The sequence below is a fragment of the Kutzneria sp. NPDC052558 genome (assembly GCF_044547355.1).
In the GTDB taxonomy this organism is placed as follows: domain Bacteria; phylum Actinomycetota; class Actinomycetes; order Mycobacteriales; family Pseudonocardiaceae; genus Kutzneria.
Genome location: NZ_JBIUAG010000017.1, coordinates 1 through 56,077, shown reverse-complemented (window position 1 = coordinate 56,077; position 56,077 = coordinate 1). Strand labels below are relative to the sequence as shown.

57 protein-coding genes (1 of these 57 cut by a window edge) are annotated in these 56,077 nt (G+C 70.9%); 30 read left to right on the top strand and 27 right to left on the bottom strand.

All coding sequences use genetic code 11. The features are described 5' to 3' along the window. The 7 genes from ACIG5F_RS28230 to ACIG5F_RS28200 all read left to right on the top strand — a co-directional run. Nucleotides 1–249: the 3' portion of a toxin-antitoxin system YwqK family antitoxin gene (locus ACIG5F_RS28230; RefSeq protein WP_396522543.1), read on the top strand. 108 nt of this gene lie to the left of the window's left edge; only the last 249 of its 357 coding nucleotides appear in the window; its start codon lies off the left edge, out of view; the stop codon is at nucleotides 247–249. Between the two features lie 84 nt (nucleotides 250–333). Further along, nucleotides 334–1,704: a pentapeptide repeat-containing protein gene (locus tag ACIG5F_RS28225; RefSeq protein WP_396522541.1), complete on the top strand. Its 1,371-nt coding sequence runs from the start codon at nucleotides 334–336 to the stop codon at nucleotides 1,702–1,704. After that, complete coding sequence (locus ACIG5F_RS28220) at nucleotides 1,701–2,369, top strand: endonuclease V (RefSeq protein WP_396522539.1); 669 nt, start codon at nucleotides 1,701–1,703, stop codon at nucleotides 2,367–2,369. Before ACIG5F_RS28225 ends, ACIG5F_RS28220 begins: the two co-directional genes overlap by 4 nt. 161 nt (nucleotides 2,370–2,530) lie before the next feature. Further along, the gene (sdhC, locus tag ACIG5F_RS28215) at nucleotides 2,531–2,974 is read left to right on the top strand and encodes a succinate dehydrogenase, cytochrome b556 subunit (RefSeq protein WP_396522537.1); all 444 of its coding nucleotides are present in this window, start codon (nucleotides 2,531–2,533) and stop codon (nucleotides 2,972–2,974) included. Between the two features lies 1 nt (nucleotide 2,975). Beyond that, complete coding sequence (locus ACIG5F_RS28210; RefSeq protein WP_396522535.1) at nucleotides 2,976–3,386, top strand: succinate dehydrogenase hydrophobic membrane anchor subunit; 411 nt, start codon at nucleotides 2,976–2,978, stop codon at nucleotides 3,384–3,386. Between the two features lie 18 nt (nucleotides 3,387–3,404). After that, nucleotides 3,405–5,159, top strand: coding sequence for a succinate dehydrogenase flavoprotein subunit (sdhA, locus tag ACIG5F_RS28205; RefSeq protein WP_396522533.1), 1,755 nt, complete (start codon nucleotides 3,405–3,407; stop codon nucleotides 5,157–5,159). After that, entirely contained in the window at nucleotides 5,159–5,944 is a 786-nt protein-coding gene (locus tag ACIG5F_RS28200) for a succinate dehydrogenase iron-sulfur subunit (RefSeq protein ID WP_396522531.1), read from the top strand. The genes sdhA and ACIG5F_RS28200 overlap by 1 nt, the downstream gene beginning before the upstream one ends. A gap of 54 nt (nucleotides 5,945–5,998) precedes the next feature. Here ACIG5F_RS28200 and ACIG5F_RS28195 read toward each other — a convergent pair whose 3' ends face one another. Further along, nucleotides 5,999–7,234 carry a glycosyltransferase gene (locus ACIG5F_RS28195; protein ID WP_396522529.1) on the bottom strand — a complete coding sequence of 412 codons (1,236 nt, stop codon included), beginning with the start codon at nucleotides 7,232–7,234 and terminating at the stop codon, nucleotides 5,999–6,001. Between the two features lie 102 nt (nucleotides 7,235–7,336). On the opposite strand from ACIG5F_RS28195, the gene ACIG5F_RS28190 reads away from it, so the two are divergent. The 4 genes from ACIG5F_RS28190 (at nucleotide 7,337) to ACIG5F_RS28175 (ending at nucleotide 10,374) form a co-directional block, all read left to right on the top strand. Next, on the top strand, nucleotides 7,337–7,798 hold the full coding sequence (locus ACIG5F_RS28190; RefSeq protein WP_396522527.1) for a MarR family winged helix-turn-helix transcriptional regulator: 462 nt from the start codon (nucleotides 7,337–7,339) through the stop codon (nucleotides 7,796–7,798). Between the two features lie 35 nt (nucleotides 7,799–7,833). After that, nucleotides 7,834–9,099 (top strand): MFS transporter, encoded by a 1,266-nt coding sequence (locus tag ACIG5F_RS28185; RefSeq protein ID WP_396522525.1) that lies wholly within the window; start codon nucleotides 7,834–7,836, stop codon nucleotides 9,097–9,099. A 208-nt stretch (nucleotides 9,100–9,307) separates the two neighbouring features. Continuing rightward, a complete protein-coding gene (locus tag ACIG5F_RS28180) occupies nucleotides 9,308–10,174 on the top strand; it encodes a helix-turn-helix domain-containing protein (protein WP_396522523.1) in 867 nt (288 codons plus the stop codon). 14 nt (nucleotides 10,175–10,188) lie between these two features. Further along, nucleotides 10,189–10,374, top strand: a complete 186-nt coding sequence (locus ACIG5F_RS28175) for a DUF397 domain-containing protein (RefSeq protein ID WP_396522521.1) — start codon at nucleotides 10,189–10,191, stop codon at nucleotides 10,372–10,374. 49 nt (nucleotides 10,375–10,423) lie between these two features. Here ACIG5F_RS28175 and ACIG5F_RS28170 read toward each other — a convergent pair whose 3' ends face one another. Next, a complete protein-coding gene (locus ACIG5F_RS28170; RefSeq protein ID WP_396522519.1) occupies nucleotides 10,424–11,797 on the bottom strand; it encodes a S8 family peptidase in 1,374 nt (457 codons plus the stop codon). An 86-nt stretch (nucleotides 11,798–11,883) separates the two neighbouring features. Then, nucleotides 11,884–12,135 (bottom strand): SCO4848 family membrane protein, encoded by a 252-nt coding sequence (locus ACIG5F_RS28165; protein WP_396522517.1) that lies wholly within the window; start codon nucleotides 12,133–12,135, stop codon nucleotides 11,884–11,886. 81 nt (nucleotides 12,136–12,216) lie between these two features. Between ACIG5F_RS28165 and ACIG5F_RS28160 the strand changes: the two genes are divergently transcribed. Further along, the gene (locus ACIG5F_RS28160) at nucleotides 12,217–13,548 is read left to right on the top strand and encodes a D-alanyl-D-alanine carboxypeptidase family protein (protein ID WP_396522515.1); all 1,332 of its coding nucleotides are present in this window, start codon (nucleotides 12,217–12,219) and stop codon (nucleotides 13,546–13,548) included. Here ACIG5F_RS28160 and yhjD read toward each other — a convergent pair. The 3 genes from yhjD to ACIG5F_RS28145 form a co-directional block, all read right to left on the bottom strand. Continuing rightward, a complete protein-coding gene (yhjD, locus tag ACIG5F_RS28155; RefSeq protein ID WP_396522513.1) occupies nucleotides 13,545–14,594 on the bottom strand; it encodes an inner membrane protein YhjD in 1,050 nt (349 codons plus the stop codon). The genes ACIG5F_RS28160 and yhjD overlap by 4 nt on opposite strands. Nucleotides 14,595–14,684: 90 nt before the next feature. After that, nucleotides 14,685–15,014, bottom strand: a complete 330-nt coding sequence (locus tag ACIG5F_RS28150) for a hypothetical protein (RefSeq protein ID WP_396522511.1) — start codon at nucleotides 15,012–15,014, stop codon at nucleotides 14,685–14,687. Between the two features lie 294 nt (nucleotides 15,015–15,308). Beyond that, nucleotides 15,309–15,452 (bottom strand): LPXTG cell wall anchor domain-containing protein, encoded by a 144-nt coding sequence (locus tag ACIG5F_RS28145; protein ID WP_396522509.1) that lies wholly within the window; start codon nucleotides 15,450–15,452, stop codon nucleotides 15,309–15,311. A gap of 16 nt (nucleotides 15,453–15,468) precedes the next feature. Here ACIG5F_RS28145 and ACIG5F_RS28140 point away from each other — a divergent pair, with 16 nt between their 5' ends. Beyond that, entirely contained in the window at nucleotides 15,469–16,098 is a 630-nt protein-coding gene (locus ACIG5F_RS28140) for a hypothetical protein (protein ID WP_396522507.1), read from the top strand. Nucleotides 16,099–16,131: 33 nt separating this feature from the next. Here ACIG5F_RS28140 and ACIG5F_RS28135 read toward each other — a convergent pair whose 3' ends face one another. Together ACIG5F_RS28135 and ACIG5F_RS28130 are read right to left on the bottom strand one after the other, a co-directional pair. Next, nucleotides 16,132–18,678: a bifunctional FO biosynthesis protein CofGH gene (locus ACIG5F_RS28135; RefSeq protein ID WP_396522505.1), complete on the bottom strand. Its 2,547-nt coding sequence runs from the start codon at nucleotides 18,676–18,678 to the stop codon at nucleotides 16,132–16,134. A gap of 80 nt (nucleotides 18,679–18,758) precedes the next feature. Continuing rightward, complete coding sequence (locus ACIG5F_RS28130; protein ID WP_396522503.1) at nucleotides 18,759–19,553, bottom strand: exodeoxyribonuclease III; 795 nt, start codon at nucleotides 19,551–19,553, stop codon at nucleotides 18,759–18,761. A 129-nt stretch (nucleotides 19,554–19,682) separates the two neighbouring features. Between ACIG5F_RS28130 and ACIG5F_RS28125 the strand changes: the two genes are divergently transcribed. After that, nucleotides 19,683–21,602, top strand: a complete 1,920-nt coding sequence (locus ACIG5F_RS28125; protein WP_396522501.1) for an APC family permease — start codon at nucleotides 19,683–19,685, stop codon at nucleotides 21,600–21,602. On the opposite strand, the gene ACIG5F_RS28120 is transcribed toward ACIG5F_RS28125, so the two are convergent. The 3 genes from ACIG5F_RS28120 to ACIG5F_RS28110 form a co-directional block, all read right to left on the bottom strand. Further along, nucleotides 21,569–21,871, bottom strand: coding sequence for an SH3 domain-containing protein (locus ACIG5F_RS28120; RefSeq protein ID WP_396522499.1), 303 nt, complete (start codon nucleotides 21,869–21,871; stop codon nucleotides 21,569–21,571). The genes ACIG5F_RS28125 and ACIG5F_RS28120 overlap by 34 nt on opposite strands. A 134-nt stretch (nucleotides 21,872–22,005) precedes the next feature. Continuing rightward, nucleotides 22,006–22,776, bottom strand: coding sequence for an SGNH/GDSL hydrolase family protein (locus ACIG5F_RS28115; protein ID WP_396522497.1), 771 nt, complete (start codon nucleotides 22,774–22,776; stop codon nucleotides 22,006–22,008). 78 nt (nucleotides 22,777–22,854) lie between these two features. Then, complete coding sequence (locus ACIG5F_RS28110; protein ID WP_396522495.1) at nucleotides 22,855–24,078, bottom strand: NADP-dependent isocitrate dehydrogenase; 1,224 nt, start codon at nucleotides 24,076–24,078, stop codon at nucleotides 22,855–22,857. A 179-nt stretch (nucleotides 24,079–24,257) separates the two neighbouring features. On the opposite strand from ACIG5F_RS28110, the gene ACIG5F_RS28105 reads away from it, so the two are divergent. The 3 genes from ACIG5F_RS28105 (at nucleotide 24,258) to ACIG5F_RS28095 (ending at nucleotide 25,764) form a co-directional block, all read left to right on the top strand. Further along, nucleotides 24,258–25,091, top strand: a complete 834-nt coding sequence (locus ACIG5F_RS28105) for a metal-dependent hydrolase (RefSeq protein ID WP_396522493.1) — start codon at nucleotides 24,258–24,260, stop codon at nucleotides 25,089–25,091. Nucleotides 25,092–25,120: 29 nt separating this feature from the next. Next, a complete protein-coding gene (locus tag ACIG5F_RS28100; RefSeq protein ID WP_396522491.1) occupies nucleotides 25,121–25,429 on the top strand; it encodes an ArsR/SmtB family transcription factor in 309 nt (102 codons plus the stop codon). 134 nt (nucleotides 25,430–25,563) lie between these two features. Continuing rightward, nucleotides 25,564–25,764 carry a hypothetical protein gene (locus tag ACIG5F_RS28095; protein WP_396522489.1) on the top strand — a complete coding sequence of 67 codons (201 nt, stop codon included), beginning with the start codon at nucleotides 25,564–25,566 and terminating at the stop codon, nucleotides 25,762–25,764. Here ACIG5F_RS28095 and ACIG5F_RS28090 read toward each other — a convergent pair. Next, nucleotides 25,754–26,365 carry a DUF1707 domain-containing protein gene (locus ACIG5F_RS28090; protein WP_396522487.1) on the bottom strand — a complete coding sequence of 204 codons (612 nt, stop codon included), beginning with the start codon at nucleotides 26,363–26,365 and terminating at the stop codon, nucleotides 25,754–25,756. The genes ACIG5F_RS28095 and ACIG5F_RS28090 overlap by 11 nt on opposite strands. An 88-nt stretch (nucleotides 26,366–26,453) precedes the next feature. Here ACIG5F_RS28090 and ACIG5F_RS28085 point away from each other — a divergent pair, with 88 nt between their 5' ends. The 4 genes from ACIG5F_RS28085 to ACIG5F_RS28070 are packed head-to-tail and all read left to right on the top strand — an operon-like array spanning nucleotide 26,454 to nucleotide 29,375. Continuing rightward, entirely contained in the window at nucleotides 26,454–27,254 is an 801-nt protein-coding gene (locus tag ACIG5F_RS28085; protein WP_396522485.1) for an ABC transporter permease, read from the top strand. After that, on the top strand, nucleotides 27,247–28,047 hold the full coding sequence (locus ACIG5F_RS28080) for an ABC transporter permease (RefSeq protein ID WP_396522483.1): 801 nt from the start codon (nucleotides 27,247–27,249) through the stop codon (nucleotides 28,045–28,047). Before ACIG5F_RS28085 ends, ACIG5F_RS28080 begins: the two co-directional genes overlap by 8 nt. Beyond that, entirely contained in the window at nucleotides 28,047–29,000 is a 954-nt protein-coding gene (locus ACIG5F_RS28075) for an ATP-binding cassette domain-containing protein (protein ID WP_396522481.1), read from the top strand. Before ACIG5F_RS28080 ends, ACIG5F_RS28075 begins: the two co-directional genes overlap by 1 nt. Before the next feature lie 9 nt (nucleotides 29,001–29,009). After that, nucleotides 29,010–29,375 (top strand): hypothetical protein, encoded by a 366-nt coding sequence (locus ACIG5F_RS28070; protein ID WP_396522479.1) that lies wholly within the window; start codon nucleotides 29,010–29,012, stop codon nucleotides 29,373–29,375. A 138-nt stretch (nucleotides 29,376–29,513) separates the two neighbouring features. Here ACIG5F_RS28070 and ACIG5F_RS28065 read toward each other — a convergent pair whose 3' ends face one another. Beyond that, nucleotides 29,514–30,029 carry a DUF3455 domain-containing protein gene (locus ACIG5F_RS28065; protein WP_396522477.1) on the bottom strand — a complete coding sequence of 172 codons (516 nt, stop codon included), beginning with the start codon at nucleotides 30,027–30,029 and terminating at the stop codon, nucleotides 29,514–29,516. Between the two features lie 140 nt (nucleotides 30,030–30,169). Between ACIG5F_RS28065 and ACIG5F_RS28060 the strand changes: the two genes are divergently transcribed. The 3 genes from ACIG5F_RS28060 to ACIG5F_RS28050 are packed head-to-tail and all read left to right on the top strand — an operon-like array spanning nucleotide 30,170 to nucleotide 33,532. Next, a complete protein-coding gene (locus ACIG5F_RS28060; RefSeq protein WP_396522475.1) occupies nucleotides 30,170–30,865 on the top strand; it encodes a response regulator transcription factor in 696 nt (231 codons plus the stop codon). 13 nt (nucleotides 30,866–30,878) lie between these two features. After that, complete coding sequence (locus ACIG5F_RS28055) at nucleotides 30,879–32,345, top strand: sensor histidine kinase (RefSeq protein ID WP_396522473.1); 1,467 nt, start codon at nucleotides 30,879–30,881, stop codon at nucleotides 32,343–32,345. Continuing rightward, nucleotides 32,342–33,532 carry a cytochrome P450 gene (locus ACIG5F_RS28050; protein WP_396522471.1) on the top strand — a complete coding sequence of 397 codons (1,191 nt, stop codon included), beginning with the start codon at nucleotides 32,342–32,344 and terminating at the stop codon, nucleotides 33,530–33,532. Before ACIG5F_RS28055 ends, ACIG5F_RS28050 begins: the two co-directional genes overlap by 4 nt. A 54-nt stretch (nucleotides 33,533–33,586) precedes the next feature. On the opposite strand, the gene ACIG5F_RS28045 is transcribed toward ACIG5F_RS28050, so the two are convergent. The 3 genes from ACIG5F_RS28045 to ACIG5F_RS28035 form a co-directional block, all read right to left on the bottom strand. Continuing rightward, nucleotides 33,587–34,573, bottom strand: a complete 987-nt coding sequence (locus tag ACIG5F_RS28045) for a malate dehydrogenase (RefSeq protein ID WP_396522469.1) — start codon at nucleotides 34,571–34,573, stop codon at nucleotides 33,587–33,589. 194 nt (nucleotides 34,574–34,767) lie between these two features. Next, the gene (locus ACIG5F_RS28040; protein WP_396522467.1) at nucleotides 34,768–35,073 is read right to left on the bottom strand and encodes a DUF3017 domain-containing protein; all 306 of its coding nucleotides are present in this window, start codon (nucleotides 35,071–35,073) and stop codon (nucleotides 34,768–34,770) included. Beyond that, complete coding sequence (locus ACIG5F_RS28035) at nucleotides 35,070–35,930, bottom strand: bifunctional methylenetetrahydrofolate dehydrogenase/methenyltetrahydrofolate cyclohydrolase (protein WP_396522465.1); 861 nt, start codon at nucleotides 35,928–35,930, stop codon at nucleotides 35,070–35,072. The genes ACIG5F_RS28040 and ACIG5F_RS28035 overlap by 4 nt, the downstream gene beginning before the upstream one ends. Nucleotides 35,931–36,143: 213 nt before the next feature. On the opposite strand from ACIG5F_RS28035, the gene ACIG5F_RS28030 reads away from it, so the two are divergent. Then, the gene (locus ACIG5F_RS28030; protein WP_396522463.1) at nucleotides 36,144–38,690 is read left to right on the top strand and encodes a glycohydrolase toxin TNT-related protein; all 2,547 of its coding nucleotides are present in this window, start codon (nucleotides 36,144–36,146) and stop codon (nucleotides 38,688–38,690) included. A gap of 105 nt (nucleotides 38,691–38,795) precedes the next feature. Here the strand turns inward: ACIG5F_RS28030 and ACIG5F_RS28025 are convergent, their stop codons facing one another. Genes ACIG5F_RS28025 through ACIG5F_RS28010 form a run of 4 tightly spaced genes read right to left on the bottom strand, consistent with a single transcriptional unit; the run spans nucleotide 38,796 to nucleotide 40,847 of the window. Next, entirely contained in the window at nucleotides 38,796–39,389 is a 594-nt protein-coding gene (locus ACIG5F_RS28025; RefSeq protein ID WP_396522461.1) for a pentapeptide repeat-containing protein, read from the bottom strand. Continuing rightward, nucleotides 39,386–39,844 (bottom strand): universal stress protein, encoded by a 459-nt coding sequence (locus ACIG5F_RS28020; RefSeq protein WP_396522460.1) that lies wholly within the window; start codon nucleotides 39,842–39,844, stop codon nucleotides 39,386–39,388. The genes ACIG5F_RS28025 and ACIG5F_RS28020 overlap by 4 nt, the downstream gene beginning before the upstream one ends. A 14-nt stretch (nucleotides 39,845–39,858) precedes the next feature. Continuing rightward, nucleotides 39,859–40,218, bottom strand: a complete 360-nt coding sequence (locus ACIG5F_RS28015) for a hypothetical protein (protein ID WP_396522458.1) — start codon at nucleotides 40,216–40,218, stop codon at nucleotides 39,859–39,861. Beyond that, complete coding sequence (locus ACIG5F_RS28010) at nucleotides 40,215–40,847, bottom strand: TetR/AcrR family transcriptional regulator (RefSeq protein ID WP_396522456.1); 633 nt, start codon at nucleotides 40,845–40,847, stop codon at nucleotides 40,215–40,217. The genes ACIG5F_RS28015 and ACIG5F_RS28010 overlap by 4 nt, the downstream gene beginning before the upstream one ends. Before the next feature lie 108 nt (nucleotides 40,848–40,955). Between ACIG5F_RS28010 and ACIG5F_RS28005 the strand changes: the two genes are divergently transcribed. Continuing rightward, nucleotides 40,956–41,789, top strand: a complete 834-nt coding sequence (locus tag ACIG5F_RS28005; RefSeq protein ID WP_396522454.1) for an esterase/lipase family protein — start codon at nucleotides 40,956–40,958, stop codon at nucleotides 41,787–41,789. A gap of 116 nt (nucleotides 41,790–41,905) precedes the next feature. Then, entirely contained in the window at nucleotides 41,906–44,197 is a 2,292-nt protein-coding gene (locus ACIG5F_RS28000) for a chitobiase/beta-hexosaminidase C-terminal domain-containing protein (RefSeq protein ID WP_396522452.1), read from the top strand. Here the strand turns inward: ACIG5F_RS28000 and ACIG5F_RS27995 are convergent, their stop codons facing one another. Next, entirely contained in the window at nucleotides 44,198–47,527 is a 3,330-nt protein-coding gene (locus tag ACIG5F_RS27995; RefSeq protein WP_396522450.1) for an error-prone DNA polymerase, read from the bottom strand. Nucleotides 47,528–47,683: 156 nt separating this feature from the next. Between ACIG5F_RS27995 and ACIG5F_RS27990 the strand changes: the two genes are divergently transcribed. Together ACIG5F_RS27990 and ACIG5F_RS27985 are read left to right on the top strand one after the other, a co-directional pair. Next, a complete protein-coding gene (locus tag ACIG5F_RS27990; RefSeq protein WP_396522448.1) occupies nucleotides 47,684–48,016 on the top strand; it encodes a hypothetical protein in 333 nt (110 codons plus the stop codon). Between the two features lie 166 nt (nucleotides 48,017–48,182). Continuing rightward, the gene (locus tag ACIG5F_RS27985) at nucleotides 48,183–48,728 is read left to right on the top strand and encodes an HD domain-containing protein (RefSeq protein ID WP_396522446.1); all 546 of its coding nucleotides are present in this window, start codon (nucleotides 48,183–48,185) and stop codon (nucleotides 48,726–48,728) included. A gap of 210 nt (nucleotides 48,729–48,938) precedes the next feature. On the opposite strand, the gene ACIG5F_RS27980 is transcribed toward ACIG5F_RS27985, so the two are convergent. The 3 genes from ACIG5F_RS27980 to ACIG5F_RS27970 all read right to left on the bottom strand — a co-directional run bounded on the left by ACIG5F_RS27980 (nucleotide 48,939) and on the right by ACIG5F_RS27970 (nucleotide 51,423). Further along, nucleotides 48,939–49,100, bottom strand: coding sequence for a hypothetical protein (locus tag ACIG5F_RS27980; RefSeq protein WP_396522444.1), 162 nt, complete (start codon nucleotides 49,098–49,100; stop codon nucleotides 48,939–48,941). A gap of 77 nt (nucleotides 49,101–49,177) precedes the next feature. After that, complete coding sequence (locus ACIG5F_RS27975) at nucleotides 49,178–50,734, bottom strand: DNA polymerase Y family protein (RefSeq protein WP_396522804.1); 1,557 nt, start codon at nucleotides 50,732–50,734, stop codon at nucleotides 49,178–49,180. Nucleotides 50,735–50,748: 14 nt separating this feature from the next. Further along, on the bottom strand, nucleotides 50,749–51,423 hold the full coding sequence (locus ACIG5F_RS27970; protein WP_396522442.1) for a hypothetical protein: 675 nt from the start codon (nucleotides 51,421–51,423) through the stop codon (nucleotides 50,749–50,751). Between the two features lie 265 nt (nucleotides 51,424–51,688). Between ACIG5F_RS27970 and ACIG5F_RS27965 the strand changes: the two genes are divergently transcribed. Further along, nucleotides 51,689–51,892, top strand: coding sequence for a hypothetical protein (locus ACIG5F_RS27965; protein ID WP_396522440.1), 204 nt, complete (start codon nucleotides 51,689–51,691; stop codon nucleotides 51,890–51,892). 53 nt (nucleotides 51,893–51,945) lie between these two features. Here ACIG5F_RS27965 and purH read toward each other — a convergent pair whose 3' ends face one another. The 3 genes from purH to ACIG5F_RS27950 form a co-directional block, all read right to left on the bottom strand. After that, a complete protein-coding gene (gene purH, locus ACIG5F_RS27960; RefSeq protein ID WP_396522438.1) occupies nucleotides 51,946–53,520 on the bottom strand; it encodes a bifunctional phosphoribosylaminoimidazolecarboxamide formyltransferase/IMP cyclohydrolase in 1,575 nt (524 codons plus the stop codon). Further along, nucleotides 53,517–54,140, bottom strand: a complete 624-nt coding sequence (gene purN / locus ACIG5F_RS27955; RefSeq protein ID WP_396522436.1) for a phosphoribosylglycinamide formyltransferase — start codon at nucleotides 54,138–54,140, stop codon at nucleotides 53,517–53,519. The genes purH and purN overlap by 4 nt, the downstream gene beginning before the upstream one ends. A 71-nt stretch (nucleotides 54,141–54,211) precedes the next feature. Continuing rightward, a complete protein-coding gene (locus ACIG5F_RS27950; RefSeq protein WP_396522434.1) occupies nucleotides 54,212–55,873 on the bottom strand; it encodes a DUF6350 family protein in 1,662 nt (553 codons plus the stop codon). Between the last annotated feature and the right edge of the window lie 204 nt (nucleotides 55,874–56,077).

Sequence of the window (56,077 nt, the reverse complement as noted above, 5' to 3'; positions counted from 1 at the left end):
GACGAGGTGACGTCGTTGATCACCTACGTCGACGGCATCCGCGAAGGCGTGCAGCGGGAGTGGTACGACGGCGAGGAACTCAAGGCCGAGCGGACCATCCACAACGGACGGGTTGTCGGGCCGTCGCGGGAGTGGCACCCCAACGGCCAGCTGGCCAAGGAGAAGCGGTTCGACGAGCGCGGACTGCTGGTGTCGGAGAACCTCTGGGACGAGGACGGCCAGCCGGTCGGCGGCCACGGCAGGCTGTGAAACGCTTCGACGCGAAGCACAATGCCGTCCCCTTGCGGAGAACGGGGATGTCCGAGCGGGTCCGGTGACAGTACGGTCGTAAGGGTGAGTGAGTGGCTGCCGGTCCGCTGGCCGGACGATGACGACGCGGCGGTCGCGCTGGAGGACTGGCTCGACGAAGGCGTCGGCGACTTCACGGGACTGGACCTGCGCGGGGCGGACCTGACGGGGGCGCCGCTGAGCGGGGCGGTGCTGGCCGGGGCGGACCTGCGGGACGTGGTGCTGCGCAAGGCGGAGCTGGACGAGGCCCAGCTGACCAGCGCGGATCTGCGCGGGGCCGACCTGGCGGATGCGCAGTTGCAGGACGCGAACCTGGACGACGCGAACCTGGCCGGGGCGAGGCTGAGCGGGGCCAACCTGACCCGGGTGTCGGCGATCGGCGCGGTGTTCAAGGACGCGGATCTGCGCGGGGCGAACCTGACGGCGGCGATGCTGGACGACGTGGACCTGTCGGCGGCGAACCTGGCGGAAGCGGTGCTGGACGGCGCTTTCCTGCCGCCGAGGGCCAAGCGCATCGAGCTGTACGGGGACGCGCCGACCCACGACGAGCGGGGCCGGCTGATCCACGGCGGCGAGCCGTTCACCGGGGAGCTGGTCCGGGAGAACGGGGATCGCCTGCTGTCACTGGAGATCTACCAGGACGGCGAGCGCCGGACGACCAGAACCTGGTACGACAGCGGCATTCTGCGCAGCGACGGGGACCGGCGCTGGCATCCCAACGGCATGCCGGCACAGGACGGCGCGAGCGTCTGGGACGAGCGCGGCGAGCCGACGACCCGGGTCGACCGGGCCCGAACGATCGAGCGGGACGGCGTCAGAACCCTCGACGGGGCCCCGTTCACCGGCCAGCTGGCCGAGGGCGACAAGATCACGTCCTACCGGGACGGCGTGCCCGACGGCCCCTGGTGGTCCCCGGACGCGGAGGGCCGGCACGAGCAGGGCGTCCGGGTCGGGGAATGGCGGCGCTGGCACCGCAACGGCCGGCTCCGGGACCTGACCGTGCACGACCAGAAAGGCGCCGTCACCAAGATCCAGCGCTGGGATGACGGCGGTTTCCTCACCGACGAGCGCGAGGCGCCGTCCGACGAGCCGCCGCTGCCCCGCATCGACCTCCAGGTCAGCACCGTGGAGTGGGACGACGGCGCGCGCCTGCGGCACGACGGCCACGCCTTCACCGGCGAGGCGGTGACCCACGGCTACAGCGGCGAGGTGACGTCGCTGGTGACCTACCGCTACGGCGTGGAGGACGGCCCGCGCCGCGAGTGGTACGAGGATGGCACGCCCAAGTCGGAGCAGACGGTGCGCAAAGGCGTGGTCGTCGGCGTGGCCCGGGACTGGCGCCCGGACGGCCGGCTGGCCCGCGAGCGGATCTTCGACGAGCGCGGCGAGATGGCCTCGGACAGGCGCTTCCCGTGAACCTGATCGACGACTGGCCCTCGACTCCCGAGCAGGCGATCGAGCTCCAGATCCGGATGGCCCCGCTGGTGGACCCGCGCCCGCCGGCCGACTTCCGGCCCCGCACGGCCGCCGGCCTGGACGTGGCCTACGACGAGGGATCGGACCGGCTGGCCGCGGCGGTGGTGGTGCTCGATATCGGGTCACTCGAAACGGTGGATCGGGCGGTTGTGCCTGGCGTCACAGATTTCCCTTACGTGCCAGGCTTGTTCGCATTCCGTGAACTGCCGGCGCTGCTGGCCGCGCTCGATCGGCTGACGGTGTCGCCCGATCTGTTGATCTGCGACGGCCAGGGCGTGGCCCATCCCCGCCGGTTCGGCCTGGCCAGCCACCTGGGCGTGGTCACCGGGCTGCCGTCGGTCGGCGTGGCCAAGACCCCGATGGGCCACTACGACCCGCCCGGCCCCGAGCGCGGCGACTGGACGCCGCTCAGGGACGGCGACGACGTGGTGGGGCGGGCTTTGCGCACCCAGCGGGAGGTCAAGCCGCTGTTCGTCTCGATCGGACACCGGATCGACCTGGACACCGCGTGCGCGCAGGTGTTGCGGCTGGCCCCGAAGTACCGGCAGCCCGAGACCACCCGCCGCGCCGACCGGCTGTGCCGGGACGCCCTGCTTGATCGTTAAAGCGGCCTGGACCACACCGTCTCATGTCTCATCGATCACAGACGGCCGCTCGCCGTTGGGCCGGGAACAGACCCCCGGTCTAGCATCCGGAGGGTCAAGGCCCCGTGCTGCCGCACGCCTTGGGGCCGTGCCCACCACTGACGCTGGAGGCCACCCGCACCATGGCCAGTACCACCGCCCCGCCGACGGGCGCAGCAGAGGGAACAGGGGGCAGCAGCCGGCGCGGTAGCACCGTCTACCGCGGCGATCTGGGCATGTGGTCCTGGGTGGCCCACCGGATCACCGGGGTGCTGACCTTCTTCTTCCTGTTCGCGCATGTGCTGGACACCGCGGTCGTTCGGGTCTCGCCGAACGCCTACGACAAGGTGATCGAGCTCTACAAGAACCCGCTCGTCAACCTGTTGGAGCTCGGCCTGGTCGCGGCGGTGCTCTACCACGCGCTCAACGGCATCCGGATCATGCTGGTCGACTTCTGGGCCAAGGGCCCGCGCTTCCAGCGCCCGATGCTGTGGGCGATCATCGTGATCTGGGTGGTCGTGATGGTGCCCGGCGCGTACTTCATGCTCCAGCGCAGCTTCATCACGGTCTTCGGCGGTGGCAACTGACATGAGCACCCTCGACATCTCGGCGCCGCGCAGCCCTCGCCGCCCGGCGGCCCGCCGGAGCAACTTCGAGCTCTACAGCTGGCTGTTCATGCGGCTGTCCGGCCTGCTGCTGATCGTGCTGGTGCTCGGGCACCTGTTCATCATGAACATCCTCGACGGCGGCGTGCACCGGATCAACTTCGCCTTCGTCGCCGGCCGCTGGTCCTCGCCGTTCTGGCAGTTCTGGGATCTGTCCATGCTGTGGCTGGCCGAGCTGCACGGCGGCAACGGCCTGCGCACCGTGATCAACGACTACGCGCGCAAGGACACCACCCGGTTCTGGCTGAAGATCCTGCTGTACGTGTCCATGGCGCTGATCCTGGCCCTGGGCAGCTTCGTGATCTTCACCTTCGACCCGAACATCAGCGGCTGACCGCGGGAGACGCCGGACATGCAGGTACACAAGTACGACGTGGTCATCGTCGGCGCCGGCGGGGCCGGGATGCGCGCGGCCATCGAGGCCGGGCAGCGCGTCCGCACCGCGGTGCTGACCAAGCTCTACCCCACCCGCTCCCACACCGGCGCGGCCCAGGGCGGCATGTGCGCCGCCCTGGCCAACGTCGAGGAGGACAACTGGGAGTGGCACACCTTCGACACGATCAAGGGCGGTGACTACCTCACCGACCAGGACGCCGCCGAGATCATGTGCAAGGAAGCCATCGACGCGGTCCTCGACCTGGAGAAGATGGGCCTGCCGTTCAACCGGACCCCCGAGGGCCGGATCGACCAGCGGCGCTTCGGCGGGCACACCCGCGACCACGGCAAGGCCGCCGTGCGGCGCGCGTGCTACGCCGCCGACCGCACCGGGCACATGATTCTCCAGACGCTGTACCAGAACTGCGTCAAGCACGGCATCGAGTTCTTCAACGAGTTCTACGTGCTCGACGTGTGCATGACCGACACGCCGGGCGGCCAGGTCTGCACCGGCGCGGTCGCGCTGGAGCTGGCCACCGGCGAGATCCACGTGTTCCAGGCCAAGGCGGTCGTGTTCGCCACCGGCGGCTTCGGCAAGGTCTTCAAGACGACGTCCAACGCGCACACCCTCACCGGCGACGGCATGGGCATCATCTTCCGCAAGGGCCTGCCGCTGGAGGACATGGAGTTCTACCAGTTCCACCCGACGGGCCTGGCCGGCCTGGGCATCCTGCTCACCGAGGGGGCCCGCGGCGAGGGCGCGATCCTGCGCAACGCCGACGGCGAGCGGTTCATGGAGCGCTACGCCCCCACCATCAAGGACCTCGCGCCCCGCGACATCGTCGCCCGGTCGATGGTGCTGGAGGTGCTGGAGGGCCGCGGCGCCGGTCCGCACAAGGACTACGTGCTGCTGGACTGCACGCACCTCGGGGCCGAGGTGCTGGAGACCAAGCTGCCCGACATCACCGAGTTCGCCCGCACCTACCTGGGTGTGGACCCGGTGACCGAGCCGGTGCCGGTGTACCCGACCGCGCACTACGCGATGGGCGGCATTCCGACCAACGTGCACGCCGAGGTGTTGCGGGACAACGAGAACGTCGTCCCCGGCCTGTACGCCGCCGGCGAGTGCGCCTGCGTGTCGGTGCACGGCGCGAACCGCCTGGGCACCAACTCGCTGCTGGACATCAACGTGTTCGGCCGCCGCGCCGGCATCGCCGCCGCCGAGTACGCCGCCACCGTGCACGACCACGTGGACCTGCCGGAGACCCCGGCCGCCCTGGTCGAGGGCATGGTCGAGGGGCTGCGCACCTCCACCGGCTCCGAGCGCGTGGCCGACCTGCGGATCGCGTTGCAGAACACCATGGACGCCAACGCCGCCGTGTACCGCACCGAGGACACGCTCAAGCAGGCGCTGCACGACGTGCAGCAGCTCAAGGAGCGGTACGGCAACGTCGCCGTGCAGGACAAGGGCAAGCGGTTCAACACCGACCTGCTGGAGGCCGTGGAGCTGGGCTTCCTGCTGGAGCTGGCCGAGATCCTGGTGGTCGGCGCGATCGCCCGCAAGGAGTCCCGCGGCGGGCACGCCCGGGAGGACTACCCGACGCGTGACGACACGAACTTCATGCGCCACACCATGGCGTACAAGCAGGGCGAGCAGCTGTCCGCCGACATCCGCCTGGACTACAAGCCGGTGACCTTCACCCGGTACAAGCCGATGGAGCGCAAGTACTGATGACCGCGACCACCGACACCGCGCCCTCGGGTTCCCGCGGCTCGCAGCCGCCGGCGCCGCCCGGCTCGGTCACCATCACCGTGCAGATCCGGCGCTTCAACCCGGAGTTCGACGACGAGCCGTACTGGCAGTCGTTCGAGGTCCCGGCGCTGCCCAGCGACCGCGTGCTCAACGTGCTGCACACCATCAAGTGGTACATCGACGGCTCGGTGACCTTCCGCCGCTCCTGCGCCCACGGCGTGTGCGGCTCGGACGCCATGCGCATCAACGGCGTCAACCGGCTGGCGTGCAAGGTGCTGGTGAAGGACCTGTTGGCCGCCAACGGGAAGCACACCACCATCACCATGGAGCCGATCAAGGGCCTGCCGGTGCAGAAGGACCTGATCGTCGACATGGAGCCGTTCTTCGAGGCTTTCCGCGCCGTGAAGCCGTACCTGATGACCACGGGCCACGAGCCGACCCGTGAGCGCATCCAGTCGGCCGCCGACCGGGCCCGCTTCGACGACACCACCAAGTGCATCCTGTGCGCCTGCTGCACCACGTCGTGCCCGGTGTACTGGACCGAGGGCTCGTACTTCGGCCCGGCGGCGATCGTCAACGCGCACCGCTTCATCTTCGACAGCCGCGACGAGGGTTCCGAGGAGCGCCTGGACATCCTCAACGACGTCGACGGCGTGTGGCGCTGCCGCACCACCTTCAACTGCACCGACGCCTGCCCACGGGGCATCCAGGTCACCAAGGCCATCCAGGAGGTCAAGCGCGCCCTTCTGTTCAAGCGCGTCTGACCGTTCTGGGAGAACGTCGAGGCCCCGCCGAATTTCGGCGGGGCCTCGTCACGTTCAGGCAGCGACGAGCCGGTCGACAGCGGCCAGGACCGGCGCGGCCCCGTCCTCCTCGGCGATGCGCGCGGCGATCCCCGCCGCCGCCTGTCGGAACCGGGATTCGTTGGCCGCACTGGTGATCGCGGCGGCCAGCCGTTCGCCGGACAGGCGCGCGGCCGGGATGGCGCAGGGCGCGGCGCCGAGGTCGACCAGCCGGCGGGCCCAGAATCCCTGGTCGTACACGAAAGGCACTGGCACGGAAGGAATCCCGGCCCGCAGGGTGGCGGCCGTGGTGCCCGCGCCGGCATGGTGGACCGCGGCCGCGACCCGGGGGAGCAGCCAGTCGTGCGGAACCTCGCCCACGGTGAAAATGTTGTCGCCCTTGACATCCAGGCCTTCCCAGCCCCGCTGAACGACCGCCCGCAGGCCGGTGCGGCCGACGGCGTCGAGCACGGTCGCGCTGAGGGCCTCGGTCTTGCCGACGTCGACACTGCCGAAGCCGAGGTACACCGGCGGCGGCCCGGCGGCGAGGAACCGCTCCAGGTCCGCCGCTGGCTGCCAGTCGCTCGGCCGGGGCGACCACCAGTAGCCGGCCAGCTGAACGTTGTCGGGCCAGTCCGCCGGCCGGGGCACCACCGCGGGCGAGACCCCGTACAGCGTGGGCACCGCGCCCGGACGGTAGGCCGGGGGGACCTCGGTCGGCAGCCCGAGATCGGCGCGAATCTCGCGGATGAGCCCGGCGAAGGCCCGCATCCCCAGCCGTCCGACCAGTTCCGGCACCAGCCGGTTGAGCCAGGGGCCAAGGTTGCGGCCGCCGAGGAAGGTCGGCCCGAACTCCCGGGTGGGTTGGGCGATCTGGAACGGCACCAGCAGGCACGGCACGCCCAGCGCCTCGGCGATGGGGATCGCCGCCGGGGCCGTGCCGTACGTGACCAGCACGATGTCCGCGCCCTCGGCGGCGGCGACCATCGCCGGGACGAACCGCCCCATCGCCCCGGCGGCGAGCCGGATCACCGACGCGGTGCCGCGAGCGCCCGGCCGGTGGGCGGCCCGGGCCTGCTTCGTCTCCGGCGGGACGGCCGCGCCGACGTCGAGCGGGTGGCAGTCGAGGCCGGCGTCGGTCACCAGCCGGGTGAGCCGCTCGGGGACGGTCATGCCGACCCGGTGGCCGGCCTCCTGTAGCCGGATGCCCAGCCCCACCAGGGGCGCCACGTCGCCGTGGGTGCCCATGTTCAAGATCGCGATTCGTGCCATCTCTCCCCCTGTTCGCTTGTGTCACCCACGGTGTCATAGTGACATCAGAAGTGTCAATATGACACTTTTAGTGTCATATGCGGGCGTGACACCATGGACGTCATGTCCGGGGCCGACCACCTCCACGCCGTGCTGTTCGCGCTGCGCCCGTTGCAGAACTCCACCGCCAAGGTGCTGGGCGAGGTGACGACGGACATCGGCCTGTCGCTGCCGGAGCGCGCGATCATGGAGGTGCTCAACGCCACCGGCGAGAGCACGGTGCCGACGATCGGCCGGGCCCTGCTGCTGCCCCGCCAGGTCGTGCAGCGGCTGGCCGACGCCGTGCACGAACGCGGGCTGATCGAGTACGTGACCAACCCGGCGCACCGCCGGTCCCGCCTGCTGCGGCTCAGCGCCGCCGGCCGGCAGCTGTTCGACGAGCTGCTGGACCGGGAGCTGCGGCTGCTGGAGCCGGTCGCCGACACGCTCGACCCCGAGGACATGGCAGCCTGCGCCCGGGTGATGGCGGCGCTCAACGCGGCCATGCACACGATGGCCCAACAGATCGGCGACCCGGCCGAGTAGACCTCCACAGCGCTGGAGGTTCCACAATGGCCGGCGTGGGGAGCGAGAGCTGGTCGTACGGGCGGGTGCTGCGGGACTTCCGGGTCGGCGCGCTGCTCACCGGCGACGTCGTGTCCAACGTCGGCGACGGGATGATCATCACGGCGCTGCCCCTGCTGACGCTGCGCATTCACGGCGGGGTGCCGGCGCCGCTGGCCATCTCGGCGGTCGAGGCGTCGCCGTACGTGCTGGCCACGGTCCTGGCCTTCACCATCGGCCTGACCAGGCTGCGCATCCCGCCGCGGGCGCTGATCATCGTGGACTGCCTGCTGCGCGGCGGCGCGCTGGCCGCGCTGGGGCTGCTGGCCATGGCCGACGCGCTCACGCTGCCGGTGCTGATCTGCGGCCTGCTGATCGGCTCGGTGTTCCGGATGGTCGGCACGAGCGCCCGCCGGCTCGCCGTGACCGCGATGGTGCCGGCCGAAGGTCGGTTGGCGGCCAACGGATTGCTGGGCACCAGCAGCAGCCTCGCGCTCTACGCGATCGGCCCGTTGGTGGGCGGAGTGCTTGCTGCCACACAAAACCCGGGGATCGCACTGCTGGTCGACGGTTGCAGCCTGGCGCTGTTGTTGGCCGCGGCGGTGTTCGTGACGCCGTCCACAAAGGACTCGGTGGACGGCGAGCGCCTGCCCGCGTCTGGCCTGCGCATCCTGCGCCGTATCCCGATCACGGCACGGCTGCTCGTGGTGGTGTTCGGCTTCAACCTGTTCTACATGCCGGTCGAGGTCGCGCTGCCGCTGCTGGTTCGCGGCCCGCTCCAGGGCGACGGCGTGGCGCTCGGCCTGATCTGGACCGCGTTGGGCGTGGGCGCGTTGATCGGCGCGGCGCTGACGACCACGCTGCGGCGGCTGCCCGAGCAGAAGCTGCTAATCTCGATCATCGCCGCCTGGGCGGCCGTCGGGATCCTGCTGGCCTTCGCACCCTCGGTGCCGTACGCGGCGGTCGTGTTCTTCTTCGGCGGCCTGGTCTACGCCCCGTTCACGCCCGTGGTCTACACGGTGGTGCAGAACGTGCTCGCGCCGGACGAGCAGCAGCCCGTGCTCACCTTGTGGACCGCCGTCTCGGTGCTGGCCGCACCACTCGGCCTGGCACTGTCCGGTCCGCTCGTGCAGGGCGTCGGGGCCCAGGGCGGCCTGGTGGTTTCGTCCGTGCTGACCATCGCGCTCGTCCCGCTGGCGGCAATCGGCCTGCGCGCCCGTCCCGCGACGGCCACGCCGCCCGAGGGCCGCGAAACTCATGGGCCTGCTCACTCGCAATGGTGATTTTCGCCAGCCCGCGCAGCTCGCCGCTCGGCCGGGCTCATCTTGGCTCAGCAGCTGAGAAAAGGGGCGGGATTCGGGGTAGAGTACGACAGGGTATGCACAGTGCAATTGCATGGATGGATTGCTTGCAAAGGTCACCCTGATGGCCTAACGTGGCGCCACGCGCCTCCAGCGGCTACGCGGGCAGGGTGGTTCAGGAGGTGTGAGGATGCCCCCTTCGCAGGGTCCGTTGATCCCGCGCCGCCGCCTCGGTCACGAGCTGCGCAAGCTCCGCGAGGCCGCCGGGATGCAGCTGGTCGACGCCGCGAAGCGACTGGAGTGTTCACCGTCCAAGGTCAGCCGGCTCGAGACCGGCCAGGGACTGCCCAAGCTGCGCGACGTGCGCGATCTACTCGATCTCTACGAGGTTCGCGACCACCGGCTGCGGACCCGGCTGCAGAACCTGGCCACCGCCAGCCAGGAGGACGCCTGGTGGTCTGACCACCCCGAGGCCTGGCCGCCGAACATGGGCAGCTACATCTCGCTGGAATCGGCGGCCACCGGCATGCAGTCGTTCAGCGGCTTCGCCGTCCCCGGCCTGGTCCAGATCCCGGCATACTGCAGGGAAATTTTCAGGAACAATTTCCCCGAAGCCCCAGACAGCGAGATCGACCAGCTGGTCGAGATTCGCGGCCGACGGCAGCAATATGTGATCGACCGACTGGGCGAACTGCAGGTCACCGGCGTGATCGACGAGAGCGTGCTACACCGTGTAGTGCATTCGCCGGAGACCATGCGGCGTCAACTGGACCACTTGATCAACTTTGCTCGACACGATAGTGTGGAACTAAGGATTTTCCCATACACCGCCGGCTACAATCTCGGCATCCAATCGAACTACATCATCTTCACCTTCGACAGCGACACCGACCGGGACACCGTGTACCAGGAGCTGAGCGGTGACGACCGCTTCTCGGCCCAGGAGTCGGAAGTGAAGAGATACCAGGACATCTTCGTCAATCTACTGTCGAAGTGCCCGGACCAAAAGTCCTCACTAGACCTGATTGAGAAGGTGATGAAAAGTAACTATGAGTGAAAGATCGTGCACCAATGGACATCACGTTTAAGAAGAGCAGCTTCTGTGGCGACGGCAACTGCGTCGAGGTGGCTGCTCTGCCGTCGGGCGACATCGCACTGCGTGACGCGAAGGACCCGAGTCTGCCGGCTCACGTTTTCACGCGGGCCGAGTGGGCCGCCTTCGTCTCGGGCGTCCGCAACGGTGAGTTCGACTACTGAAAAGCTTGCGTGAGGCCCGGGAAGTCGGGGACTTCCCGGGCCTCGCCATTTATCGGGTGACGGCGGCCAGGGCGTTGACCAGGCCGTGCCCGTAGTAGCTGTTGTCCGCGGCCGGCCCCGTGCAGGTCGGGGTGTCGGCTGGGCAGGCGATCGGCGTGGCCTGCGACCGGAGCAGATTCCGCAGCTGCGCGGGAGAAGCCCACGGATGCGTGCTGGCCAGCAGCGCGATCACGCCGACCACATGCGGGGTGGCCATCGACGTGCCGCACATGCTGCCGTAGCGACCGCCCGTCAGGGTGGACAGCGGGCACGCCGGGCCGGAACCGGCCGGCGGCTGCTGCGCGCCGTCACCACCGGGGGCGGTCACGTCGACCTTGCCCCAGTCGCTGTAGCCGGATTTCGTGCTGGCGTAGCCGACGGCCGACACCGAGACCACGTCCGGCAGCCCGGCCGGCAGCATCGCGCAGTTGCGGTCCACCGGCCGCGGCCGCACCCGGTCGCTGACCGGGTTGGAGATGTCCAGCGACTCGTTGCCGGCGGCGGCCACGTTGAGCACGCCCTTGCCGGTGGAGTACGCGACCGCGCGCCGGACCGCCTCGTAGGCGGCCGAGTCGCCTGGCTGGTTGCGGCAGAAGTAGAAGCCCGGGTCGATGAAGTAGCTGCTGTTGGTGACGGCGAAGTGGTGCTTGGCCGCCCACATGAAGCCGCAGATCGCGGCCTCGGGGAAGATGAAGCCGTCGTCGGTGACCACCTTCACCGCGGCCAGCCGCACGTCGGGCGCGATGCCGGTGACGCCATCGCCGTCGTCGGCGGCGGCGATGGTGCCGGCCACGTGCGTGCCGTGCGAACTGGTGGTGGGCTTCCACGAGTCGGCCGACGGATCGGCCTTGCCGGTCAGGCAGCCGGCCGAGTCGGCCGGGTCGATGGCCTTGGCGAACTCGGGGTGGGTGGCGTCCACCCCGGAGTCGAGCACGCCGACGATCACGCGGTGGCTGCCCTCGTTGACCTTGTTGGCCTGCTTGGCCTTGATCAGGTCCATGTCCCACTGCTCGGCGCTGCGGTCGACCGCGGGGGCGGCCGTCGTCACCGCCGACTCCTGGGAGCGGGACCGCGTCAGGGCCGTGGGCACGTCCTTGCGGCCGCTGTAGGCCCGGTTCGGGCCGATCCGGGTGGCGAAGTCGGGGCTGGCCGAGGTGGCCACCGCCACCCCGATCTCCGGGTAGTACTCGACCAGGGAACCGCAGTCGAACCGCAGCTCGGCGTCGGCCACGAACTTGGGCACGCCCGGGGTGTAGAGCACCACGTAGGTGTAGGAGGTGCCGGTGGTGTCGCAGGGGTGATGGTCCGGGGCGGCGGACGCGACCGGCGCCAACCCAACGAGGGCGGCGCCGGCGGCGGTCAGCAGCGTCAGCAGACGTCTCATTCGCCGGAACGTAGCAATTGGGACATCGCTCAACCAGACGTGCGAACGTTCACAATTGCCAGCGGGCGGGCAACCCTTCGACCGGTTCACGCAGGGTGAGCGACCTCCACCGGCCGCCTCGCGGCGAGCAGCCCGCGCAGCCCGAACCAGCCGATGGCGGTGCCGAAGGCGACGGAGATGACGGCCAGCGTGAGGTGCACGGCGAAGAAAGCGGTGGCCGACCCGGCGGCGAAGGCCCTCGGGTCCTGCGCCACGTTGATCACCAGCGTCACCCAGATGAACCAGCTCCACACCCCGAACAGGAGCAGGAACACGGACTTGCCACGGGTCAGCTTCACGTCCGCAGTATCCGCCGAGGCCACCGCCGGTGTAGACACGGGGCCGGCCGGTCACGCCGTGTAACGCACTAGCCTGCGGGGGTGCCCCTCCCAGCTCGACGGCCCGCAGCCGCCCTGCTCACGGCCGTGGCCTGCGTGGTCACCGCCGTGTTCGTCACGACGGGCAGCGCCGCTGCGGTGATCACGACGACCACCACCAGCACCTCCGCTACCTCGACGTCGACCTCGACGTCGGGAAGCGCCGCGCCGAACGAGTGCCCGAACAAGCAGTCGCCGCCGGCCGCCGAGGACGACGCCGAGCAGCCCCCGGCCGGCTCGCCCGCGCCGAAGCCGCTGCCGGTGCCGGCCGACCCCGTGGGCGGCGACCAGCTCGGCAAGTGCGGCTTCGTGCTGCCGCCGGACGCGGCCACCGCGCCGCCGTCCGAGGTCAACGCCGCCTCCTGGGTGCTGGCCGACCTGGACACCGGCGCCGTGCTCGCGGCCAAGGACCCGCACGCCCGCCAGCGCCCGGCCGCCCTGATCAAGGTGCTGCTGGCCATGGTGGCGCTCAACGACCTCAAGCCGAACACGCCCGTCCTGATCACCCAGGAGGACGTGGACGCGGCCAAGGGCTACTCGGCGGTCGGCGTGCCGGCCGGCGGCAAGTTCACCGTGACCCAGCTGGTCGAGGCCATGCTGCTCAAGCCCGGCAACGACGTGCCCAACGCGCTGGCCCGGGCGCTGGGCGGCGTTCCCAAGACGCTGGACCTGATGAACGCCGCGGCCAAGCAGATGGGCGCGCTGGACACCCGGGTGGCCACGCCGGGTGGCCTGGACGGGCCGGGCATGAGCACCTCGGCCTACGACCTGGCGCTGATCTACCGGCACGCCATGCAGATGCCGGCCTTCGCCGACGCGGCCGCGGTCAAGTCGGTGACGCTGGGCGGCGTCGCCGTGCACAACACCGACTCGCTGCTGACCACCTACGCCGGCGCGATCACCGGCATCAGCAGCAACACCACCGACGCGCACTCCACCAACCTGTCCTCGGCCGGCAAGGCTGGGCACCGGCTGGTGGCCGTGCTGCTGCGCGGCGAGACGACCGCGTTCCCGATGTACCGGCAGAGCTCCAAGCTGCTGGACTACGGCTTCGCGCTGACCGCTGCCAACGTGCACCAGGTCGGCGTGCTGGTCGACCAGGCCCCGCCGGTGAAGCCGTCGGTGTCCTCCTCGTCCTCGGTCACCACGACCGACGCCGCCAACGTGGCCAACGCCGCCGAGAACACGCCGATGTACCAGGCGTTCGGCAACGTCGGCATGCCGCTGACCATCGTGGCCGGCGTGGGCGTGCTGGTGGTGCTGGCGATGTACCTGCGCAAGCGCCGCGCCCGCGCGGCCCGGGCCCGCCGGCTGGCGGCCCAGGCCAACAGCTAGCGGCGGCGCAGCAACCGGGTCAGCGTCACGCCCAGCAGGGCGCCGGCGCTGAGCAGGCCCGCCGTCACGGTGGCGTCGGGCCGGCCGGCCAGGTGCACCGTCGGCCGGATCACCACCGGCTCCGGCAGCGGCGCCGGGTCGGCCGAGCGGTGCATGTTCTCCCGGGCGGTCGCGGTCCATGCGGTGATGAACACCAGGAACCGCGACACCAGGTTGATGAAGACCAGCAGGCCCAGCAGCGTGCCGAAGACCGAGCCGGACGGCGAGTTCTTGATCGCCTGTAGGTAGACGTTGCCGACCTGCTTGAGGATCTCGAAGCCGACCGCGCCGGTGATCGCGCCCCGCACCGCGCTGCGCCAGCCCACGTGGAAGCGCGGCAGGCTGGTCAGCACCCACAGGAACACCAGCCAGTTGGCCGCCAGGCCCAGCACGATGGCCGCCACCGACAGCAGGAACTCCGCCCAGCCGGTCTGCCGCAGCCCCAGCCACTCCAGCAGCAGGCCGCCCAGGCCGGTGCCCGCCGCCGTGATGCCGAACGAGACCACCAGGGCCAGGCCGAGACCGATCAGCGTCAGCAGGTCCTTGACCGCCGTGATCAGAAACGGCAGTTGCGGGCGCTCACGCGTCCACTGGGCGGTCAGGGCGTCGCGCAGGCTGGTCATCCAGCCCAGGCCGGAGTAGAGCGCCGCCAGCAGGCCGAACACGCCCACCGAGCCGCGGGAGTCGATCAGCTTGCCGACGATGGTGTTGACCTGGTCGCCCAGCGCGCCGGGCACCGCGGTGGCGATGCCGGTGCGGATCTGGCCCAGCAGCTGCTCGTTGCCGGCCAGCACGAAGCCCGCGACCGAGAAGCCCAGCATCAGCAACGGGATCAGCGACAGCACGCTGTAGTAGGTGATCGCGGCGGCGTAGTGGTCGCCGTACCGGTCGACATAACGTTCCCCGGCGCGCAGCAGGTGGTCGAGCCACGAATGACGCTTGCGCAGCCGGGTCAGCAGGGATTCCTTGTCCGCCACCCGCCAACCGTAACGCTGCGTGCCCACCATCGCAGAGCGTCGACGCCTTCAACGCTTGGAAGGGGGCTTTCCTCCACTCCGAGTGGAGGAAAGCCCCCTTCCAAGCGGAAGTGGGACGGGTCAGAGCTGGCTGGGGGTGGGGAGGGGGGTCGGCTTGGTGGCGGCCGCGGCGGCGGCGTTCTCCTCGACGACGGCTTTGGCGGCCTGGGCGGCGGCCTTGGCCTCGCGGGCCAGGCGGTGGCGGTGGCGCAGCAGGCCGGCGATCAGCCCGCCGAAGCCGAGCAGGATGGCCAGCAGCGCGAAGCCGTCCAGGGTGACCGGGACGCGGCTCTCCACGGCGGGGTCGGCGTCCGCGGCGGCGGCGACGCCGGCGGTCAGCAGCGCGGTGGCCGGCAGCAGGCAGGCGGCAGTCAGGGTGAAACGCGTGAGGTGCCGAACTTGGTTACGCAAGGCAGCGTCTCCCGACAGTGAGGTCGCCCCCAGAAGAGTGAACTGCGGGGTTTCTGTCGTTCGGAAAACTACCGAACGTGTCAACCCCACCCGTTCCGGGGACTGTGCGGTCCATCACGAGGAGCGAGAATAACGGCGGTCGTTACCGACCTCCGCGCCGGGTCCCACAAGATCAGGACCAGCGTCTTTGCGCCCGTGGGCCCCGCCCCGAGGCGGTCAGCGTGTCCGTTCGGGCAACTGTGACGTGCCGTACTTCGCGGGGCGCCCCGGGCGGGCGGGGCGCCCCGCGAAGACTCACTTACGCGGCGTCGGCGTGCGGCGGACCAGCAGCATCAGGCCACCGCCCACGACCAGCAGCAGGCCGAAGCCGACCAACATGCCGGTGTCGGCGGCGGTGCCGGTGTAGGCCAGCGGCGGAGTGGACGGCGCGGTCGACACCGGCGGGGCGGTCGTCGTGGAGGACGACGGGGGCGCGGTGGTGGACGACAGCGACGGGCTGGTCGTCGTGGTCGAGCCAGTGGTCGTCGAACCAGTTGTCGTTGACCCAGTGGTCGTCGAACCAGTCGTCGTTGACCCAGTCGTCGTTGACCCAGTCGTCGTCGAACCAGTCGTCGTGGTGGTCGACTCGGTGGTGGTCGTCGTCGACTCGGTGGTCGTGGTGGTGGACCCCGTGGTGGTGGTCGGGGTCGTCGTGGTGGTCGACCCGGTCGTGGTGGTCGTCGTCGGGGTCGTGGTCGTGGTCGACCCCGTCGTCGTCGTGGTCGACCCTGTCGTGGTGGTGGTCGTGCTCGTCGGCGTGGTTGTCGTCGTGCACGGGGTGGTGGTGCGGCCGGTCGTGGTCGTCGGCGGCGTGGTCGTCTCGCACGGCGGCAGCCCGCGCCCGTGGCCGGCCGGCTCGCACGGCGGGTTGCCCCGCTGCTGGGCGGTCGCGGAATGGGTGGCCGGGGCGGAACCGCCCGCTGTCGCGGCCATGGCCGCCCCGGCACCGGCGATGATCGTCCCGGCCACCATCACGGCCAGGGGGAACGCGAGCGCTCTTCTGTTGCGCACGGTGGGTGTCCTTCCGAGGCGGAGTGTCGCTTGAGGCAACCTCAGAAGCTACCCATTCGCCGTAACGTTAATGGTCCAAAAGGCTCACTCGAACGGGTCCACTTGTGGCAATTCGGCCGTAGGTCGTGGTTCGCTGACGCGCGTGACGGCCGGCCAGCGCCGCCATCGCTTCCAGCTGCTCGATGGTGCGGGCCGAGCCGTGCTCCGAGCCGGCCATCCGGCTGATCGTCTCCTCCATCAGCGTGCCGCCGAAGTCGTTGGCGCCGCCGCGAAGGATCTCCGCGGTGCCCTCGTCGCCGAGCTTCACCCAGGAGCACTGGATGTTGTCGATACGGCCGTGCAACGCCAGCCGGGCCAGGGCGTGCACCGCGCGATTGTCCCTTCGGGACGGTCCGGGGCGGGCCACGCCGGCCAGGTAGATCGGCGCGTTGCGGTGCACGAAGGGCAGCAGCACGAACTCGGTGAAACCACCGGTGTCGTCCTGGAGGCGGGCCAGCGTGCGCAGGTGGCCGAGCCAGTGGCCGGGGTGGTCGACGTGGCCGTACATCATGGTGGACGAGGAGCGGATGCCCAGCCGGTGCGCGGTGCCCACGACCTCCAGCCAGGTCTTGGTCGGCAGCTTGCCCTTGGTCAGCACCCAGCGCACGTCGTCGTCGAGGATCTCGGCCGCCGTGCCGGGAATCGTGTCCAGGCCGGCGTCCCGCAGCTCGGTCAGCCACTCCCGCACGCTCACGCCGGCCTTGGCCGCGCCGCTGACGATCTCCATGGGGCTGAAGGCGTGCACGTGCATGCCCGGCACCTTGGCCTTGATCGCCCGCACCATGTCGGCGTAGAAGCTGGTCGGCAGCTTGGGGTCGATGCCGCCCTGGATGCACACCTCGGTGGCGCCCACGGTCCACGCCTCCCAGGCGCGGTCGGCGACGTCGTCCACGGTCAGCCGGTAGGCGTCGGCGTCGCGTTCCCGTTGCGCGAAGGCGCAGAACCGGCAGCCGACGTAGCAGACGTTGGAGAAGTTGATGTTCCGGTTGACCACGTAGGTGACGTCGTCGCCGTTGACCTCGGCCCGCAGCTGGTCGGCCAGCCGGGTCATCGTCTCCAGTGCCTCGCCGTCGGCGGTCAGCAGCGCCAGGGCGGCGTCCGCGTTGCGCTCCTCCAGCAGCGCGCCGGGATTCTCGGCGGCGATCTTGAGTCCAGTGAGGACGTCGCTGGGCAGCTTGCTGAAGGTGGGACTGGTGTCGAGCTGGCGGCGCAGGGATTCCCAGTCGCCGTAGACGCTGTCGAAGTCGCCCCGCCGGTCGTCGGTGCGGCCGGTGGTGTCGATGGTCTCGTGCAGGTCGGTGCGGCCCTGGGACTCCAGGGCGTAGTCCGGCTCCTGCCACGTCCGTCCACTCAGGACGGCATCCGGGTCGGCCAGGCCGGTTTCCTTGTCCGCCAGCGCTTCCACGTGCGCGCCGATGCGGGTGTCGATCCACGGCTGGCCCGCTTTGACGAAGCGGGGGTAGGCCGTGAGCCGCTCACGCAGCTGGAAACCCGACTTCGCCGTCACGGCGGTCAGCTCGTCGATGGCCGGCCACGGCCGCTCCGGGTTGACGTGGTCCGGGGTCACCGGCGACACGCCGCCCCAGTCGTCGATGCCCGCGCGCAGCATCAGCTCGAACTCGTCGCCGACCAGGTTGGGCGGGGCCTGCACGCTCACGGTGGACGGCAGCAGCAGCCGGCCCACCGCGATCGTCGCCGCCAGCTCGTGCAGGTCGGCGTCGGGCATGCCGCGCATCGCCGTGTCCGGCTTGGCCCGGAAGTTCTGGACGATGATCTCCTGGATGTTGCCGTACTGCCGCGCCACGCCGCGGATGGCCAGCAGCGAGTCGGCCCGCTCGTCCAGGTTCTCGCCGATGCCGATCAGGATGCCGGTGGTGAACGGCACGCCCACCCGGCCGGCGTCGGTCAGCACCCGCATCCGGACCGCCGGCTCCTTGTCCGGGCTGCCGAAGTGCGGGCCGCCCGGCTCGCTCCACAGGCGGGTCGCCGTCGTCTCCAGCATCATGCCCATGCTGGCCGCCACCGGCTTGAGCCGCTGGAACTCCTCCCAGCTCAGCACGCCCGGGTTGAGGTGGGGCAGCATGCCCGTCTCCTCCAGGACCGCGATCGCCACCGAGCGCAGGTAGTCCAGGGTCGAGCCGTAACCGCGGGCCTCCAGCCACTCCCGGGCCGCCGGCCACCGCTCCTCCGGCCGGTCGCCCAGCGTGAACAGGGCCTCCTTGCAGCCCTGGGCCGCCGCCTCGCGGGCGATCGCCAGCACCTCGTCGCGCTCCAGGTACGCCGCCGGCAGGCGGTGCGGCACCGTCGCGAAGGTGCAGTAGTGGCAGCGGTCCCGGCACAGCCGGGTCAGCGGGATGAAAGCGTTCTTGCTGTACGTGATGACGCCTTCGCGGCCCTCGGCCCTCAGGTGCGCGTCGCGGACCCGGCCCGCGATCGCCAGCAACTCGTCCAGGTGATCGCCACGGGCGTGCAGCAGGACCGCCGCCTCAGTGGCGTCCAGCGTCGAACCGTCGGCTGCGCGGCGAAGCGCCCTACGGAGGGCCGATTCGCTCGGTCGCGGGGTGTCGTTGACCACCGGCCGAGCGTAGGTCGGCTTTCGCGCCAACCCGTCGCTGAGCGTAGGGAGACCACTCTCACAGGGAAAGGGGGAATATTTCAGACGTCGTAGCGGACGGTCACGGGGGCGTGGTCGGACCAGCGTTCGGCGTAGGTGGCGGCGCGTTCGGTGACGGCGGAGACGGCCTTGGCGGCCAGGCCGGCGGTGGCGACGTGCAGGTCGATGCGCCAGCCGGAGTCGTTGTCGAAGGCCTTGCCGCGGTAGGACCACCAGCTGTACGGGCCGGCGACGTCGGGGTGCAGGGACCGCACGACGTCGGTGTAGCCGGCGGCGTAGAGCTGGTCGAGCCAGGCCCGTTCCTCGGGCAGGAAGCCGGCCGAGCGCTGGTTGGTCTTCCAGGACTTGAGGTCCTCTGGGCGGTGGGCGATGTTCCAGTCGCCGCAGATGAGGACCTCGCGGCCGTCGGCCTCGGCCTTGGCCCGCAGCTCGACGAGGTGGGCGAAAAACGCCTCCAGGAAGCGGTACTTCTCGTCCTGCTTGGGGGTCCCGGCGTCGCCGCTGGGCAGGTAGAGGCTGGCCACGACGACGTCGGCCAGCTCGTACTCGACGTAGCGGCCGCTGCGGTCGAACTCGGCCGAGCCGAAGCCGACGCGGACGGCCTCGGGGGCGGTGCGGGACAGCAGGGCGACGCCGGCCCGGCCCTTGAGCTCGGACTCGGCCAGCACGGTGTGCCACCCGGCCGGCTCCAGCAGCTCGGCCGGCAGCTGACCGGGCTCGGCCCGGGTCTCCTGCAGGCACACCACGTCGGCCTCGGTGGCGGCCAGCCACTCGACGAAGCCCTTCTTGGCGGCGGCGCGAAGCCCGTTGACGTTGACGGTGGAGACGGTCAGCACCCCCCGAGCCTAGCGGCATCAGGAATTCGTCAACGTCAGGCTCGTCGGCGTTAAGAACGCATCAGGGCCGGCGGTGCGGCCGTCAAGGCCCCGGACGCTTCAGACGAGGAGTCCGGGGAGAGGGAGCGCGTGTTCGACGTCGTGAAACGGCTGTTGGTCGGCCGCCCGCTGCGCAGTGAGCGATTGGGCGACACGCTGTTGCCGAAGTGGTTGGCGCTGCCGGTGTTCTGTAGCGACCCGATCTCGTCGGTGGCCTACGCCACCGAGCAGATCCTGCTGACGTTGGCGGTCGGCGGCGCGGGGGCGCTGTCGCTGTCCACGCCGGTCGCGGCGGCGGTGGCGATCGTGCTGATCGTGGTCGTCGCCTCCTACCGCCAGACCTGCTACGCCTACCCCAGTGGCGGCGGCGCATTTGTTGTCTCCAAAGAAAACCTGGGCGAGTCGGCGGCGCTGACCGCGGCGGCGGCGCTGCTGGTGGACTACGTGATGACGGTGGCGGTGTCGGTGGTCTCCGGCGTCGTGGCGATCACGTCGGCGTTCCCGGAGCTGGCCCCGCACGCCGTGGGCATCTCGGTCGGCTTCGTGGCGCTCATCGCGGTGGTGAACCTGCGCGGTGTCAAGGAGTCCGGCAGGTCGTTCGCGATTCCGACCTACGCGTTCATCGTGCTGACGTTCCTGATGTTCGCGGTGGCGGCGGTCCGGGGCCTGGCCGGCGACCTGCCGCCGGCCTCCACCGCGAACCTGCCGTTCCACCAGACCGAGAGCACCGCCGGCTTCGGCGCGGTTTTCCTGTCCCTACGGGCTTTCGCCTCCGGCTGCACGGCGTTGACCGGCGTGGAGGCGATCAGCAACGGCGTGCCGGCGTTCCGCAGACCCAAGTCCCACAACGCCGCCCTGACGCTGGTGCTGATGGGCGTCATCGCGGTGACGATGTTCGGCGGCATCACGGCGCTGGCCGTGCACCTGGGCGCCCACGCCGAGCCGGACGGCAACCCGTCGGTGATCTCGCAGGTCGCCGGCAGCGTGTTCGGCGGCGGCTCGGCGCTGTTCTACCTGTTCCAGGCGGCCACCGCGGGCATCCTGATCCTGGCCGCCAACACGGCGTTCAACGGATTCCCGGGCCTGGCCTCGATCCTGGCCCGCGAGCGCTACCTGCCGCGCCAGCTGCACAACCGCGGCGACCGGCTGGTGTTCAGCAACGGCATCCTGCTGCTGGCCGCCGCCGCGATCGTGCTGATCGTCGGCTTCGACGCCAACATCGACAGCCTGATCCAGCTCTACATCATCGGCGTGTTCACCAGCTTCACGCTCAGCCAGGCCGGCATGGTCGTGCACTGGAGACGGGCGCTGGCCGGGGAGACCGACCCGGGCAAGCGAGCGAGGATGCGCGGCTCGCAGGCGATCAACGCCTTCGGCGCGGGGCTGACCGCGGTGGTGCTGGTGGTGGTGTTCGCCACCAAGGTGGTGCACGGCGCGTGGCTGGCGGTGCTGGCCATGGTGGTGCTGTTCTTCGTGATGCGGGCGATCAACCGCTACTACCGGCGGTTCGAGCGCGAGGTCGAGACGGTCAAGCCGACGACCACGCTGCCGCCGCGGGTGCACGCGCTGGTGCTGGTCTCCCGCCTGCACCAGCCGGCGTTGCAGGCGCTGGCCTTCGCCAAGGCGACCCGCCCGGATCGCTTGGAGGCGCTCACGGTCGCCACCGACGACGAGGAGACTCGGGGCCTGCAAAGGGAATGGGAGCGACGGGGCATCAAGGTGCCGCTGGTGGTGCTGTCCTCGCCGTACCGGGACGTGAGCAAGCCGATCGTGGAGCACGTGGCCCGGCTGCACGCCCGCGACAAGCGGGGCGTGGTCAGCGTGTTCATCCCGGAGTACGTGGTGCGGCGCTGGTGGCAGCATCTGCTGCACAACCAGAGTGCCTTGCGGCTCAAGGCAAGGCTGCTGTTCACGCCGGGCGTGGTGGTGGTCAACGTGCCGTACCACATCGGCCTGGCCGATCAGGGTTGGATGACTCAGCAGGTGTTGCCGGAGGCGGCGACCAGGTAGTCGACCGAGGCCCAGCGGGTGCCGTCCAGCTGACGGAAACCGTTCCGCACCAAGGGTTGCGCGACCACGGCCTGACGCTGCACCAGCCGCCCGACGACCCGGTCGGCGGTGCTGGGCCCGGCCCGCACGTTGAGCACGTCGGCGTTGACGGTGAAGGCGCACTGCGGATTGCTCTGCGCCGCGCCCGCGTTCTGGTGCGCCAGCACGGCGAACGCCGCGACGCCGACCCCGCCGATCACGGCCAGTTTCATCACCGGAATGCCGAACACCCCGTCCTCCTCTCGCCACGGACGCCGGAAAAACCGGACATCCCAGCAATACCGGAGGACGGGGCGCCGCAGAACCACCCGACCCGGAATCCACCCGGCCGGGGTTCCCTACCGGGCTAGCCCATCACCAAACGTCACAGCAGGGGCTGAAGGAGATTCGCGAAACCCACGTGGCCGTCGCGGTTGGGGTGATACGACTCGGACACCGGATTGGACAGGCCGTTGAGCCACTCCACCTTGTCGCACACGGCGTGACCGGTGAACGCCGACCGCGGGTCCAGGAACGTGAAGCCGTGCGCGGCGGCCCGGGCCTTGATGGTGTTGTCGAGCGTGTCGGCGGCCGCGTTGAGCTGGCCCTCCTCGGTCGGGCTGATCCGGGCCAGCGCGTTGCAGGCCACGCCGTTGAACAGCCGCGGATAGCCGACCACCACGACCTTGGCGCTCGGGGCCCGGGTGTGGATCTGCGTGTACACGCCGTCCAGCGCGCCGGGCAGCGTGCCGGTGATCAGCCCCACCGCCTTGTTGATGTCGCCGGTGCAGTCGTACAGCGGCAGCGCGCACTTCTCGATCACGCTGGAGAAGCCGATGTCGTTGCCGCCGACGGAGATCGTCACGTACTGGGTCGACGTGGACAGCGCCGCGACCTGGTTCTTCAGCACGTCAGCGGTCTTGGCCCCGCTGCACGCCTGAAGGTTGAGCGCCAGGCCGAGCCGGCCGGCCAGCAGCTGCGAGTAGGCGTACACGGAACGGTCGCAGGACGTGTCGTAGTACGTCCGCGTGCCCACGCCGGAGGCGTAGGAGTCGCCGAGGGCGACGTAGCCGGGCTGAGCGGCCGCGGAAGCCGTGCCGGCGAGCGTGAGACCGAGCATCGCGGTCAACGCCGCGAGCAGGAGCTTCTTCCCCATGCGCCGGACGGTAAACCGTGACAGCACGCAAAAGGGCCCCGTCGCGAGACGGGGCCCTTTTGGTCACGCTCTAGCCGCTCAGGCGGACGCCATGCGCTTCTGCAGGTTCTCGTCGAGGGTGTTGAGGAAGTCCTCGGTGGTCTGCCACGGCTGGTCCTTGCTGATCAGCAGGGCCAGGTCCTTGGTCATCGCGCCCTGCTCGACCGAGGAGATCACGACCTCCTCGAGCGTGGTGGCGAACTGGGAGACGGCCGGGGTGCCGTCCAGCTTGCCGCGGTGCTGAAGGCCACGGGTCCACGCGAAGATCGAGGCGATCGGGTTGGTGGAGGTGGGCTTGCCCTGCTGGTGCTGGCGGTAGTGCCGGGTCACGGTGCCGTGCGCGGCCTCGGCCTCGACGGTGCGGCCGTCCGGCGTCATCAGCACGGAGGTCATCAGGCCGAGCGAGCCGAAGCCCTGGGCCACGGTGTCGGACTGCACGTCGCCGTCGTAGTTCTTGCAGGCCCAGACGTAGCCGCCCTCCCACTTCATGGCGGCGGCGACCATGTCGTCGATCAGGCGGTGCTCGTAGGTCAGGCCCTTGGCGTCGAAGTCCGCCTTGAACTCGGCCTCGAAGATCTCCTGGAACACGTCCTTGAACATGCCGTCGTAGGCCTTGAGGATCGTGTTCTTGGTCGACATGTAGACCGGGTACTCGCGCTGCAGGCCGTAGGACAGCGAGGCCCGCGCGAAGTCCTCGATGGACTTGCGGAAGTTGAACATGCCCATGGCGACGCCGCCGCCCTCGGGGTAGTTCGCCACCACGTGCTGGATCGGCTCGGAGCCGTCGGCCGGGGTGAAGGTGATGGTCAGCTCGCCCGGGCCGGCCACCTTGAAGTTGGTGGCCTTGTACTGGTCGCCGTGGGCGTGCCGGCCGATGATGATCGGCTTGGTCCAGCCCGGCACCAGCCGCGGGATGTTGGAGATGACGATCGGCTCGCGGAAGATGACGCCGCCGAGGATGTTGCGGATCGTGCCGTTGGGCGAGAGCCACATCTTCTTCAGGCCGAACTCCTCCACCCGCGCCTCGTCCGGCGTGATGGTGGCGCACTTCACACCGACGCCGTGCTTCTTGATGGCGTTGGCCGAGTCGATGGTGACCTGGTCGTCGGTCGCGTCCCGGTGCTCGATGCCCAGGTCGTAGTAGTCCAGATTGACGTCCAGGTACGGGTGGATCAGCTTGTCCTTGATGAACTGCCAGATGATGCGGGTCATCTCGTCGCCGTCGAGCTCGACGACGGTGCCTTCGACCTTGATCTTGCCCACGCCGGGCTCTCCTCTCGCGACAATGCAAGCAGTACAAGTGTACTGCTAACCCTTCGTGATCGCTTCAGGGTGGTGGCCAACGACACTGCCCGTTTGACTCGACGTGTCGACGCCCCGTCAACGTCACCACTGGGTAGCCTGCCTCGCCGGACAACTCGATCTTGAAGCAGGGGGGCGTCGTGTCGACCGGACCTACGCACGCGATGAGCGGGCTGCTGATGTGGGGCGGGGTGTCGGTCGCGGCCATCGCCAACAACCTGCCCATGACCCCGCAGACCTGGGTCGTCGGGGCGGCGCTGTGCAGCGGCGCCGCGCTGCTGCCCGATCTGGACCATCCCGAAGCCACCGTGGCCAACACGTTCGGCAAGGTCACCTGGCTGCTGTCCAAGGGCGTGCACTGGGTCAGCCACGTCGTCTACCGCGGCACCCGGCTGCGCAGCGACGCCAACCGCCACGGCGGCCACCGCGGCGTGACCCACACCCTGCTGTTCGCCTTACTCGCCGGCGCCGGCGCCTACGCCACAGTGCAGTGGGCCCACAAGGTCGCCTTGCTGCCGCTGCTGTTCCTGTTCTGTGCCCTCGCCGTCCGCGGTCTGCTGCACGAGTGGACGCCGAAGGGCCACGTGCTCGGCGTGACCGTGCTGTCGCTCGGGCTCACGGTCCTGTGCTGGCACTGGATCGACGTCGGGCCGGCCGAGCAGGCCATGTGGTGCGCGATCGCGGTGGCCGCCGGCTGCCTGGCCCACTGCCTCGGCGACGCCATCACCGAGCAGGGCTGCCCGATCTTCTGGCCGATCCCGTTCAACGGCAAGACCTGGTACCCGGTGGCGCTGCCCAAGCCGATGCGGATGCGCACCGGCGGGCGGGTCGAGCTGGGCATGGTGCTGCCGGTGCTGACCGTGCTCGGGGTGTGGCTGTCGCTGGCCTCGTTGCAGCGCACCGGCGTCGCCACCTGGGTCCCGTTCGACCTGCTGACCCTGCACCAGACCCCGGCCGTGGTCGCGGGCCGGTAGCCGTTCGACGACGTTCGTACACTGAACCCATGGGCACCACGCTTGAGCACCCGCTCCGGGAGAGCATCCGGATCGAGGCCGTGCTCCAGGCCCTGGCCGACCCGGTGCGGCTGCGCATCGTGCAGGCCATCGCCGAACGCGGCGAGATGGCCTGCGGCGTGCTGGAGCTGCCGGTCAGCAAGTCCACCCTGACCCACCACTGGCGGGTGCTGCGCGACGCCGGCGTCATCCACCAGCAGCCGGTCGGCACCTCCAAGGTCAACACCCTGCGCCGCGAGGACCTCGACACCCTGTTCCCCGGCCTCCTCGACGGCGTCCTAGCCGGCCTCCAGATCTGACCTCGCGCTTGGAAGGGGGCTTTCCTCCACTCCAAGTGAAGGAAAGCCCCCTTCCAAGCGCCGGATGACGGGAGCGCGTCGAGGGTTTCACTGGGTGTAACCGGGGCGTCAAAACTGGTCGGAACGATGGCCGCATGCCCGCCGCCACGTGGTGGCCCTCCGTTGTGCAGGGCCATGTTTTGCATCTGACCGAGACCGTCGCCGGTCGGCCGCGCACCATCCGTCACGCCGACGGCGAGGCGGTCGTGGCCGTCTGCCGCTCGTGGGTGCGGCCGCCGGCCGGCGAGACCGACGGCCTGCCCTGCCCCGACTGCGTGGAGCTGGCTACCGCCTAGCGCCCTTGATGTTCAGGGCGGCCATGTTCAGGTCGCCGCTGACGACGATGTGCGGTGTGCCCTCGCGGCCCTGGTAGCCGACCTTGTCGTTGACCGAGCTCATCCTGGTGTTGAGGTCGGTCAGGCTCACCACGGCACCGGCCGGCAGCCGCAGCGTGACCGCGCCGCCGGTGACCTCCAGCCGCAGGTCCAGCCGGTCGTGGGCGAACACGGCGTCCCGGAAGTCCAGGTTGACGCCGGAACCCCACTTGGACCGGACCACGATCGACCGCGGCACCGTCCACTCGCCGCTGCGGTTGACGCTGGACCCGCAGCCGCTGGTCAGCACCAGCGGCTCGCCGGGCAGCGGCGGCCGGTCGGCCACCGGCCGCCCGCCCCAGCCGCTGCGCGCCCGCATCTCCGGATGCGTCATGCCGGGCAGGTCGGCCAGCACCACGTTCAGCTCCGCGCGGGTGCGCGAGGACAGCGCCACGTCGGTGCGGTCGGTGAACTCCTCCAGCGTGAGCAGTCCCAGGCCGATCGCCTTCTGCAGCAACCCGATCACGTGTTCCCGCTCCGCGTCCGAGACGCGGAGTTCCCTGCTGCTCACCCCGTTCACCATGGTCACGATGCTAGGCGCGGCCGACCCCGGTCCGAATCGGGGAATTACCCGGATAAATGAGTTGCCCCCGCCCCTAGCGTGGACAGACGTGTCCGCTGTGATCGGCTGTTATCTCCGCATCACGCTCGCCGGATTCCACAGGCACACCACCTACCGCCACGCCGTCCTCGCGGGGACCGCGACCAACGTCGTCTTCGGACTGATCAAGGTCGGGATCCTCACGGCGGTCTACCTGGCGCGCGATGGGGCCTCGATCGGCGGCTACGACCTGACCACCTCCATCACCTACGTCTGGCTCGGGCAGGGCCTGCTCGGCGTCGTCGACTTCTGGAGCGACGACGAGCTGTCCGAGCGGATCAGGACCGGCGACATCGTCGTCGACCTGTCCCGGCCGTGGAACATGCAGGCCGCGCTGCTGGCCACCGACCTGGGCCGCGCCGGCTACAGCGCGGTCGCCCGCTTCGTCCCGCAGCTGCTGCTGGGGGCGCTGCTGTTCCCGTTCCGCTGGCCGACCGACCCGCTGGTCGCGCCGGCCTTCCTGGTCAGCGCCCTGCTCGCGGTGCTGGTCAGCTTCCACCTCCGGTTCCTGCTCGGCATGACCACGTTCTGGCTGCTGGACTCGCGCGGGGTGCGCAGCCTGTACGGGGTCGTGTCCGGCACCCTGGCCGGGCTGGAGATCCCGCTGTCCTACTTCCCGGACTGGGCCCAGCGGGCGCTCCTGCTCACCCCGTTCCCGTCCATGCTCCAGTACCCGATCAACGTGTTCGTGCAGGACGGGCCGCTGCTGGCCACGCTGGGGCAGCAGCTGCTGTGGGTGCTGCTGCTGGCCGCCGCCGGCCGGCTGGTGCTGGCCCGGGCCATGCACAAGGTGGTGGTGCAGGGTGGCTGACCTGGCCGTGTTCGCCCGGCTGGCGGGGGCCCAGATCCGCGGGCAGCTGAGCTACCGCAGCTCGTTCGTGATGAACTGCTTCGGGCAGGCGCTGGCCCAGGCCAACGACCTGGTCGTGATCCTGATCGTGTTCGGCCGGGTGGCCAGCCTCGGCGGCTTCGACATCACCGCCGTGCTGCTGTTCTACGCCCTGTCCGGGATGTCGTTCGGGCTGGCCGACATGTGCGTGGGCAGCATCGAGCGGCTGCCGGCCTACATCCGCGCCGGCACCTTCGACGTGGTGCTGATGCGTCCACTCGGGACACTGCTGCAACTGTTCGCCGGCGACTTCCAGCTGCGCCGCGTCGGCCGCGTGCTCACGGCCTTCGGCGTCCTGGTCTACGTTCTGTCCACTTCGGACATTCACTGGTCGCCGGCCAAGGCCGTGCTGCTGGCGGTGACCCCGGCGGCCGGCGCGGTCATCTTCGCCGCGATCTTCGTGGCCGCCAACTCGGTGTCGTTCTGGTTCGTCGACGCCCGCGAGCTGGCCAACACCGTCACCTACGGCGGCAGCTACCTGACCTCGTATCCGATCTCCATCTACGCCGGCTGGATGCGGGTCCTGCTGGCCTACCTCGTGCCCGGGGCCTTCGTCGCCTACTACCCCGGGCTCACCCTGCTCGACCACCCCGACCCGCTGGGCGCGCCGTCCTGGTTCGGCTGGCTCGACGCCCCGGTGGCCGTGCTCGCCGCCGCCGTCGCCGGCCTGATCTGGCGCCGCGCCGTCCGCCACTACCGAGGAACAGGATCTTGATGATCGAGGTCAGCGAGTTGGGTCGGACGTTCACCGTGGCCCGCAAGGCCGGGCGGTTCCGGCGGGTCCGCGAGGAGGTGGCGGCGGTCGGGGGCGTGTCGTTCACCGTCGAGGCCGGCGAGAGCGTCGGGTACATCGGGCCGAACGGGGCCGGCAAGTCGACGACGATCAAGATGCTGACCGGGATCCTGGTGCCGACCACCGGGCGGGTGCGGGTCTGCGGGCTGGATCCGAGCCGGCAGCGGGCGGAGCTGGCCCGGCGGATCGGCGTGGTGTTCGGGCAGCGCAGCCAGTTGTGGTGGGACCTGCCGCTGGCCGAGAGTTTCGAGCTGCTGCGGCACATCTACCGGGTGCCGGCCGGCGACCACGCCAAGCGTCTGCACGAGTGCACGGAACTGCTTGGGCTGCAAGCGTTTCTGGACACGCCGGTGCGGCAGTTGTCGCTGGGGCAACGAATGCGGGGCGAGGTGACGGCGGCGCTGCTGCACGGGCCGGAGCTGCTGGTGCTGGACGAGCCGACGATCGGGCTGGACCTGGACTCCAAGGAGCGGCTGCGGGAGTTCCTGGCCGAGCTGAACGCCGACCGGGGCACCACGTTGCTGCTGACCACGCACGACCTGGACGACATCGAGCGGCTGTGCCGGCGGATGATGGTGATCGACCACGGCCGGGTGCTGGCCGACGGCCCCCTGGCCGAGCTGCGGGACCAGGTGACGCCGGAGCGGGTGCTGGTGGTGGACTTCGAGCGGCCGTGCGGGGAGCTGACCGGGCTGCCGGGCGTGCGGGAGGTCCGGGTCGAGGCCAACGGGCTGCGCCAGCAGCTGTCGTTCCGCCGGGACGCGACCACCGCGGCGGCGCTGATCACCATGATCGCCGAGCGCTCGCCGGTGCACGACGTGGCCGTGATCGAACCGGACATCGACGACGTCGTCCGGTCCCTGTATCACCGGTAATGTGGTGTGATGAGGGCGAAAGTGGTCGTGACGGTCGCGTTGGGGTCGATGTTCGCGCTGACGGCGTGCGGCGCCTCGGCGGCGGGCACGCCGCCGACGAAGTCCGAGATCTGCGCCCAGGCGCTGGGCTCGGCCGTGCTGGGCCAGCTCGGGTCGGCCGCGCAGAGCAGCGCCGACCACGCCAAGCAGCTTGCCGACACGTTGCAGCAGCTGTCGACCCAGGCCCAGGACCAGCAGCTGGCCAAGGCCCTGGCCGACGCCGCCCAGACCGCCGGTGAGGCCACGCTCAAGCACCTCACCGACGGCGACCTGGCCAAGTGGGCCGAGACCGAGGCGGCCAAGCTCGACGCCGTCCGCCAAGCCTGCACCTCCTAACCAGACCAGACCAATCCCCCTCTCTTCACCCCCTCCCCAACGCGTGGAAGGGGGCTTTCCTGTCACCCAATGACAGGAAAGCCCCCTTCCACGCGTGAAAACAGGGGGTGCGGGGTGGACCAATGGCCGTTGAGGAGGTCAGGAGGCGGCGGTCCAGAAGACGTAGGTAGCGGAGTAGGGGACCGAGGTCTGGGACCCGTCGGCGCACGGGCCGGCGGGGGCAAGGCCGCCTCGGGTGGCCAGCCGTTGGACGTAGGTGACGGCGGAGAACTGTCCCTGGCCACGGTTCTCGGTGGCCTTCAACAGCAGTTCCGGCACGGCGTTGGGGCGTGCCGAGGAGGCGCCGGGCACGGCGGCGGCGCCGACCTCGCTGCCGTCGACGGTGGAGACCCAGATCGGGCCCTTGAAGTGCAGTGCGACCGCGCGGCCGTGGTCGGAGAGGGTGGCGGCCGGTTCGAACAGGGTCCAGGCGGCGTTGGCGCACTGGTAGATCTGGACGCCGTTACCGGCGAACGCGGCGATCATTCGGTTTCCGTCCGGCACCGTCACCGCGGCGGGGGCCAGGGGTTCCTGCTGCGCGACGGGTCGGACTTCGGGTTGGGAAGCAGAGCTGACGGCCAGGCCAAGTGCGACCGCCACGAGGGCGAGCGCCATCGTCACACGGTTCATTGGTCTTGTCTCCCAGAGTGAGTAGCCGGAGGTTCACCCACGAGACGGGCCCCTCCGCACGCCAGTTCACAACAGTGACCCAGGTCACAAAGGAACGTGACAACTCCGTGGTTCGTTCAGCCCGCGTGGAACCGCCGCTGGTGTACGGGCAGGGCCAGCAGCTGCTGGTCGTCGACGACGAGCCAGGCATCACCGAGATGCTGGCGACCACCCTGGGCCTGGCCGGCTACCAGGTCCGCACGGCGGCGACCGGCCGCGAGGCGCTCAGACGGGTCGCGGCCGAGCCCCCGGACCTGGTCATCCTGGACGTGATGCTGCCGGACGTGGACGGTTTCGAGGTGTGCCGGCGGGTCTGCGAGCTGCCCGACGCGCCGCCGGTGCTGCTGCTGACCGCACGAGACTCGGTGCTGGACAAGGTGACCGGCCTGACCACCGGCGCGGACGACTACCTGACCAAGCCGTTCAGCATCCCCGAGGTGCTGGCCCGCGTGCAGGTGCTGCTGCGCCGGGCCCACCGCGGCGGCGCGGACCCGGTGCTGAGCGTGGGCGGCGTGGTGATGGACGAGGCCTCGCGCCGGGTGACCCGGGACGGCCTGCTGGTCGAGCTGTCCCCCACCGAGTACCGGCTGCTGCGCTACCTGATGGTCAACGCCGGCCGGGTGGTGTCCAAGGGCCAGGTGCTGGAGCACGTGTGGCGGCACGACTTCGGCGACGGCGTGGTGGAGAAGGTGGTGTCCCGGCTGCGGCAGAAGCTGGACGCGACCGGCGCGCCGCTGATCCACACCGTGCGCGGGTTCGGCTACAGCCTCCGGGAGAGCTGAGGTGCGCCGCCGCGTGTCCTCGCTGCGGGGCCGGCTGGTCTGCACGGTGATCGCGTTGGCCGCGCTGGGCATGGTGATCGTGGACGCGGCGTCGATCGTCGCGCTCCAGGTGTACTTCCGGGACCGCGCCGACACGTGGCTCACCGACACCAAGACCCGCCTGGCCCAGGCCATCGGCCACACCTCGGTGGTGGTGACCAGGAACGACGTGTCGGTGCTGCTGCAACCGGGTTACGTCGTCACGCTGTTCGACCCCCAAGGACGGGTCCTCGTCCAGACGCCGGTGGTGGACTCGCTGGGCAACCCGGCCGCGCCGCCCACCCTGCCGGCGGTCGTCGGCAAGGACTTCGCGGCGACGCCGACGACGCTGCCCTCGGCCGGCGGCCCGCAGTACCGGACGCTGATGTTCAACCTGGGCACGGACGTCCGCTACGCCCAGCCGAACGGACCGCCGGTGGCGATCGGCAGCGCGCTGCTGGCCGAGAGCCTCGACCCGACCGACGACGCGCTGAGCAAGCTGATGGTGTTCGAGCTGCTGGCCACGCTGGTGGCGCTGGCCGGCATCGGGCTGCTCAGTTTCGTGGTGCTGAAGGTCGGCCTGCAACCGTTGCGGGACATGGCTCGCACGGCGCGACGCATCGCCGCCGGCGAGGTGCACCAGCGGATCGACGCGCCCAACGAGGGCGCCGAGGTCGGGCAGGTCGTGGTGGCGCTGAACGAGGCGTTCGACGCGCGCCAGCAGTCGGAGGAGCGGCTGCGCCGGTTCGTCGCCGACGCCTCGCACGAGCTGCGCACGCCGCTGACCACCATCCGCGGCTGGGCCGAGATGCACCAGCACGGCTTGGCCGGCGAGGAGCTGACCGCGCTGTCGCTGTCCCGGATCCAGCAGGAGTCGGCCCGCATGCAGGAGCTCGTCGGCGATCTGCTGTTGCTGGCCCAGCTGGACCAGCAGCACGAGCCGGTCTCCGAGCGGGTCGACCTGGGCCGGCTGGCCGCCGACGCGGTGGCCGACGCCCGGGTCACCGCCCCGCAGCGGGAGATCCGAACGCTGGTGCGCGGGCGGACCGTGGTGTGCGGCGACGAGAACCGGCTGCGCGAGGTGTTGCAGAACCTGATCAGCAATGCCCTGGTGCACACCCCTTCGGGCACGGAAATCGACGTCCGCGTGACCGGCGACCATGCCAGGGTGGAATTGGTGGTGGCCGACAACGGACCAGGCATGGACGAGGCGACCGCGGGCCGGGTGTTCGAGCGGTTCTTCCGGGCCGACCAGGCCCGCAGCCCGGGCACCGGCGGCACCGGGCTCGGGCTGAGCATCGTGCGCTCGATCGTGGCGGCCCACGGCGGCGCCGTCGACCTGGTCACCCGTCCGGGCGAGGGCAGCGTCTTCACTGTCAGGCTTTCGTCAGGTTCGTGGGAGACGGCGGTCAGCCGGACCGGGTTGGCTGGGGACAACGAGGGTGAGGGGAGAGTGCAGTGACCATCGAGGCAGCGCCGTTGCCCATCGAGCGGCCGACGCCGTTCGACCCGCCGCGGGAGTACCGCAGGCTGCGGGAGGATCAGCCGGTCAGCCGGCTGGCCATGCCGGACGGCTCGCTGGGCTGGCTCGTGACCAGCTACGAGCACGTCCGCTTCGTGATGGCCGACCCGAGGTTCAGCTCGCGGCCGGAGAACATCACCGACCCGATGCGGGTGGTCGCGCCGGAGGAGAGGTTCGAGGTCCCGAAGGGCCTGTTCATCTCCATGGACCCGCCGGACCACGGCCGCTACCGCAAGCTGCTGACCGGGCAGTTCACCGTGCGGCGGATGCGGGCGCTCGAACCCCGTATCCACCAGATGGTGGTCGACCACCTGGACGCCATGCAGGCCGCCGGCGACTCGGCCGACCTGGTGTCCGCGTTCGCGCTGCCCATCCCGTCGCTGGTGATCTGCGAGCTGCTCGGCGTGCCCTACGAGGAACGCGAGGAGTTCCAGCACCGCTCGCACCAGCTGCTGCGGGTGGACCTGCCGATCGCGCAGATCCGCGAGGCGGCCGAGGGCATCCGCGACTTCATGGGCCGCCTGGTCGCCAGCAAGCGTGTCGAGCCCGGCGACGACATGCTCAGCGGGCTGTTCGCGGCGGACCCGACGCTGACCGAGGACGAGATCGCGGAGATGGGCCTGCTGCTGCTCATCGCCGGTCACGAGACCACCGCCAACATGCTCGGCCTCGGCACGTTCCTGCTGTTGCAGAACCCGGACCAGCTGGCCAAGCTGCGCGCCGAGCCGGCGCTGCTGCCGGGCGCGGTCGAGGAGCTGCTGCGCTACCTGTCGGTGGTGCAGTTCGGCACCCGGCGCGGCGTGCTGGCGGACGTCGAGGTGGGCGGGCAGCAGTTCCGCAAGGGCGAGACGGTGATCTGCTCGCTGGCCGCGGCCAACCGGGACCCGGCCCGCTTCGACAACCCGGAGATCCTGGACGTCACCCGCACGCACAGCACGCACGTGGCGTTCGGGCACGGCATCCACCAGTGCCTGGGCCAGCAGCTGTCCCGGGTGGAGATGCAGATCGCGTTCCGCGAGCTGTTCGACCGGTTCCCGAACCTGCGGCTGGCGGCCGAGCCCGGCGAGGTGAAGCTGCGCACGATGTCCGCCGTGTACGGCGCGGACTACCTGCCCGTCGCCTGGTGACCCGAGCGTGAGAAACGCCCCCGCCGGCCGGCGGGGGCGTTTCGCGTTCTCAGGTCAGATCAGGCCCAGCTTGCGGACCGCGTCGCGCTCCTCTTCCAGCTCGGCCACGGTGTGGGCGATCTTGGCCCGGGAGAAGGCGTCGATCTGCAGGTCCTTGACGATCTCGTACTTGCCGTCCTTGCAGACGACCGGGAACGAGGAGATCAGGCCCTCCGGCACGCCGTAGGAACCGTCCGACGGCACGCCCATGGACGCCCAGTCGCCCTCGGCGGTGCCGTTCACCCACTCGTACACGTGGTCGATGGCGGCGTTGGCGGCCGAGGCGGCCGAGGATGCGCCCCGGGCCTCGATGATCGCCGCGCCGCGCTTGGCCACGGTCGGGATGAAGGTGTTCTCGATCCACTCCTGGTCGTCCACCGTCTCGGCCGCGTTGCGGCCGCCGACCTCGGCGTGGAACAGGTCCGGGTACTGGGTGGCGGAGTGGTTGCCCCAGATCGCCAGCCGCTTGACCTCGGTCACCGGCACCTTGAGCTTGTTGGCCAGCTGGGAGACGGCGCGGTTCTGGTCGAGGCGGGTCATCGCCGTGAAGCGCTCGGCCGGCACGTCGGGCGCGTGCTGCTGGGCGATCAGCGCGTTGGTGTTGGCCGGGTTGCCGACCACCAGGATCCGCACGTCGTCGGCCGCGCCGGCGTTGATGGCCTCACCCTGCGGCTTGAAGATGCCGCCGTTGGCCTCCAGCAGGTCGCCGCGCTCCATGCCCTTGGTGCGGGGGCGGGCGCCGACCAGCAGGGCCACGTTCACGCCGTCGAAGGCGGTCTTGGCGTCGTCGGTGATGTCGATGCCGTCCACCAGCGGGAAGGCGCAGTCATCGAGCTCCATGGCGGTGCCCTCGGCCGCCTTGAGCGCCTGGGGGATCTCCAGCAGGCGCAGCCGGACCTTGGTGTCCTGGCCGAGCAGTTGACCCGAGGCAATCCGGAACAGCAGTGCGTAGCCGATCTGGCCAGCCGCACCGGTGACGGTCACGTTGACGGAGCGTGCCACAGGGAAGATCCTCCCGATCCGCAGTCTGCATCACGTCCACGGGGTGCGACCACCACGGCAGGAATCCTGTCCGGCGGCCTCAGCACCGGGACCGCGCACCGGGCGCGTCGCCCGGTTGCCGCAGATTACCAAGGTGTGGACAACCCCGACCGCCCGCCGTGAGCAGCGTCGCAAGGTAACCGCCACCACCTCGGTCAGTGGTCGAAGGGGCCGCCGGTGATGGTGGCGGCGACCAGGACGATGAGGACGCCGAAGCCGCCGTACAGCAGGACGTCGGTGAAGCGGCGGCGCAGGGCGATCAGCCCCAGCTGCTTCTCGGGCAGCAGCAGCCGCAGCGCGGCGGCGAACAGCAGCGAGCCGCCGATCAGGCCGGAGCCGATCCGCCAGTGGTACAGGAAGATCAACAGGATGCCGGCCGCGGCGATGGCCAGCACCAGCACGAACGGCGCGTGCCGGCCGATCTCCTCGGTCCACCGGCGGCGGCCGGTCACGGTGATCACGACCGCGCCGCGAGCTCGCGCTCCGCGGCCTCCACCACGTTGGCCAGCAGCATGGCCCGGGTCATCGGGCCGACGCCGCCGGGCATCGGGGCCAGGTGGCCGGCGACCTCGCGGACATCGGGGTGCACGTCGCCGCGCAACCCTTCGTCCGTCCGAGTGATACCGACGTCCAGCACGGCCGCGCCGGGCTTGACCATGTCGGCGGTGATGAGGCCGGCGACCCCGGCCGCGGCCACCACGATGTCGGCCCGGCTCACCTCGGCGGCCAGGTCCTTGGTCCCGGTGTGGCACAGGGTCACGGTGGCGTTCTCGCTGCGGCGGGTCAGCAGCAGGCCCAGCGGCCGGCCGACCGTCACGCCGCGGCCGACCACGCACACCTGGGCGCCGGCGATCGGCACCTCGTAGCGGCGCAGCAGCGCCACGATGCCGCTCGGCGTGCACGGCAGCGGGCCGGGCTCGCCCAGCACCAGCTTGCCCAGGCTGACCGGGTGCAGGCCGTCGGCGTCCTTGGCCGGCGCGATCCGCTCCAGCAGCGCGCCCGTGTCCAGGTGCTTGGGCACCGGGAGCTGGACGATGTAGCCGGTGCAGGCCGGGTCGGCGTTCAGCTCGTCCAGCACGGCTTCCAGGTCGGCCTGCGAGATGTCGGCCGGCAGGTCCTTGCGGATCGAGGTGATGCCCACCTTGGCGCAGTCCGCGTGCTTGCCGCGCACGTAGGCGTGCGAGCCGGGATCGTCGCCGACCAGCACGGTGGCCAGGCCCGGCGTCACCCCCCGGTCCCTGAGCGCGGCGACCCTGACCCGCAGGTCGTCGAAGATCGCGTCGCGGGTGGCCTTGCCGTCGAGGATCGTGGCGGTCACGGTTTTCATTCTGCCTGACGGCCTGGTCGCCGGCGCACCGGCCGCACTACTACGCATGTCATAACTCACCATCGCCCGATCGCGCATTCGGCCCCCGTTGGCCAAACCGGGGGGCAATCATCAATGCTGGTCGTGACGAGGAGCAGGGAGGTCTGGGCCACACCCGGTGTGAGGCGGGTGTCAGATCGCAACGGAACGCGAGAGGATGAGCGTGTGTCACAGCCGACCCCGCTGAACCCAGTCGAACAGGACGCGTTGGTCAAGCAGATCGGGTTGGCCCTGATGAAGGCGGCTCCGCAGGACTGGGAGCAGGTCAGGGCCTACTACCGGGCTGCCGGGCGCTACTTCGAGCTGTCCGCCGAGGTGACCGATCAGGACGGCCAGAGCAGGGCCTGGACCGCGCCGGCGGACACCGCGTCGCTGTTCGCGCGCCTACGGGCCGGCATGTACCGCGAGGGCCGCGGCACCTGGTTCAACGCCCGCTACCAGCTCGACAAGCCGTCCAGCTACAACCTGGACTTCGACCGTGACGAGCCGCAGTGGCAGAACCCGCCGCCGCCGATGGCCTACACGGACGAGATGCGCTTCTTCCCGCGCACCGACGAGAACGTGCCGGAGTGGCTGGGGGCCCGCCTGCAGGCGCCGGCCCCGGCCCGGCCGCCGCTGCCCCCGCCCAACCAGGGCGGCGGACGGCTGCGCACCGCGCGGATCTTCGACGGCCCCGGGCCGGACGGCCGGCCCACGGTCAACCGGCCGCCGCTGGACCCGGCCGAGGTCGGCAAGGTGCTGGACTACCTGGAGGCGGCCCCGGTCGTCATGACCGCCCAGGGCATGGACAGCGACCGGCTGGCCCACGAGAACCCGGAGTCCATCCCGTTCGCGTTCCACACCGACGGCGTCTGGATCTGGCCGGCCGCGGTGATCTTCTACCTGGCCCGCTACGGCGTGCCGCCCGAGCCGGACCTGGTGCAGCACATCCGCTCGGTCAACTTCCTCGCGCCCGAGGTGGACGAGGCGACCCGTGGCCAGGCCGTGGCCCTGCTCAGCACCATGGTGCCCAACGGCCGGCCGGTGCCGGCCCAGCAGCCGCCGTCGCCGCCGGCCACCCAGATGATGCCGGCGCCGGAGCCGCCGCAGGTGGCCCCCGAGCCCGAGCCGGAACCCCAGCCCGAGCCGGAGCCCGAGCCGCTGGTCGTGGACCAGTTCGTGGAGCCGGAGCCCGAGCCGGTCGCCGAGCCGGCTCCGGTCGTCGGCTCGCCCGAGCCGGTAGGCGGGGCCAGCATCGAGCTGCTGCGTGAGCTGCTCGACGAGCTGAACGTGCCCTCGTCGGTGTACCGGATCGGCGAGCCCTCGCCGAACACCTGGTACCTGGAGCGGGTCGAGGACGGCTGGCAGGTCGGCTGGTACGAGCACGGCTTCAGCACGCCGATGCTGTTCGACGACGACAACGACGCCGCCGCGTTCCTGCTGGGCAAGCTGCTGCTCAACCGGCCTGTGCCGGCCGCCGAGCCGGCGCAGAGCCAGCACCAGCAGGCCGAGGAGCAGCGCTTCGAGCCGCCCTTCGACGACCAGCAGCAGCACTTCGAGCCGCCGGCCGACAACCAGCACTTCGAGCGGCACGCCGAGCCGGAGCCCGAGCCGGTGGACATCGCGCCGACGCCGGTGCCGATCCCGCCGGCCCAGCCGGACCTGCCGCCGCTGGACCTGCCCTCCCGGGCGGCCCACCAGGAGCAGTCACCGCTGGATCTGCCCTCGCGTAACGCCCACCAAGAGCAGTCCCCCTTGGACCTGCCCTCCCGAGCCGCGCACCAAGAGCAGTCACCACTGGACCTGCCCTCGCGCAACACCCACCAAGAGCAGTCCCCCCTGGACCTGCCCTCCCGAGCCGCGCACCAAGAGCAGTCACCACTGGACCTGCCCTCGCGCAACACCCACCAGGAGCAGCTGGATCCGCTGTCCCGGGCGGCAATCCAGGAGGATCTGCCCTCACGCAACGCGCACCAGGAGCAGTCGCCGCTCGACCTGCCGTCCCGCAACGCGCACCAGGAGCAGCAGCCCGACCTGCCGCCCCTGGACCTGCCGCTGCGGGCCGACGCCCCGACCCGGATGGAGCCGCAGCCCGGCCTGCCGCCGATGACCCCGCCCCGGCCCATGCCGGCGCAGCCGCCCGTGCCCATGGGCGGCGGACAGCCCCCGATGGGCGACCGCCCGCCGGTGGGCCAGTCGCCGGTGGGTCAGCCGCCGGTGGGTCAGCCGCCGCTGGGTCAGCAGCCGGTCGGACACCAGCCCGGTGGCCAGCAAGGCGGCCAACCCCAACCTCAGGGCCAGCCCCAAGGCAATCAACAACAGGGCAATCAACAGGGCAACCAGCAGCAGGGCGGCCAGCCGCCGCGCGCCGACGAGTGGCCGATCCAGCCGCTCCGGGGTGAGCCGCCGCTGACCCTGTTCCGGGGCAAGCGGGTCATCGAACTGCCGCAGGGCGTGGAGATCGACCGCTTCGGCCAGCCCGACGGCAACCTCACCTACGCCGGCGGCACGCCGTTCCCGCTGCGGTCGCTGGTGCCCGAGTGGGTCAGCCGGCCGTACCACGTGTACCGCCTCAAGCAGCCGGTGCAGGCCCTGGCCGGCGTGGCCGTGCCGTGGTTCGGCCAGCCCGGCGGCGGCACCGCCTACCTGCTGCCGAAGTCCATCGACGAACTGGTGTCCGAGGGCACGCTGGTGGAGGTCCGCCAAGGCACTCCCCCGCCCACCGGCCAGTAACCCCCCTTTCCCCACGTGAGTGGCTCATTTCGCCTCTGGAGCCACCTGAGCCACTCACGTGGGGCGAAAAAGCGAAGCGAGCCACTCACGTAGGGCGGAGGGCGGTCAGCTCTCGACGATCAGCCCGTGGGCGGCGGCGAAGCGCACCGCCTGATCGAGGTCGATCTTGGCCCCGGTCAGCTGGGCCTGCCGCAGGCCGTCGGAGTCGAGGCGGGCGCCGCGCAGGTCGGTGTCCTCCAGGCGGGTCCGCAGCAGCCGGGCGCCGCTGAGGTCCACGTTGCGGAGATCGGCTTCCCGCAGGTCGGCCTCCACCAGGTTGGCCTCCCGCAGCCGCAGCCCGGACAGGTCCATCTTGCGCAGGTCGACGCGGCCGAGGCCGGCCAGCGACAGGTCGGTGTCCCTGATCACGCAGCCGCGCAGCCGGCAGTCGGTGAACGTGGAGCCGAGCAGGGTGCAGCCCTCGAACCGGGACGAGGCGAACACGGTCCGGTTGAAGGTGCAGCCCCGGAACGCGGTGCCGGTGTGGCTGGTGTCGCCGAGGTCGGCCCGGGTGAAGTCGCAGTTGGTGAAGGTGCACGCCTTGGTGACCAGCTCACGCAGGTCGGCGTCGGTGAAGTCGCAGCGCTCGAACGAGCGGCGCTCCCAGGTCTGCCCGGTGAGCACGGCGTCGGCGTAGTCCTCGCCGGTCTCGACGGTCACGGGACCACCACCACGGGCCGCTTCGCCCGCGTGACCAGGGTTTTCGGCACGGAGCCGAGCAGGTGGCCGCTGTGCCGGGACCGGCCGACGACGATGCAGTCGGCCCGCAGCTCCTCGGCGATCTGCTCCAGGGCGGTGGCCGGATCGCCGCGGTGGTGCAGCAGGTCCCACTCGATGCCGAACTGGTCGAGGAACTTGGCGGCCTCCTGCCGCACCTCGGCCACGTAGTCGTTGGCCGCCTCGGCGGCGTTGATCATGCCGATGGAGGTCCAGTACGCGGCGCTGGCCAGCGGCTCGACGTACACCAGCACCAGCCGGGCCCGCTCGCGGCGGGCCAGCCCGGCCGCCCAGGCGGCCGCGTTCACGGCCGGGGGCGAGCCGTCGACGCCGACAACGATGCTGCCGACCCCGTCCTTGCCGATCTCGAACCCCGGTACGGCAGCGTCTTCTGGCACGTCAGCGATCGTAGTCAGTCCTGCGGATCGTGCCGGAAGAACGCCTCGATGGCGGCCTGGTTGTCGGCGCTGGTGGTGTTGGTGAGCACGATGGAGCGCTCGCCGTCGCGCACCTCGATCTTGCGGTGCTGGCCGCGGGTGACCCAGTCCCGCAGCACCCGGCCGAGCTGGATCAGCACCGGCGAGGTGCTCAGCGCCACGATGATCGTGCTGACGGTGTCGGCGTCGGCGGCCTTGCTGGCCTGCGGCGCCGGCCCGCCGGGCGCGAAGTCGACGCCGTCCACGTCCAGGTCGAGCAGCTCGGCGCGCAGCTGCCGGGCCTGGGTGTCGACGTCCTCGGGATCACCGTGCAGGGTCAGCGACACTGTTGTCACCGATCGGACGATACACCGTCCACAGTGGACTCAAGGCCGGCTCGGACGACCCGGTGGTAGGCGGTCAGCCGGGCCACCAACTCCTCGGCCTCGCCGGTCCCGTCGAACAGCCAGTCCACGATCAGCTCGAACAGCGCGCCGACGGTGCCCAGCGCGATGGCCCGGACGTCCCGCTCCGGCGCGATCACCCCGTAGTGCCGCCAGACGCCCTCGACGAACCCGGCGGCCCAGCGCCGGTTCTCCCGGCGGCGCCGCTCGACCACCGGCGACACCCCGGCCGACTGACCGAACAGCACCTGCGGCCGCCGCAGGTCGGCCACCAGGACCTGGGCCAGCTTCTCGATCAGGCCGTCGATGCTGTCGACCTCGCCCAGCGCGACCTGCATCCGGTCCGACAGGTCGGCGGTGAGCTGCTCGAACAGAGCCAGGTAGCAGGCTTCCTTGCTGTCGAACAGCTCGTAGAAGCTCTTGGTGCCGACGTAGGCCGTCTGGCAGATCTCCTCGATCGGCACAGCGGCGAAACCCTTGCGGCCGAACAGGGTCAGGGCCGCCTCCAGCAGGTCGGCCCGCCGCCGCGCCCGGCGCTGCTCGGCGTCGAGTCCACGGACGGTGCGGCCGCTGCGGGTCATGCCGAGATGCTACGGAACCGATTCTGGAAAATCTTTCTTGTTCAAAACAAGATGGCGTGTTGTACTCGACGTGAGCCAGGTCATAGCCGCCCTGCCGCCGGAGGTCCCATGCGCAAGCTCCTAGTCCCCCTGCTGACCACGCTCGGCCTGCTGGCCGGGGCGGTCACCGCGAACGCCGCGCCGTCCTCAGGAGTCAACGACTTCTCCTGCGCCCCCAGCGCGCAGCACCCGGAGCCCGTGGTGCTGGTGCACGGTCTCGGCGCCAACGGCCCGGTCAACTTCGCCACCCTGGCCCCGACTCTGGCCAGCAACGGCTACTGCGTCTTCTACCTGACCTACGGCGTCGGCATCCTCGGCCCGACCGTCGGCGGCCTGCGGCCGATGGAGGACAGCGCGGCGGAACTCGGCGCGTTCGTGGACGAGGTGCAGACGGCCACACGCGCGGCCAAGGTCGACATCGTCGGCCACTCCGAGGGCAGCACCGTGCCGGCCTACTACCTGAAGTTCCTCGGCGGCGCGGCCAAAGTGGCCCACTTCGTCGGCTTCGGCGCCAACTACGCCGGCACCTCGCTGGACGGCCTGGCCACGCTGGCCACCCTGCTGCACCTCGGCCCGGCGCTGACCGGCGTCGGCTGCGCGGCCTGCACGGAGTTCCTGCCCGGCTCGGCCTTCCTGACCAAGCTCAACGCCGGCGGCGTGGCCGTGCCCGGGCCGACGTACACCAACATCGTCTCCAAGTACGACACCGTGGTCACGCCGTACACCAGCGGCGTGTTCGCCGCGCCCAACGCCACCAACATCGTGATCCAGGACGGCTGCCCGGTCGACTTCACCGGCCACATCGGCCAGGCCGTCGACCCGAACGTGGCCTCGCTCGTGCTGCACGCCCTTGACCCGGCCAGCCCAGTGCGGTGCCAGCCGTTTTTTGACGCAGGGGCCTGAATTTCGGCCTTCACTCTTCCGTAACGCGGGGGCAGCGGTTTATCGTCACGACGCTTGAGAGCGCTCTCACAACGTCGTGTCCGGCAGACCCTGCCCCTGCTCGGAAGGTGCTCAACATGAGGAGACTAGTCCTAGCCTTAATCGGTGCAGTAGCCCTGACCACGGCGTCCACCCTGCCCGCCGCCGCGGCCGACGACTACACGCAGTCCGTCACCCAGACCAGCGCCAGCCAGGCGCGAATCGACTTCACCCCCACCACGGCGTCGCTGTACGTGGACGTGCACTACACCGGCGTGCCCGGCGCCGGCCAGCAGAACGTGCGCATGACCAACAACGCCGGCACGTGGCAGTGGACGGTCAACGGCCTGTCCACCGGCACCGTGCTCGACTACTGGTTCACGTACGAGAAGAGCGGCCCGCAGTACGACACCCCGCACTTCAGCTACACCCAGGGCGGCAGCAGCACACCGGCCGCCGCCGCGCCGACCTTCAGCCCGCCCGGCGGCAGCTATGCCACCGCCCAGACGGTGACGATATCGAGCAGCACCGCCGGCGCCACCATTCGGTACACAGTGGACGGTTCGACGCCGACCGCGAGCTCGACCCAGTACACCGGCCCCATCACGGTGTCGGCCAGCCGGACCGTGAACGCCATCGCCATCGCGTCCGGCCTGGCCAACTCGCCGGTGGCCAGCGCCACCTACAGCATCGGCGCCACGCCGACGAGCTGCCCGACCCAGTCCGACACCCCCAACTTCGGGCCGAACGTGCACATCTTCGACCCGAGCATGTCGGCCGCGACCATCCAGGCCCAGCTCGACGCCGACTTCAACGCCCAGAAGGACACCCTGTCCGCGCAGTTCGCCGAGCGGCGGGTGGCCGAGCTGTTCAAGCCCGGCGCCTACGGCGTCAACGACAACGTCGGCTACTACACCTCGGTCGCCGGCCTGGGCCAGAACCCCGACGACGTCACCATCAACGGACACGTCACCGTCGACGCGTTCAACGCCTCCGACGCCGGCAACGCCACCCAGAACTTCTGGCGCTCGGCCGAGAACATGGCCGTCAACGCCACCGGCGGCGACCGCTGGGCCGTCGCGCAGGCCGCGCCGTTCCGGCGTATGGACATCCGCGGCGACCTCCAGCTGTACCCGGCCAGCTACGGCTGGGCCAGCGGCGGCTACATCGCCGACACCAAGGTGTCCGGCCAGACCGCGTCCATCTCCCAGCAGCAGTGGTACACCCGGGACTCCAGCTACGGCAGCTGGTCCGGCGGCGTGTGGAACATGGTGTTCTCCGGCGTGAACGGCGCGCCGGCCAACACCTTCCCGACCCCGCCGGAGACGACGCTGGGCACCACCCCGGTGTCACGGGACGTGCCGTACCTGTACATCGACGGCACCGGCAAGTACCGGGTGTTCCTGCCTTCCCTGCGCACCAACGCCTCCGGCCCCAGCTGGGCCAGCGGCAGCACTCCGGGCTCCTCGCTGCCGATGAGCCAGTTCTACGTGGTCAAGGCCGGTGACACCGCCTCCACCATCAACTCGGCCCTCAGCGCCGGCTGCAACCTGTTCTTCACGCCCGGCGTGTACCACCTCAACCAGACGCTCAACGTCACCAAGGCCAACACCGTGGTGCTGGGCATCGGCTACCCGACCCTGGTGCCGGACAACGGGGTCAACGCCATGCAGGTGTCCGATGTGGATGGTGTCCGGCTCAAGGGCCTGCTGTTCGACGCCGGCACCGCCAACTCGGCCGCCCTGCTGACCGTCGGCGCGTCCGGGTCCACGACCAGCCACGCGGCCAACCCGACCTCGATCCAGGACGTGTTCTTCCGGGTCGGCGGGGAGATCGCCGGCAAGGCCACCGCCAGCCTGATCGTCAACAGCGCCAACACCTTGATCGACCACATCTGGGCCTGGCGGGCCGACCACGGCAACGGCGGCACGGTCGGCTGGACCGTCAACACCGCCGACAACGGTGTGATCGTCAACGGCGCCAACGTCTTGGCGACCGGGCTTTTCGTGGAGCACTACCAGAAGTACGAGGTGACCTGGAACGGCCAGGGCGGCCGGACCATCTTCTTCCAGAACGAGATGCCCTACGACGTGCCCAACCAGGCCTCCTGGATAGCGCCGAGCGGCGTGAACGGCTACGCCGCCTACAAGGTCGGCGCCAACGTCACCTCGCACGAGGCGTGGGGACTGGGCAGCTACAACTACTTCAACGTCAATCCCTCGGTGAACGCCTACCACGCCTTCGAAGTCCCCAACAACTCCGGCGTGAAGTTCCATGACCTGCTCACGGTTTCCCTGAACTACCAGGGCACCATCACCCACATCATCAACGACACCGGCGCGGTGACGCCGTCCGGCACCGTGCCCAGCAACCTGGTCAGCTATCCCTAGCTAACGGAAGTCACGGGAGGTGGAGGGCACGCGGATGTCCAGGTGCCGCAACTGGTCGGCCCGCAGGCTGAGCACGCCCTCCACCTTCTCCAGCACACCCCGCACCACCACGGCCGAACTGGTGCGGGCGACCCGGCGGTAGCGCCGCCACAAGCCCTCGGTGCACACCACGTTCAGCATGCCGGTCTCGTCCTCCACGTTGAGGAACGTGACGCCGCCGGCGGTCGCCGGGCGCTGCCGGTGGGTGATCGCGCCGCCGACCAGCACCCGGGTCTTGTCGTCCACTTCGGACAGTTTGGCCACCGGGATCGCGCCCATCCGCCGCAGCTGCTCGCGGACGAACTGGATCGGGAAGCTGTCCGGGGAGACGCCGGTCGCCCACACGTCGGCGGCGGCGACCTCCACTTCGTCCATGCCGGGCAGCATCGGGGCGTCCGTGCCGACCACGGTCCCGGGCAGCCGGCCCGCGCGCTCCCGGGCCGCCGCGCCGGCCGCCCACAGCGCCGCGCGGCGCTCCAGGCCCAGGCTCTTGAACGCGCCCGCGGTGGCCAGCGCCTCCAGCTGCGGCGTGGTCAGCCCGGTCCGGCCGGCCAGCTCGACCATGCTGCGGTAGGGCCCGTTCTCGGTGCGCTCGTTGACGATCCGCTCCGCCAGCTTGTCGCCGATGGTGCGGATCGCGCCCAGCCCGAGCCGGACCGACGGCCCGGGATGCTCCAGGTTGGCGTGCGGCAGGCTGGCGTTGATGTCCGGCCCGTGCACGGTGACGCCGTGCCGGCGGGCGTCCGCGACCAACGACTGCGGCGAGTAGAAGCCCATCGGCTGAGCCCGCAGCAGCGCCGCGCAGAACGCCGCCGGGTGGTACAGCTTCAGGTGCGCGGAGGCGAACACCAGGTGCGCGAAGCTGAGCGCGTGGCTCTCCGGGAAGCCGAAGTTGGCGAACGCCAACAACTTCCGGAAGATGTCGTCGGCCAGCTCGCCGGTGATGCCGTTGGCCGCCGCGCCGACGTAGAAGCGCTCCCGCAGCCGCTCCATCCGATGGGTGGACCGCTTGGCCCCCATGGCCCGGCGCAGCTCGTCGGCCTCGGCCGGGCTGAAGTCGGCCACGTCCACCGCCATCTGCATCAGCTGCTCCTGGAACAACGGCACGCCCAGGGTCCGCCGCAGCGCCTTCTCCAGCTTCGGGTGGTCGATCTTGATCGGCTCCAGCTTGTTGCGCCGCCGGATGTAGGGGTGCACCGAGCCGCCCTGGATCGGGCCGGGCCGGATCAGCGCCACCTCCACCACCAGGTCGTAGAACTCGCGCGGCTTCAGCCGGGGCAGCGTGGCCATCTGCGCCCGGCTCTCCACCTGGAACACGCCCACGGTGTCGGCCCGGCACAGCATGTCGTAGACCTTCTCGTCCTCAAGGTCCAATGTGGACAGATCGACCTCGGTGTCCTCGAACTCCCGCACCAGGTCCACGGCGTAGTGCAGCGCGGACAGCATGCCCAGCCCGAGCAGGTCGAACTTGACCAGGCCGGCCAGCGCGCAGTCGTCCTTGTCCCACTGCAACACCGACCGCTTCTCCATGCGGGCCCACTCCACCGGGCAGACCTCGCTCACCGGTCGGTCGCAGATCACCATGCCGCCGGAGTGGATGCCCAGGTGCCGCGGGAAACCCTCCAGCTGGTTGGCCAGATCCACCACCAGGTCCGGGATGTCGTGCTCCTGCTCCTCCTCTTCCTTGTCCGCCAACGATTTCCGGAGCGGACCCCAGTGGTCGATCTGTTTGGTCCACGCGTCCTGCTGGCCCGAGGAGTAGCCGAGCGCGCGGGCCATGTCGCGCACGGCGAACTTGGCCCGATAGGAGATCACGTTGGCCACCTGGGCGGCGCAGGTCCGGCCGTACTCCTCGTAGACGTACTGGATGACCTCCTCGCGGCGGTCGGACTCGATGTCCAGGTCGATGTCCGGCGGCCCATCCCTTGCCGGCGCGAGGAAACGCTCGAACAGCAGGTCGTACTTGACCGCGTCGACATTGGTGATGCCCAGCGCGTAGCAGACGGCCGAGTTGGCCGCCGATCCCCGGCCCTGGCACAGGATGTCGCTGCGCCGGCAGAAGTCCACGATGTGCCAGACGATCAGGAAGTAGCCGGGGAACCCCAGTTCGCCGATCACCTTGAGTTCATGGTCGATCTGTTGGTACGCCTCGGGTCTGGCGCTGCGCGACCCGTACTTCTTGCGAGCGCCCCGCATCGCCAGCAGGCGCAGGTAGCTGTTCTCGCTGTGCCCCGGCGGCACCGGATACGGCGGCAGCTTCGGCGCCAACGGCTTGAGCTCCAGGTCGAAAGCGCACTGCACGCCCAGGATCGCCGCGTTGTGCACGGCTTCCGGATAGCGGTGGAAGCGGTGCAGCATCTCCTCGCCGGTGCGCAGGTGCGCGGCGCTGGAGGCCGGCAGCCAGCCGGCCATCTCGTCCAGGCTGCGTCGCGCCCGCACCGCCGCCAGCGCGTTGGCCAGGCGCTGACGGTCCGTGGTGGCGAAGTGCACGTTGTTGGTGGCCACGTACTTCACGCCGCACTTGCCGGCCAACTCGACCAGCAGATCGTTGCGGTCGGTGTCCTCCGGCAGCCCGTGGTCGGTCAGCTCCACGAACACGTTTCGCTGGCCGAACAAGGAGATCAGCCGGCGCAGCTCGCGTTCCGCACCCTCGGCGCCCTCGCGTTCCAGCGCCGTGCGCACAGTTCCCTTGCGGCAGCCGGTGAGCACGGCCCAGTTGTCGGCGGACTCGGCCGCCAACATGTCCAGGTCGTAGACCGGGCGGCCCTTCTCCCCGCCCGCGAGCTGGGCGTGCGTGATGCACCGGCACAACGCGGCGTAGCCGTCGGGATTTCGGGCCAGCACCAGCAGGTGATTGCCCTCCGGGTCGGCGATCCCGTTCTGCGGCATGGAAAGGCCGAGGCTGAGCTCCGAGCCGAAGACGGTCCGGATGCCGACCTCCCTGGCCGCCTCGGCGAACCGGATCACGCCGTACATGCCGTCGTGGTCGGTGAGCGCGATCGCGTCCAGCCGCATCCGGCCGGCCGCCTCGATCAGCTCGTCGGGATGGCTGGCCCCGTCCAGGAAGCTGAAGTTGGAGTGGCAGTGCAGCTCCGCGTACGGCACCCGCACGCGATCGCCGTACACCGTGGTCTCCGGCGACAGCTGGGTCGGCATGTCAGCCGGCTTCTCGTAGCCCTCACGCCGGCGGCTGTATCCCGGGGCGTCGCCGCCGTCGGGAATGACTCCAGGCCGCCCGGACAGGGTGCGTTCGAGGTCCCGCCACCGGATCGGCGGATTGTTCCAGCCCACACACACCTCCCGAACTCACGTTCGACTATGCGGCCCTGAACTTGTGATGTCAAGCCGACCGTGACCTAAAACCCCAGGTAGTGGCACTGCGACGGCCGGTCACTGGTTTCCCTGTCGCCGCCGGCCTCCCTCTGGAAAAATGGCGCGGTGGAACTCGTGAACGACCCCCTGCCGATCACCGTGGCCACCGAGGACGGAGCCCTGCTGCCCGGCCCGACCGTGACGTCGCTGCGCGCCCTGCTGGACCGGATCGGCGGCGCCGGCGACCGATTCGCCGTGGCTGAACGGGAAACCGGCGCGTACCTGCAAACCTGGCGCGAGGCCGACAGTCCGTTCCTGGTCGAGCGGCGCGACGGCCAGGACCTGTGGACCGAGCTGGACGAGCCGGCGGAGGTGGCCGAACTGTTCGTGGCCTGGGCTCGCACCGAGGCCTGGCCGCGTGACTACGGCTGGCAGTCGGCGGTGCCGCCTGAAGGGGCAGAATCGTAGCAAACCGTTGCGCCCCAGCACATACTCGGTGAATGGGGCGCACCCGAACATGGGCGATCGTCGGCGCGCTGGACCATATCGTGCCCGCCGGCCACCGCATCGGCCTGGTCATCGGCGACGCCGACTGCTTCCGAAAGCCTGGCGCAAACGGGTTACGTTGGGGGGTGTGCTGAGCCGAGCCCTGACCGAATCCGATCTCCGCCCGCTGCCCTCCCGGGCGACGGAGCTGTTGACCACCCTGAATGCCCCGCCGCGGCTCGCCGCCCACCTGCGCGCGGTGCACGATGTCGCCTGGCAGCTCGCCGACTGGTGCGCCGACCGGCTCGCTCTCGACCGCGCCGCCGTCCTGTTCGGCGCGGCCACTCACGACATCGGCAAGGTCATGCACACCGAGGAGCTGTCCGGTCCCGGGCACCGACACGAGCTCGCCGGCCGCGATCTCCTGCTGGCCCAAGGCATCGAGCCGGAGCTGGCCCGTTTCGCCGCCAGCCACGCGTTGTGGACCGCACCGGGCATCACGGCCGAGGAACTCGTGGTGAGCCTGGCCGACAAGATCTGGAAAGCCAAGCGGGTCCCGGATCTGGAGCAGCTGATCGTCGCGCGGCTGGGCGGCGAACCCTGGGCGGCGTTCATGGCCCTGGACGACGAGCTCACCCGCATCGCCGCCGACGCCGACCGACGCCTGGCCTTCCAGGCCTCGTACCCGATCTGAGGGATGCGCGGTTACCGATCGATCGTCATGTTCTCCCGATTCGCCCGGGAAAATCACCCGGTGCGCCTTGGGGCTGCCCCCATGATTCCCGTCCGTGCCCGCACCTGAGCAGCGACCCCTGAGCCAGGACCGCCGCCAGCAGAGCTGGGGCATCTCGTAGTCGCGATGTGAGCTAGCGGGGCGGGGAAGGGCGAACCTTCCCCGCCCTCGTCATTCCATGGAGGCGCGGGGAGCCGGGATCACGGCCTGCTGCCCGAACTCACGGGCCGACCACGCCGGCAGCGAAGGCTGCCGCGTCGGCCACGCCGGCTCGGTGAACCACGGATCCGGCGTGGTCTCCCAGAAAGCCGTCTCCCACTGGTCGTCGCTCACTGCGGCACCTCGCTAGCGCTCGGTGTCCGCGTTCGCGGACGCTCTGCGTTGAATGATTCGCTCGCAAGCTCGCTCATTTAGTCGTACACCCCTTCCACCGCCCATCCCCGGCCCTCGCGGACCAGCAGCAGCGCGGTCTGTTCGACTCCGTCCAGCACCACCTGGAGCCGGGCCCGGCGACGCCCGCCGGACGGCTCCCACCAGGCCTCCTCGGCCGCCCACGGCCCGGCCCACGCCAGCACGGGCCGCGCGGGCCCGCCGGCCACGGACACGGCAGCCGGCCGGGCGGTGAGCCGCTGCCGACCGCTGACGCCGACCGGGGCCGCCGCGGCGTCGAGCACCTCGGCGGCCACCGGTGCGGCCGGCACGGTCGCCGGGGACGGCGCGGGCAGCCGGCCCGGCCACGGTGCATCCGGATCGGCGCCGGGCAGGCGTTCCTCGCCCCACGGCACCAGCCGGACCCGGTCCGATGGCCCGCGTCCGCCACCGAGCACGCCGGTGACCACGCCATCGGGACCGAGCAGCCCCTGCACCCTGACCAGGGCCCGGCTGGCGCGTTCCGCCCCGGTTCCCGGATCCTCTCTCCCCCCGTGCCACAGCCCCAGCTGCAACGCGGTGGCGTCGACCACCTCGACGGGGTCCAGCCACAGCTTGGTGATGCCGGCGCTGGGCCGGGCCGAGGGCGCGGCCCGCAGCCAGCCGTCCAGCTGCCAGCGCACCCGGTCCGCGATGCCGGTCGGGGTGAGCGGCTCGGCGCAACGCCACACCCGGCCCAGCTCCTCACCGTTTCCCGTGCTCGCGTGGACGCCGAGCCTGGTGCAGGCCAGGCCCCGAGCCGCGAGTTTCTCGTGCAGCAGCTCCGCCAGCGCCCGCGCGGCGAACGCCGCCGCGTCCACACGGTCTAGCGGCGGATCGGGCGAATGCGTTACCGAAAGCTCCGGTGGTGTTCGCCTCCTGGCCGGCGGCCGTTCCTCCAGACCACGGGCCAGACGGTGGGTGGCGACCGCGTCCGCGCCGAACCGGGAGGCCACGTCCCGCTCGCTCAACGACGCGTACGCGCCGAGCGTGCGCAGCCCGAGCCGCTTGAGCAGGTCCACGAAGTCGCTCCGGTCCGGGCCGCCGGGCGGGCTCAGCTCCAGGGTGCTCAGCGGGGCCAGGAACGCGGCGCTGCCCCCGGCCGGCACCAGCATTCCGCGCCGGGCCGCCAGCGTCGCCGCGAACAGGCCGTCGGCCACGCCGATCTGGCACTCCAGGTCGCACTCCGCCGCCACCTGGTCGATCAGCCGCTCCGCGACCGCCTCCTCCGAGCCGTAGTAGCGGACCGGGCCACGCACCGGCAGCGCCACGATGCCCGGACGCACCACCTCGATGCCCGTCGCCAGCTTCTCCACGGCCACGGCCACCGGCTCGAACACCCGGGCGTCCCGCGCCGGGTCCTCCTCGAACACCACCAGGTCCGGGCACCGCCCCTGGGCGCTGCGCTTGCGGTCCCCGCGCCGGATGCCCTCGGCCCGGGCCATCGCCGAGCAGGCGACGACCCGGTTGTCGGCCAGCACCGCCGCCGGCACGTCCGGGGCCAGCCCGGCCGCCTTGGTCGCCGCCAGCACCGGCCAGTCCGGGCACCACACCACCATCGTGCGCACGGCCGTCACGGGACCACCCGCAAAGGTGTTGGCGCGGGCGCCGGCCGGTCGGTGGGCAGGTCGATCAGCCGGCCGCCGGGCAGCGTGAGCCGCACCTGGTTGCCACGGGCCGCGGAGCCACGGCCACGGGACGACACGGTCAGCTCCCGCATGCGCAGCCGGCCGTGGCCGTCGGACAGGCCGTGCCAACGGCCGCTGCCTTCGAGTTCGAGGTCGGCGCCGGGCCAGCCGCCCACGGGCAGCAGCACGGAGCCGCGGTGTCGGGCCCGGGCGGACAGCCGGCGGGCCTCGGCGGGCCGGGGTTGTATCGCCACCGCCACCAGGTCGAGGCCGTCCAGCAGGGCCGCGGTGACCGGCACCAGTTCGGCGCCGGGGGCGGGCACGAGGACCAGCCGGTGCACGACCACACCGAGTTCGGACGCGGCCACCAGGCCGAGATCGGGCAGGCCCACGACGGCCGCCCAGGAACCTTCGGCCGTGGCGGCGGCCAGCAGCGCGAGCAGCAGCGTGGTGGACCCGCGCACCACCACGGTGCTCCCGCGCCGCAGGCCGCCCCACGGCAACAGGCCGGCCAGTCCCTCCAGGACCGGCAAAGCCTTCTCCGCGGGCGCCTGGGCCAGCTCGCTGGCTGCGCTCACCCCGTTGAGCGCGGTCAACGACGCCGTTGCCGACCCGGACACCAGCCACCTCCTCACCCACTGCCGAGACCGCGTGCGCACCCCTGCACCAGCGGCCCGCCGTGGGGAAGACGGCGGTTGTCGAGTTGACCGGACCCCGATCCGACCACCTCCCGGTTCGAACTGACGTTCGAACCGATGGGCTAAGTCAACACCACCGCGACGGGGGCCGTCAAGCGGTCGGGACACGCCTATGGAGTGATCATCCAGACACCCGGGAGTGATCGGGAGCACACTGGCTTCAGCTCACCCGAGCGGGGAGGTCGTGATGGCGATGGAGCCCACGGGCACAACGACGGACACGCCGACGAACGCCTGGAACGACGCGCTGGCGCGCTATCGGCGCCATGCGGCCGAGGTGCTCACCACGCACCAGTGCACGGACGCCAGCTGCGCGGTCTGCGGCCAGCAGTGGCCGTGCACAGCGGCCTGCGCGGCCGAGTTCGTGCTGGAGCTGAGGGACATGCAGTGAAGGGGCCTTCCTGGCGTTGAGCACCAGGAAAGGCCCCTTCCGAGCATCGGTCCTCAGTGGGCGAAGTGGCGGGTGCCCGTGAGGTAGAGGGCGACGCCGGCCGCTTCGGCGGCGGCGATGACCTCGGCGTCACGGACCGAGCCGCCGGGCTGCACGACGGCCTTCACGCCGGCGTCCAGCAGCACCTGAAGGCCGTCCGGGAACGGGAAGAACGCGTCCGAGGCGGCGACGGAGCCCTTGGCGCGGTCCCCGGCCCGGGCGACGGCCAGGCGGGCGGCGTCGACCCGGTTGACCTGACCCATGCCGGCGCCGACGGTCGCGCCGTCGTGCGCGAGCAGGATGGCGTTGGACTTCACGGCCCGGCAGGCCCGCCACGCGAAGTGCAGGTCGGCCAGGGTCTGCTCGTCCACGGCGGCGCCGGTGGCCAGCGTCCACTTGGCCGGGTCGTCGCCGTCGGCCTCGATGGTGTCCACGGTCTGCATCAGCAGCCCGCCGGACACGGCCCGGAACTCGGCCCCGCCCCGCACCGGCGGCCGCGCGACCAGGATCCGCACGTTCTTCTTGCGCGCCAACACGTCCACCGCACCGTCCGCATAGGACGGAGCGACCACGACCTCGGTGAAGATCTCCGCGACCTGCTCGGCCATCTCCACGGTGACCTCGCGGTTGGCCGCGATCACGCCGCCGAAGGCGCTGACCGGGTCGCAGGCGTGGGCCTTGCGGTGGGCGTCGGCGATGTCCTCGGAAACGGCGATGCCGCACGGGTTGGCGTGCTTGATGATGGCCACGCAGGCGGCGCTGTGGTCATGGGCGGCGCGCCACGCGGCGTCGGCGTCCACGTAGTTGTTGTACGACATCTCCTTGCCGTGCAACTGCTGCGCGGTGGCCAGGCCGCCACGGCCGTCGCCGGAGACGTACAGCGCGGCCTTCTGGTGCGGGTTCTCGCCGTAGCGCAGCACGGAGGACCGCTCCCAGGTGGCGCCGGCCCAGCCCGGGAAGCCCGAGCCTTCGTCGTCGGGGGCGAGCACGTTGCCCATCCAGGACGCCACGGCCACGTCGTAGGACGCGGTGTGCCGGTACGCGGCGGCGGCCAGCCGCTGCCGGTCGGCGAGGGTGAAGCCGCCGGCCCGCACGCTGTTCAGCACCCACTCGTAGCGGGCCGGGTCGACGACCACGGCCACGCTGGGGTGGTTCTTGGCGGCAGCCCGCACCATGGCCGGCCCGCCGATGTCGATCTGCTCGACGCACTCGTCCGGGGCCGCGCCGGAGGCGACGGTCTGGGTGAACGGGTACAGGTTCACCACGAGCAGGTCGAACGGGGCGATGCCCAGCTCGTCGAGCTGCCGCAGGTGGTCGGGCTTGCGGGTGTCGGCCAGCAGGCCGGCGTGCACGCTCGGGTGCAGCGTCTTGACCCGGCCCTCCAGCGACTCCGGGAAGCTGGTCACCTGCTCGACCGGCACCACCGGCACGCCCGCGTCGGCGATCGCCTTGGCGGTGCCGCCGGTGGAGACGATCTCCACGCCGGCCTCGTGCAACCCGGTGGCCAGCTCCAGCAGTCCGGCCTTGTCCGAAACGCCGATCAGCGCGCGGCGCACGGGACGGCGCTGCGCGGTTCCTGCCTCGGTCACGGGATGCTCACCTTTCGTCCGTGAAGGGTCCAGCCCTCGCGGGCCAGTCGGGCGACCACGTCGACCAGCAGTCGCCGCTCCACCTTTTTGATGCGTTCGTGCAACGTGGCCTCGTCGTCGCCGGGCTCGACCGGCACCGCCTCCTGGGCCACCACCGGCCCGGTGTCCACGCCGTTGTCGACCAGGAACACCGTGCAGCCGGTGACCCGCACGCCGTAGGCCAGCGCGTCGCGCACGGCGTGCGCGCCGGGGAAGGCCGGCGACAGCGCCGGGTGCGAGTTGAGCACACGGTCGCCGAAGCGGCTCATGAACGGCTCGCCGAGCAGCTTCATGAAGCCGGCGGTCACGATCAGGTCCGGCTTCAGCGTGCCGACCAGGTCGGCCAGCGCCTGGTCCCAGGCCGGCCGGTCGACGTGGTCGCGCAGCTTCAGGACGTGCGTGGGCACGCCGGCGCGCTCGGCGCGGGCCAGCCCCTCGATGCCGTCCCGGTCGGCGACGACGGCGACGATGTCCGCCGGGTAGTCGTCGGTCGCGGCGGCGTCCAGCAGAGCCTGCAACAGGGTGCCGGAACCGGAGACGAACACGACGACGCGGGCGCGGTGCAGAGTGCTCAGGGTCAACTCCTGGCGAGCCGGGTCACGGTCATGGCCAGCGTAAGTGGTCGGGTTCGGGGGCTCACGCCCAGGTCCGGCTACTTGTCGCCGGACCGGCCCGGCGAATGATCCTCATCGCCGCCGGCCTCGGCCACCGCGTCCTCGGCGGCCAGTTCGGCGTCCGCCTCGGCCTCCAGCTCGGCCACGACGTCGTCCTCGAAACCGGCGTCGAGGCGGCGCTCGGAAGCGGCCTCGACGCCGGGCTCGCGGTCGGGAACGGCGTCCGGATCGGCCTCCGGAGAGGCAGCGGCGTGGAGATCGCTGTCGGTGTCGGCGGAGTCCTCAGGAGCGGCATCGGCATCGGGGAGGTCTTCCGAGTCGGTGTCGGGTTCCTCCGCGAGGGCTTCGGCCTCGGGCTCAGCCGGGGACTCGGCCTCGGATTCTGTCCCGGCATCGGCCTCGAGCTCGGCCTCGGCCTCGGACTGCGCTTCCGGCTCGGGTTCGGGCTGGGCCTCGGCCTCCGGCTGCGGCTCGGGCGCCACCTCGGCGACCGGCTCGGGCGCGACCGGAACCGGGCGCACGTTCCGGGCGGGCTTGGGTCCGGCCAGACACGCCACCAGGGCGGCCGGCACGAGGATCCAGCCCAGGGCGACCGCGCCGACCAGGCCGGCCGGCACGGTGACAGGGCTGAAGGCGCCGCCGCCGAGGCGGCCGCCGGTCAGGGCGGCCAGCAGGAACACCACGGCGCCGACCACGGCGGCGGCGATCGTCATGGCGCGCAGCCGGCCCAGCGGCCGGGGCGCGATCCGCCGGGACACCCAGCCCAGGAACACGCCGACCGCGAGCGGAACGATCATCAGGCCGAGCAGCAGGCGGCTCTGGTGTTCGGGCAGCGCGGCGAACAGCGGCACGGCCGGGGCCTTGGTCATGGTCAGGTGCAGCGGGGCGACCGAGAACGTGCCCATGGTGAAGCCGGGACCCATGGCGAACGCCAGCGCCGCGACGATGGCGTTGGGCAGGTAGGCGATGGTCAGCAGCAGCATGCCGAACTCGCTGCCGAGCTCGGAGCCGCTCTGCTCGAAGATGGCGGTCGCCGTCGTCCAGTGCGCGACCAGGCCCAGGGTCAGCACCAGCGTGCCGGCCGCCGACATCGCCGCCACGCCGATCACGCCGGTCCGCAGGCCGCGCAGCACCACCGGGTCCACCCGGGACAGCGCCGCGTCCAGCAGGCAGCACCGCCGGACCACGCCGACCGTAGCCGCCAGCGCGGACAGCGCCCCGCAGCCGAAGAACGCCGCCGGCGGGCTCACCGTCACCGGTCCGGTCCGCAGCACCAGCGCGATCGTCACGCCGACGATCGCGTGCGCCGCCGCGATCGGGAACACCACCAGCCGGGCCTGCGTCGGCTCGTGCAGGTGCAGCCGGGCCGCCGCCCGGTTCGCCGAGCGGGCGACCAGCAGCATCAGCAGGGCCGTGGGCAGCAGCGGCAGCACCGCGAACGAATGCGTGCCCAACCCCAGCGGCACGTGATGGGCCGCCAGCCAGCCCGGGACGGCGGCCAGCAGCACGCCGGACACCGAGAGCTGGATGTTGGCCGCCGAGGCGATGACCACCGCGAGCACCGTGGCGACCGCCGCGTAGCCGCCGACGATCGGCGCGACCGCCGCGTAGGCCAGCACCCGCACCCGGCTCTGCCGTGAACGGGCCGGACGCCGGGCGGGCGCGGCGGGCCGGGCCTGGGTGGACTGGATGACCGGCACGGTCCCCACTCTCGCATCCACCCCGCGCCCCCACAGACCGCCACGCCGAACCCGCCCCACGCGCAGTGAGCCCCCCGGACGCTTGGAAGGGGGCTTTCCTCCACTCGGAGTGGAGGAAAGCCCCCTTCCAAGCGATGAATCAGGGGCGGAGCTGGTTGCCGATGGTGGCGAAGGCGGCGGAGAGGGCCTCCCGCCACGGGCGCA

Coding starts and splice junctions, on each gene's coding strand:
- sdhC (WP_396522537.1), top strand. CDS start 2,531: ATGGCCAGTACCACCGCCCCGCCGACGGGCGCAGCAGAGGGAACAGGG.
- ACIG5F_RS28210 (WP_396522535.1), top strand. CDS start 2,976: ATGAGCACCCTCGACATCTCGGCGCCGCGCAGCCCTCGCCGCCCGGCG.
- sdhA (WP_396522533.1), top strand. CDS start 3,405: ATGCAGGTACACAAGTACGACGTGGTCATCGTCGGCGCCGGCGGGGCC.
- ACIG5F_RS28200 (WP_396522531.1), top strand. CDS start 5,159: ATGACCGCGACCACCGACACCGCGCCCTCGGGTTCCCGCGGCTCGCAG.
- ACIG5F_RS28195 (WP_396522529.1), bottom strand. CDS start 7,234: ATGGCACGAATCGCGATCTTGAACATGGGCACCCACGGCGACGTGGCG.
- ACIG5F_RS28190 (WP_396522527.1), top strand. CDS start 7,337: ATGTCCGGGGCCGACCACCTCCACGCCGTGCTGTTCGCGCTGCGCCCG.
- ACIG5F_RS28180 (WP_396522523.1), top strand. CDS start 9,308: ATGCCCCCTTCGCAGGGTCCGTTGATCCCGCGCCGCCGCCTCGGTCAC.
- ACIG5F_RS28175 (WP_396522521.1), top strand. CDS start 10,189: ATGGACATCACGTTTAAGAAGAGCAGCTTCTGTGGCGACGGCAACTGC.
- ACIG5F_RS28170 (WP_396522519.1), bottom strand. CDS start 11,797: ATGAGACGTCTGCTGACGCTGCTGACCGCCGCCGGCGCCGCCCTCGTT.
- yhjD (WP_396522513.1), bottom strand. CDS start 14,594: ATGGTGGGCACGCAGCGTTACGGTTGGCGGGTGGCGGACAAGGAATCC.
- ACIG5F_RS28115 (WP_396522497.1), bottom strand. CDS start 22,776: ATGGGGAAGAAGCTCCTGCTCGCGGCGTTGACCGCGATGCTCGGTCTC.
- ACIG5F_RS28100 (WP_396522491.1), top strand. CDS start 25,121: ATGGGCACCACGCTTGAGCACCCGCTCCGGGAGAGCATCCGGATCGAG.
- ACIG5F_RS28095 (WP_396522489.1), top strand. CDS start 25,564: ATGCCCGCCGCCACGTGGTGGCCCTCCGTTGTGCAGGGCCATGTTTTG.
- ACIG5F_RS28090 (WP_396522487.1), bottom strand. CDS start 26,365: ATGGTGAACGGGGTGAGCAGCAGGGAACTCCGCGTCTCGGACGCGGAG.
- ACIG5F_RS28075 (WP_396522481.1), top strand. CDS start 28,047: ATGATCGAGGTCAGCGAGTTGGGTCGGACGTTCACCGTGGCCCGCAAG.
- ACIG5F_RS28070 (WP_396522479.1), top strand. CDS start 29,010: ATGAGGGCGAAAGTGGTCGTGACGGTCGCGTTGGGGTCGATGTTCGCG.
- ACIG5F_RS28065 (WP_396522477.1), bottom strand. CDS start 30,029: ATGGCGCTCGCCCTCGTGGCGGTCGCACTTGGCCTGGCCGTCAGCTCT.
- ACIG5F_RS28010 (WP_396522456.1), bottom strand. CDS start 40,847: ATGACCCGCAGCGGCCGCACCGTCCGTGGACTCGACGCCGAGCAGCGC.
- ACIG5F_RS28005 (WP_396522454.1), top strand. CDS start 40,956: ATGCGCAAGCTCCTAGTCCCCCTGCTGACCACGCTCGGCCTGCTGGCC.
- ACIG5F_RS28000 (WP_396522452.1), top strand. CDS start 41,906: ATGAGGAGACTAGTCCTAGCCTTAATCGGTGCAGTAGCCCTGACCACG.
- ACIG5F_RS27975 (WP_396522804.1), bottom strand. CDS start 50,734: ATGGTGGTGTGGTGCCCGGACTGGCCGGTGCTGGCGGCGACCAAGGCG.
- ACIG5F_RS27965 (WP_396522440.1), top strand. CDS start 51,689: ATGGCGATGGAGCCCACGGGCACAACGACGGACACGCCGACGAACGCC.